This is a genomic window from Achromobacter aegrifaciens, from assembly GCF_902859735.1.
GTDB lineage: Bacteria > Pseudomonadota > Gammaproteobacteria > Burkholderiales > Burkholderiaceae_B > Achromobacter > Achromobacter aegrifaciens.
This window is the reverse complement of record NZ_CADIJY010000018.1, coordinates 1-55690: the sequence shown is the minus strand read 5'-3', so window position 1 is coordinate 55690 and position 55690 is coordinate 1. Positions and strand designations below refer to the sequence as shown.

54 protein-coding genes and 1 pseudogene (1 of these 55 cut by a window edge) are annotated in these 55690 nt (G+C 67.5%); 29 read left to right on the top strand and 26 right to left on the bottom strand.

Going from position 1 to position 55690, the window contains the following annotated elements; genetic code table 11:
- Both HV766_RS27660 and HV766_RS27655 read right to left on the bottom strand, forming a co-directional pair.
- Positions 1 to 2011: the 5' portion of a xanthine dehydrogenase family protein molybdopterin-binding subunit gene (locus HV766_RS27660; RefSeq protein WP_175163642.1), read on the bottom strand. Its footprint begins 392 nt before the window's first position; 2011 of the gene's 2403 nt are visible here — the first part of the coding sequence; the start codon lies at positions 2009 to 2011; its stop codon lies beyond the left edge, outside the window.
- 185 nt (positions 2012 to 2196) lie between these two features.
- Positions 2197 to 3300 carry a TRAP transporter substrate-binding protein gene (locus HV766_RS27655; protein WP_054459047.1) on the bottom strand — a complete coding sequence of 368 codons (1104 nt, stop codon included), beginning with the start codon at positions 3298 to 3300 and terminating at the stop codon, positions 2197 to 2199.
- Positions 3301 to 3703: 403 nt separating this feature from the next.
- Between HV766_RS27655 and HV766_RS27650 the strand changes: the two genes are divergently transcribed.
- The 4 genes from HV766_RS27650 to HV766_RS27635 are packed head-to-tail and all read left to right on the top strand — an operon-like array spanning position 3704 to position 7183.
- Positions 3704 to 4018 carry a non-heme iron oxygenase ferredoxin subunit gene (locus tag HV766_RS27650; RefSeq protein WP_054459045.1) on the top strand — a complete coding sequence of 105 codons (315 nt, stop codon included), beginning with the start codon at positions 3704 to 3706 and terminating at the stop codon, positions 4016 to 4018.
- A gap of 2 nt (positions 4019 to 4020) precedes the next feature.
- Positions 4021 to 5319 carry an NAD(P)/FAD-dependent oxidoreductase gene (locus tag HV766_RS27645; RefSeq protein WP_175182205.1) on the top strand — a complete coding sequence of 433 codons (1299 nt, stop codon included), beginning with the start codon at positions 4021 to 4023 and terminating at the stop codon, positions 5317 to 5319.
- A 38-nt stretch (positions 5320 to 5357) separates the two neighbouring features.
- On the top strand, positions 5358 to 6647 hold the full coding sequence (locus HV766_RS27640; protein WP_119451812.1) for an aromatic ring-hydroxylating dioxygenase subunit alpha: 1290 nt from the start codon (positions 5358 to 5360) through the stop codon (positions 6645 to 6647).
- Positions 6648 to 6664: 17 nt separating this feature from the next.
- The gene (locus tag HV766_RS27635) at positions 6665 to 7183 is read left to right on the top strand and encodes an aromatic-ring-hydroxylating dioxygenase subunit beta (RefSeq protein ID WP_054459037.1); all 519 of its coding nucleotides are present in this window, start codon (positions 6665 to 6667) and stop codon (positions 7181 to 7183) included.
- Positions 7184 to 7261: 78 nt separating this feature from the next.
- Here the strand turns inward: HV766_RS27635 and HV766_RS27630 are convergent, their stop codons facing one another.
- From HV766_RS27630 to HV766_RS27610, 5 genes are all read right to left on the bottom strand, one after another.
- Entirely contained in the window at positions 7262 to 7882 is a 621-nt protein-coding gene (locus HV766_RS27630) for an N-carbamoylsarcosine amidohydrolase (protein ID WP_119451813.1), read from the bottom strand.
- A 30-nt stretch (positions 7883 to 7912) separates the two neighbouring features.
- Complete coding sequence (locus HV766_RS27625; protein WP_054459034.1) at positions 7913 to 8962, bottom strand: 2,5-dihydroxypyridine 5,6-dioxygenase NicX family protein; 1050 nt, start codon at positions 8960 to 8962, stop codon at positions 7913 to 7915.
- 30 nt (positions 8963 to 8992) lie between these two features.
- Entirely contained in the window at positions 8993 to 9817 is an 825-nt protein-coding gene (locus HV766_RS27620) for an alpha/beta fold hydrolase (protein WP_175163647.1), read from the bottom strand.
- A gap of 20 nt (positions 9818 to 9837) precedes the next feature.
- Positions 9838 to 10800, bottom strand: a complete 963-nt coding sequence (locus tag HV766_RS27615; RefSeq protein WP_059378445.1) for an amidohydrolase family protein — start codon at positions 10798 to 10800, stop codon at positions 9838 to 9840.
- Between the two features lie 248 nt (positions 10801 to 11048).
- Positions 11049 to 11675, bottom strand: a complete 627-nt coding sequence (locus tag HV766_RS27610) for a nucleotidyltransferase family protein (protein WP_175182204.1) — start codon at positions 11673 to 11675, stop codon at positions 11049 to 11051.
- 61 nt (positions 11676 to 11736) lie between these two features.
- Here HV766_RS27610 and HV766_RS27605 point away from each other — a divergent pair, with 61 nt between their 5' ends.
- A complete protein-coding gene (locus tag HV766_RS27605; RefSeq protein WP_175163841.1) occupies positions 11737 to 12726 on the top strand; it encodes an XdhC family protein in 990 nt (329 codons plus the stop codon).
- A gap of 21 nt (positions 12727 to 12747) precedes the next feature.
- On the opposite strand, the gene HV766_RS27600 is transcribed toward HV766_RS27605, so the two are convergent.
- Entirely contained in the window at positions 12748 to 13215 is a 468-nt protein-coding gene (locus HV766_RS27600; RefSeq protein ID WP_370127811.1) for a MarR family winged helix-turn-helix transcriptional regulator, read from the bottom strand.
- Between the two features lie 87 nt (positions 13216 to 13302).
- The gene (locus HV766_RS27595; protein WP_175182203.1) at positions 13303 to 14244 is read right to left on the bottom strand and encodes a LysR family transcriptional regulator; all 942 of its coding nucleotides are present in this window, start codon (positions 14242 to 14244) and stop codon (positions 13303 to 13305) included.
- Between the two features lie 122 nt (positions 14245 to 14366).
- Here HV766_RS27595 and HV766_RS27590 point away from each other — a divergent pair, with 122 nt between their 5' ends.
- Positions 14367 to 15329, top strand: a complete 963-nt coding sequence (locus HV766_RS27590) for a 3-hydroxyacyl-CoA dehydrogenase family protein (protein ID WP_175182202.1) — start codon at positions 14367 to 14369, stop codon at positions 15327 to 15329.
- The gene (locus HV766_RS27585) at positions 15326 to 16180 is read left to right on the top strand and encodes a beta-keto acid cleavage family enzyme (RefSeq protein ID WP_175182201.1); all 855 of its coding nucleotides are present in this window, start codon (positions 15326 to 15328) and stop codon (positions 16178 to 16180) included. The genes HV766_RS27590 and HV766_RS27585 overlap by 4 nt, the downstream gene beginning before the upstream one ends.
- A 16-nt stretch (positions 16181 to 16196) precedes the next feature.
- Here the strand turns inward: HV766_RS27585 and HV766_RS27580 are convergent, their stop codons facing one another.
- Positions 16197 to 16721 (bottom strand): SecDF P1 head subdomain-containing protein, encoded by a 525-nt coding sequence (locus HV766_RS27580; protein ID WP_156337482.1) that lies wholly within the window; start codon positions 16719 to 16721, stop codon positions 16197 to 16199.
- Between the two features lie 71 nt (positions 16722 to 16792).
- Positions 16793 to 22057, bottom strand: coding sequence for a YadA-like family protein (locus HV766_RS27575; RefSeq protein WP_175182200.1), 5265 nt, complete (start codon positions 22055 to 22057; stop codon positions 16793 to 16795).
- 450 nt (positions 22058 to 22507) lie between these two features.
- Here HV766_RS27575 and HV766_RS27570 point away from each other — a divergent pair, with 450 nt between their 5' ends.
- The 15 genes from HV766_RS27570 (at position 22508) to ccmI (ending at position 34706) form a co-directional block, all read left to right on the top strand.
- A complete protein-coding gene (locus tag HV766_RS27570) occupies positions 22508 to 23416 on the top strand; it encodes a LysR family transcriptional regulator (RefSeq protein WP_175182225.1) in 909 nt (302 codons plus the stop codon).
- A gap of 127 nt (positions 23417 to 23543) precedes the next feature.
- On the top strand, positions 23544 to 23702 hold the full coding sequence (napE, locus tag HV766_RS27565; protein WP_013393095.1) for a periplasmic nitrate reductase, NapE protein: 159 nt from the start codon (positions 23544 to 23546) through the stop codon (positions 23700 to 23702).
- 23 nt (positions 23703 to 23725) lie between these two features.
- Positions 23726 to 24043 (top strand): chaperone NapD, encoded by a 318-nt coding sequence (locus tag HV766_RS27560; protein WP_054459214.1) that lies wholly within the window; start codon positions 23726 to 23728, stop codon positions 24041 to 24043.
- On the top strand, positions 24027 to 26522 hold the full coding sequence (gene napA / locus HV766_RS27555) for a periplasmic nitrate reductase subunit alpha (RefSeq protein WP_054459212.1): 2496 nt from the start codon (positions 24027 to 24029) through the stop codon (positions 26520 to 26522). The genes HV766_RS27560 and napA overlap by 17 nt, the downstream gene beginning before the upstream one ends.
- Before the next feature lie 20 nt (positions 26523 to 26542).
- On the top strand, positions 26543 to 27019 hold the full coding sequence (locus HV766_RS27550; RefSeq protein ID WP_054459211.1) for a nitrate reductase cytochrome c-type subunit: 477 nt from the start codon (positions 26543 to 26545) through the stop codon (positions 27017 to 27019).
- Between the two features lie 16 nt (positions 27020 to 27035).
- The gene (locus tag HV766_RS27545) at positions 27036 to 27674 is read left to right on the top strand and encodes a cytochrome c3 family protein (protein WP_054459208.1); all 639 of its coding nucleotides are present in this window, start codon (positions 27036 to 27038) and stop codon (positions 27672 to 27674) included.
- Positions 27661 to 28335 (top strand): heme ABC exporter ATP-binding protein CcmA, encoded by a 675-nt coding sequence (gene ccmA, locus HV766_RS27540; RefSeq protein WP_054459206.1) that lies wholly within the window; start codon positions 27661 to 27663, stop codon positions 28333 to 28335. The genes HV766_RS27545 and ccmA overlap by 14 nt, the downstream gene beginning before the upstream one ends.
- Positions 28301 to 28966, top strand: a complete 666-nt coding sequence (gene ccmB / locus HV766_RS27535; protein WP_175182224.1) for a heme exporter protein CcmB — start codon at positions 28301 to 28303, stop codon at positions 28964 to 28966. Before ccmA ends, ccmB begins: the two co-directional genes overlap by 35 nt.
- 7 nt (positions 28967 to 28973) lie before the next feature.
- Complete coding sequence (ccmC, locus tag HV766_RS27530; protein ID WP_175182199.1) at positions 28974 to 29762, top strand: heme ABC transporter permease CcmC; 789 nt, start codon at positions 28974 to 28976, stop codon at positions 29760 to 29762.
- Positions 29759 to 29926, top strand: a complete 168-nt coding sequence (gene ccmD / locus HV766_RS27525; protein WP_054459202.1) for a heme exporter protein CcmD — start codon at positions 29759 to 29761, stop codon at positions 29924 to 29926. The genes ccmC and ccmD overlap by 4 nt, the downstream gene beginning before the upstream one ends.
- Positions 29923 to 30378 carry a cytochrome c maturation protein CcmE gene (gene ccmE / locus HV766_RS27520; protein WP_054459201.1) on the top strand — a complete coding sequence of 152 codons (456 nt, stop codon included), beginning with the start codon at positions 29923 to 29925 and terminating at the stop codon, positions 30376 to 30378. The genes ccmD and ccmE overlap by 4 nt, the downstream gene beginning before the upstream one ends.
- Positions 30375 to 32381 carry a heme lyase CcmF/NrfE family subunit gene (locus tag HV766_RS27515; protein WP_175163828.1) on the top strand — a complete coding sequence of 669 codons (2007 nt, stop codon included), beginning with the start codon at positions 30375 to 30377 and terminating at the stop codon, positions 32379 to 32381. Before ccmE ends, HV766_RS27515 begins: the two co-directional genes overlap by 4 nt.
- On the top strand, positions 32381 to 32902 hold the full coding sequence (locus HV766_RS27510; protein WP_054459197.1) for a DsbE family thiol:disulfide interchange protein: 522 nt from the start codon (positions 32381 to 32383) through the stop codon (positions 32900 to 32902). The genes HV766_RS27515 and HV766_RS27510 overlap by 1 nt, the downstream gene beginning before the upstream one ends.
- Positions 32899 to 33393 carry a cytochrome c-type biogenesis protein gene (locus HV766_RS27505; RefSeq protein ID WP_175182198.1) on the top strand — a complete coding sequence of 165 codons (495 nt, stop codon included), beginning with the start codon at positions 32899 to 32901 and terminating at the stop codon, positions 33391 to 33393. Before HV766_RS27510 ends, HV766_RS27505 begins: the two co-directional genes overlap by 4 nt.
- On the top strand, positions 33390 to 34706 hold the full coding sequence (ccmI, locus tag HV766_RS27500) for a c-type cytochrome biogenesis protein CcmI (protein ID WP_175182197.1): 1317 nt from the start codon (positions 33390 to 33392) through the stop codon (positions 34704 to 34706). Before HV766_RS27505 ends, ccmI begins: the two co-directional genes overlap by 4 nt.
- Before the next feature lie 27 nt (positions 34707 to 34733).
- Here ccmI and HV766_RS27495 read toward each other — a convergent pair whose 3' ends face one another.
- The 4 genes from HV766_RS27495 to HV766_RS27480 all read right to left on the bottom strand — a co-directional run bounded on the left by HV766_RS27495 (position 34734) and on the right by HV766_RS27480 (position 40478).
- Complete coding sequence (locus HV766_RS27495) at positions 34734 to 37934, bottom strand: tetrathionate reductase subunit A (protein ID WP_175182196.1); 3201 nt, start codon at positions 37932 to 37934, stop codon at positions 34734 to 34736.
- 61 nt (positions 37935 to 37995) lie between these two features.
- Positions 37996 to 39030 (bottom strand): NrfD/PsrC family molybdoenzyme membrane anchor subunit, encoded by a 1035-nt coding sequence (gene nrfD, locus HV766_RS27490; RefSeq protein ID WP_175182195.1) that lies wholly within the window; start codon positions 39028 to 39030, stop codon positions 37996 to 37998.
- A gap of 19 nt (positions 39031 to 39049) precedes the next feature.
- The gene (gene dsrO / locus HV766_RS27485) at positions 39050 to 39820 is read right to left on the bottom strand and encodes a sulfate reduction electron transfer complex DsrMKJOP subunit DsrO (RefSeq protein WP_054459191.1); all 771 of its coding nucleotides are present in this window, start codon (positions 39818 to 39820) and stop codon (positions 39050 to 39052) included.
- Between the two features lie 127 nt (positions 39821 to 39947).
- Positions 39948 to 40478 (bottom strand): DNA-deoxyinosine glycosylase, encoded by a 531-nt coding sequence (locus HV766_RS27480; RefSeq protein ID WP_175182194.1) that lies wholly within the window; start codon positions 40476 to 40478, stop codon positions 39948 to 39950.
- A gap of 169 nt (positions 40479 to 40647) precedes the next feature.
- On the opposite strand from HV766_RS27480, the gene HV766_RS27475 reads away from it, so the two are divergent.
- Positions 40648 to 41511 (top strand): pirin family protein, encoded by an 864-nt coding sequence (locus tag HV766_RS27475; protein WP_119451825.1) that lies wholly within the window; start codon positions 40648 to 40650, stop codon positions 41509 to 41511.
- 47 nt (positions 41512 to 41558) lie between these two features.
- On the opposite strand, the gene HV766_RS27470 is transcribed toward HV766_RS27475, so the two are convergent.
- On the bottom strand, positions 41559 to 42017 hold the full coding sequence (locus HV766_RS27470; protein ID WP_166738438.1) for a hypothetical protein: 459 nt from the start codon (positions 42015 to 42017) through the stop codon (positions 41559 to 41561).
- The gene (locus HV766_RS27465) at positions 42007 to 42474 is read right to left on the bottom strand and encodes a MarR family winged helix-turn-helix transcriptional regulator (RefSeq protein ID WP_054459184.1); all 468 of its coding nucleotides are present in this window, start codon (positions 42472 to 42474) and stop codon (positions 42007 to 42009) included. Before HV766_RS27465 ends, HV766_RS27470 begins: the two co-directional genes overlap by 11 nt.
- 216 nt (positions 42475 to 42690) lie before the next feature.
- Here HV766_RS27465 and HV766_RS27460 point away from each other — a divergent pair, with 216 nt between their 5' ends.
- A complete protein-coding gene (locus tag HV766_RS27460; protein ID WP_175182193.1) occupies positions 42691 to 43719 on the top strand; it encodes an AraC family transcriptional regulator in 1029 nt (342 codons plus the stop codon).
- Between the two features lie 12 nt (positions 43720 to 43731).
- On the opposite strand, the gene HV766_RS27455 is transcribed toward HV766_RS27460, so the two are convergent.
- A complete protein-coding gene (locus tag HV766_RS27455; protein ID WP_175182192.1) occupies positions 43732 to 44337 on the bottom strand; it encodes a hypothetical protein in 606 nt (201 codons plus the stop codon).
- A gap of 236 nt (positions 44338 to 44573) precedes the next feature.
- On the opposite strand from HV766_RS27455, the gene HV766_RS27450 reads away from it, so the two are divergent.
- Entirely contained in the window at positions 44574 to 45203 is a 630-nt protein-coding gene (locus HV766_RS27450; RefSeq protein WP_175182191.1) for a hypothetical protein, read from the top strand.
- Between the two features lie 12 nt (positions 45204 to 45215).
- Here the strand turns inward: HV766_RS27450 and HV766_RS27445 are convergent, their stop codons facing one another.
- From HV766_RS27445 to HV766_RS27415, 7 genes are all read right to left on the bottom strand, one after another.
- The gene (locus tag HV766_RS27445; RefSeq protein ID WP_175182190.1) at positions 45216 to 45533 is read right to left on the bottom strand and encodes a hypothetical protein; all 318 of its coding nucleotides are present in this window, start codon (positions 45531 to 45533) and stop codon (positions 45216 to 45218) included.
- 92 nt (positions 45534 to 45625) lie between these two features.
- Complete coding sequence (locus tag HV766_RS27440) at positions 45626 to 46522, bottom strand: SphA family protein (RefSeq protein ID WP_175182189.1); 897 nt, start codon at positions 46520 to 46522, stop codon at positions 45626 to 45628.
- Positions 46519 to 48129 (bottom strand): phytoene desaturase family protein, encoded by a 1611-nt coding sequence (locus HV766_RS27435; RefSeq protein WP_175182188.1) that lies wholly within the window; start codon positions 48127 to 48129, stop codon positions 46519 to 46521. The genes HV766_RS27440 and HV766_RS27435 overlap by 4 nt, the downstream gene beginning before the upstream one ends.
- A gap of 66 nt (positions 48130 to 48195) precedes the next feature.
- A complete protein-coding gene (locus HV766_RS27430) occupies positions 48196 to 48723 on the bottom strand; it encodes a flavin reductase family protein (RefSeq protein ID WP_054459173.1) in 528 nt (175 codons plus the stop codon).
- A complete protein-coding gene (locus HV766_RS27425; RefSeq protein WP_054459171.1) occupies positions 48720 to 49961 on the bottom strand; it encodes a styrene monooxygenase/indole monooxygenase family protein in 1242 nt (413 codons plus the stop codon). The genes HV766_RS27430 and HV766_RS27425 overlap by 4 nt, the downstream gene beginning before the upstream one ends.
- Before the next feature lie 20 nt (positions 49962 to 49981).
- Complete coding sequence (locus tag HV766_RS27420; protein WP_054459169.1) at positions 49982 to 50770, bottom strand: SDR family oxidoreductase; 789 nt, start codon at positions 50768 to 50770, stop codon at positions 49982 to 49984.
- Between the two features lie 179 nt (positions 50771 to 50949).
- Positions 50950 to 51870: a LysR family transcriptional regulator gene (locus HV766_RS27415; RefSeq protein ID WP_175182187.1), complete on the bottom strand. Its 921-nt coding sequence runs from the start codon at positions 51868 to 51870 to the stop codon at positions 50950 to 50952.
- A gap of 125 nt (positions 51871 to 51995) precedes the next feature.
- Between HV766_RS27415 and HV766_RS27410 the strand changes: the two genes are divergently transcribed.
- From HV766_RS27410 to HV766_RS27400, 3 genes are read left to right on the top strand one after another with little or no spacing between them, the layout of a single operon-like run.
- Entirely contained in the window at positions 51996 to 52904 is a 909-nt protein-coding gene (locus tag HV766_RS27410; protein ID WP_175182186.1) for an NAD(P)-dependent oxidoreductase, read from the top strand.
- A 42-nt stretch (positions 52905 to 52946) separates the two neighbouring features.
- Positions 52947 to 53912 carry a Bug family tripartite tricarboxylate transporter substrate binding protein gene (locus HV766_RS27405; protein ID WP_054459161.1) on the top strand — a complete coding sequence of 322 codons (966 nt, stop codon included), beginning with the start codon at positions 52947 to 52949 and terminating at the stop codon, positions 53910 to 53912.
- Positions 53913 to 53948: 36 nt separating this feature from the next.
- Complete coding sequence (locus HV766_RS27400; protein ID WP_054459160.1) at positions 53949 to 54530, top strand: amino acid synthesis family protein; 582 nt, start codon at positions 53949 to 53951, stop codon at positions 54528 to 54530.
- Positions 54531 to 54536: 6 nt separating this feature from the next.
- On the opposite strand, the gene HV766_RS27395 is transcribed toward HV766_RS27400, so the two are convergent.
- A complete protein-coding gene (locus tag HV766_RS27395; RefSeq protein WP_175182185.1) occupies positions 54537 to 55226 on the bottom strand; it encodes a FadR/GntR family transcriptional regulator in 690 nt (229 codons plus the stop codon).
- Between the two features lie 173 nt (positions 55227 to 55399).
- On the opposite strand from HV766_RS27395, the pseudogene HV766_RS27390 reads away from it, so the two are divergent.
- Positions 55400 to 55690 (top strand): annotated as a pseudogene (locus HV766_RS27390) (amidase); the annotation flags it as partial.

Sequence of the window (55690 nt, the reverse complement as noted above, 5' to 3'; positions counted from 1 at the left end):
TCATGGTCCCGCAGTCCTCCACCACCACATAATCCAGAATTTCCACGCCGCCCGTGCCCGGGTCCACCGCCACCACCGCCGCATGGGTCGCATAGGTGAAACAGCCGGTGTCGACCTTGGGCTTGTAGCCCACGGTGACTTCCAGGCCAGCGGCGTCCACGTCGGGCGGCAACAATTGCGGCCGCAAGTACCAGGCGTCGGCCACGTCCTTGACCGACACCGACTTGCCGCCGGCTTCCAGCCGGTCGCCGTTCCAGGTCACACTGGCGGGATCGGCCTGCAGCAGATGCGCGCCGATATGCGTGAGCCGCGGCAGCAGGCGTTTGCAGGCCTGCGACACGGCGCCGCCGGACATCACCAACGAACGCGAGGCGTAGGTGCCGGTGGAGAACGGCGTCTGACCGGTGTCGCCATGCAGCAGCTTGATGCTGGCCACGTCCACGCCCAGGATTTCATTGGCGATCTGGGCGAAGGTGGTCTCCATGCCCTGCCCGTGCGAATGCACGCCGACCCGCAGTTCCAGCCCGCCGTCCGGCGTGACCCGCGCGGTGGCTTGGTCAAAGCCCGGTATCACGGGCGTGCCCCAGGCCGCGAACACCGAGGTGCCGTGCGCGGCCTGTTCGGTGTACGTCGCCAGCCCCACGCCAATGAGGCGGCCGTCGGCCTCGCCCTGGCGCTGGCGTTCGCGGATCGCGTCCACCCCTATCATGTCCATGGCCTGTTGCAGGCTGGCGGGATAATCGCCGCTGTCCAGGTGCTTGCCGGTGACGTTGACGTAGGGCATCTGCTCGCCCTGCACCAGGTTTTCCTGGCGGATTTCCCAAGGCTCGCGTCCGACCTCGCGGGCGATCGCGTCCATCGTCAATTCCATGGCGAAGCACACGCCCGTGCGCGCCACGCCGCGATACGGCACGAAGCCCGGCTTGTTGGTGGCCACCGCCCGCGTCACGCAGCGATAGCCCTTGAATGCATACGGTCCCGGCAGGTTGCCGATGGCCTGGCCCGGTTCCAGGCCGATGGTGAACGGCCAGACCGAATAGGCCCCGCCGTCGATGGTGATCTTGGCGTCCAACGCCAGCAGCTTGCCGCGGCGATCCGCATAGGCCACCATTTCATAATGGTGCTCGCGCGAATTGGCGCCCGCGGTCAGGTGTTCGCGGCGGTCTTCGATGAAGCGGAACGGCTTCTTGAAGGTTTTGGCCAGCCAGGCTACGCACAGCTCTTCCTGCTGCAGCACGCACTTGTAGCCGAAGGCGCCGCCCACGTCCGGCGACACCACCCGCACCCGGCCCTGCTCCAGGTCCAGGCACTGGGCCAGCACGCTGCGGATCATATGGGGCACCTGGGTCGCGCTGACCACCACCAGCTGGTCGGCCTGGTGGTCCCAGTAGGCCAGCACCGCCTTGCCTTCCATCGGCACCATGCATTGCCGCGACAGGTCGATTTTGCGGCGCACGACCACGTCCGCCTGCGCTGCCAGCTCATCGAACTGCTTGTCGACATTGAGGGTGACGAAGACGTTGTCGCGCCACTGCTCATGCACGAAATCGCCCTGGGCCGCCTGGGCGCTGACGACGTCCGCATACACCGGCAGGTCGTCGTAGTCGACCTCGATCATCTCCGCGTAGTCCTCGGCTTCGGCGCGGGTCGGCGCGAACACCATGGCCACGGGCTCGCCCACGAAGCGCACCTTGCCCGAGGCCAGCGGCGGCTGGGCCGACACCTGGTAGCTGGGCAAGGTGGAATCCGCCACGATGTCGCGCGCATCGGCCATGGCCTGGCGCACAAACGCCTTGTCCGCGATCTGCTCGGCCACGCGCACCGAAGCGATGCGCGCATGCGCCAGCGGACTGCGCAGGAAGGCCACCTCGCAGAGACCGGGCATGGCCATGTCGGCCACGAAATTGCCCTTGCCGTGCAGATGGCGCGCGTCCTCCTTGCGCGGCACCCGCGCGCCCACTCCCTGCGGCTTGCCTGGCCGGCCGTGCGTATCGGCGTTTGCTGTCGTCATGACTACCCTTTATCTCCTGTTAGTGTCCTGTCCCGTAGATGCGCCCGCATGACGAAATTCCTCCATGAGCATCGGGGCTAGGCGCAAACCGCAGCGATACCCGAAGGTATCGCGAGGATTTGCAACGACGCCCTGACGTTCATGGGGGGATTTCGTGCGGGCGTATCTGCGGGGCAGGACACTGGTTACTTGGCCTGGGCCTTCGCCACGGCGGCGAAGGTGTAGTTGTCCAGCGGGCTTTCAGCCACACGGAACCAAGCCGCCTGCTCGGCCTGGAATTTCTTCCAATCGGGGAAGATGGCGGCGAAGTCCGGGTTCTTGGCCGAGAGTTCGGCCCACAGTTCCTGCGAGGCGTTGTACGCCGCGTCCATCACTTCCTTGGGGAAGAAGCTGACCTTGGCGCCGCCGGCGATCAGCTTGCGCAGCGCCAGCGGATTGCGCGCATCGTAGTTGGCCAGCATGCGCATGGTCTGCTCGCCGGCCGCCGCCTCGAACGCTGCCTGGTAGGCCGGCGGCAGGGCTTCCCATGCCTTGTCGTGCACCATGCTGGTGATCGAGGCACTGCCTTCGAACCAGCCCGGCGAGTAGTAGTACGGCGCCACCTTGTTGAAGCCCAGCTTCTCGTCGTCGTAGGGGCCGATCCATTCGGCCGCGTCGATGGTGCCCTTTTCCAGCGCGGGATAGATGTCGCCCGGCGGGATCTGCTGCGGCACCGCGCCCAGCTTGGACAGCACCATGCCACCGATGCCGCCGATCCGCATGTTCAGGCCCTTCAGGTCGGCGACCGACTTGATCTCCTTGCGGTACCAGCCGCCCATCTGCACGCCGACGTTGCCACAGACGTGGTTGACGATGTTGTACTTCTTATAGAGCGCGCGCAGCATCTTCAAGCCGCCGCCGTAGGCGATCCAGGCGTTATGCTGGCGCGCGCTCAGGCCGAAGGACAGGCCGGTGTCGAAGGTCAGGGCGGTGTTCTTGCCGATGTAGGCCGTGCTCAGCACGTGGTTGCATTCCACCGTGCCATTGCTGACCGCGTCCATGTTCTGCGCCGCGGGCACCAGTTCGCCGCCGGGAAAGGCGCGGATCTCGAACTTGCCGTCGGTCAGCTGCGCCACGCGCTTGCAGAGTTCTTCGGCCGAGCCGTAGATAGTGTCCAGGCTCTTGGGCCAGCTGGTGGACATGCGCCAGCGCACCGACGGCGCGGATTGCGCGACGGCGGGCATGCCCACGGTGGCGAGGCCCGCGCCGGCTGCGCCGGCGGCTTGTGCGAGGAAACGGCGTCGTTGCATTCATTGCTCCCGATCTGGTTCGATTGAGTCCCCTTGGACCCGCCTCAACTCATGCCAACGCCACTCGCGTACATCCGAAAAAAACGTTAGCACACTGAATTGTTGATCAGCATACTGACAGTAATTTTGAGTGTCAACAAGGTAAATCCCCACTGCCGACGCCCGCGAAACGCCTGGGTTTCCACTCATTCCGGCGGTTTTTTTTCACGGGTCCGAGGGCTATTTGCGGGTACTCCTTACATATAGCGGACGGTCGCGATTGCGCACCGCGAACGCCGTGCATAATAGGCCCGCGCCGCCGCCCTTCGACCCGCCGCCTGTCGGGGAAATCCCTAGCTCCTGACTTGTTTTTTTAGGCAGTACACTGACGACAATTACTCAGCATACTGACGAGCGAGTTGATATGAACTGGATCCGCATTGCCTCTACCGACCAACTGACCGAAGACGACGAGGTGATCCCCGTCGCCGCCGGCGAAAAGCAGCTTGCGCTGTATCGCATCGAAGGCGAGTTCCACGCCTCCGACAATGTCTGTACCCACGCCTACGCGCTGCTGTCCGACGGCTATCTGGAAGACGGCTGCATCGAATGCCCGCTGCACCAGGCCAAATTCGACATCCGCACCGGCCAGGCCATGTGCGCGCCCGCCACCACCGGCATCCGCATCTATCCGGTCAAGGTCGAAGGCCAGGACATCTATGCCAACCTGCAAGGCTGACCATGGCTGACGCAGATCCGATCCTCATCATCGGCGCCGGCCAGACCGGCGCGGTGACGGCGGCCACGTTGCGCGGCCTGGGCCATGCCGGCCCCATCACGCTGATCGGCCAGGAAGCGCACGCGCCCTATGAGCGCCCGCCCCTGTCCAAGGACGTGCTGCAAAGCCCGGGCGCGCATGGCCAGACCGCTGTGCACCCCCAAGACTTCTATGCGCAGCAAGGCGTCACCCTGCTGACCGGCATGCAGGCCTTGCGGATCGACGCTGCCAAACGTCTGGTCGAACTGGCCGACGGCCGCAGCCTCCCCTATAGCCGCTGCCTGCTCGCCACCGGCGGGCGGGCGCGCGAACTGCCCAGCCTGCCGCGCGGCACGCCGGGCGTGCATTACATCAGGACGCTGGACGATGCCGCGGCGCTGCGCGCCGCCCTCACGCCGCAGGCGCGCGTGGCCGTCATCGGCGGCGGCTTCCTGGGCCTGGAGGTGGCGTCCACTGCGCGCGCCCTGGGCGCCGCAGTCACCGTGCTGGAAAGCGCGCCCCGCTTGCTGGAACGCGTGCTGCCCGCGGCCCTGTCGGATTGGCTGGCCGAACGCGCCCGCCACGCCGGCGTGGACCTGCGCCTGGACGCGCGCATCGCGCGCACCGACTGGCAGCCCCATGCGGATGCCGCTGTGCGGCATCAGGCGCGCTTCAATATAGAACTGCAAGACGCTTCCTCTATCGAGGCCGACGTCGTGGTGGTGGCCATCGGCCTGGTGCCCGACGTATCGCTGGCCGCGCAAGCCGGTCTGGCGCTGGATCCCGCCAATGGCGGCATCGCGGTGGACGCCGCCTGCCGTAGCAGCGACCCAAACATATATGCGGCCGGCGATTGCGCCAGCCAGCACCGGCGTCACCTGAACATGGCGCTGCGGCTGGAATCCTGGCAGAACGCCAACGAACAGGCGCGCGCGGCCGCGGCCGGCATGCTGGACCAGCCCGCGCCGGCCGAGCCCTATCCGTGGTTCTGGACGGACCAATATGGCTGCAACGTACAGATGTTGGGCCTGCCCCAGCCGGACCTGGTCTATGCCTGCCGCGGCGTGCCCCAGGCGCAGTCCGAGGCGCCCAAGTTCATCTGGCTTGGCCACCGCGACGGCGTGCCGGTGCATGCCATCGCCATCAACGCCGGCGGCGACCTGCGCCAGCTGCGCGTGCTGTTCGAACAAGGCATCGCCATCGATCCCGAGCGCTATGCCGACGAGACCGTGGCGCTCAAGCCGCTGGTGAAAGCCTGCCAGCAGAACGCCGCCGCGTCCTGACCCCACCATTACCGCCCCCGCATCGACAGGAGCTTTTCATGTATCAATCGCAAACCGTCATCGGCCTTACGATGGCGTCCAAGGACACCGCCCTGGCCGACTGTGTCTGGCCGGAAGACGCGCTGCACTACATCCCCGACTGGGTCTACACCAGCCGCGCCGTCTACGACCAGGAAGTGGAAAAGATCTTCCACGGCAAGACCTGGAACTACGTGGCCCTGGAAGCCGAGCTGCCGAACCCGGGCGACTACAAGCGGTCCTACGTGGGGCCGACCCCGGTGGTGGTGTCGCGCGCCGAAGACGGCTCGGTCAATGTGTTCGAGAACCGCTGCGCCCACCGCGGCGCGGAGTTCTGCCGCCACAGCCAGGGCAACGCCAAGGAATTCGTCTGCCCCTACCACCAGTGGTCCTACGACCTGAAGGGCAATCTGCAGGGCATCCCCTTCAAGCGCGGCGTGAACCGCGAGGGCGGCATGCCCAAGGACTTCAAGAACGAAGACCACGGCCTGCGCAAGCTGCGCGTCACCACGCGCAACGGCGTCATCTTCGCGTCCTACAGCGATGAGGTCGAACCCATCGAGGAATACCTGACACCCGAAATCCTGGCCGATTTCGACACCGTCTTCCCGGGCAAGAAGCTCAAGATCCACGGTTACTACCGCAACGAGCTGCCGTGCAACTGGAAGATGTATCACGAGAACCTGAAGGATCCGTACCACGCAACCCTGCTGCATTCGTTCCTGGTGGTGTTCGGGCTGCTGGTGGCGGGCAACAAGTCCGCCATGCTGGTCGATCCGGTGCATGGCCGCCATGGCACCATGGCTTCAGCCAAGAGCGAGGACAAGTACGCCAACGTCAGCGAAGAGAACAAGAAGGAAATGCGCTCCTTCCACGACGGCCTGCACCTGCAGGACGACCGCTTCCTGGAGTTCGTCAAGGAATTCGACTCGCCCTGGTCGGTCACCATGCAGACCGTCTGGCCCAACCTGATCGTGCAACGTGAAATGAACACGCTGGGCGTGCGCCAGATCGTGCCCAACGGGCCCGACAGCATGATCATGCAATGGACCATGTTCGGCTACGAGGACGACACGCCCGAGATGGAGCGCCATCGTCTGCGCCAGGGCAACCTGATGGGGCCGGCCGGCTTCCTCGGCCTGGAAGACAACGAAGCCATGAAGTTCGTGCAGGAAGGCGTGCGCCGCGCCAGCACCGACGTCAACGTGCTGAAGCTGGAGTCCGGCAAGCAAGGCACCTCCAACACGCTGATCTCGGAAGCTGCGATCCGCTCCATGTACAGCTATTACCGCAGCGTGATGGGCTTCTGAGGCAGGAACCAGGAAACATGAGAACCCGATTCGAATACTCCCCCCGCAAGATCGATCCCGCGCGCGCCATCGCGCTGCGACTGGAGATCGAGGAATTCCACGCCGACTACTGCGCCGCCCTGGACGCGGGCCAGGTCGAGGCCTGGCCGGACTTCTTCACCGAGGACGGCCTGTACCGCGTCACCGCGCGCGAGAACGCCGAACTGGGCCTGCCCGTCGGCCTGGTGTACTCCGAAGGCCGCGCCATGATGCATGACCGCGCCGTGGCCATTTCTCGCACCCAGATGTTCGCCCCGCGCTACATGCTGCATCTGGTCAGCAACACCCGCGTCATCAGCGAATCCGCGGATGGCGAAATCGAGTCCCAGGCGGCATTCATGCTGATGCAGACGCTGGTGGAAGGTCCCACCACCCTGCACCTGGCCGGCACATACTACGACCGCTACACGCGGCAGGACGGCGTGCTCAAGCTGAAGGAACGGCAGGTGGTGTATGACACCACCATCCTGGCCAACGACCTGGTCTATCCCGTCTAGAACGCGGAAGGGCAATGTAAAAAAAGGGTTGCGCCCCGTGGCGCAACCCTTTTTTTTGTTCCGGTCTGCGGCGCCAGCTCAGGCCTGCGTAGCGCGCATGGCTTCGTCCCGCGTCAACACGGTGGCGTACTTCTGCTGCATGTCGAAGAGGTTGGCGTCATGCGGGCCGATGGCGCGGTCGCCCACGCAATCCGACACCACCAGCGGCCGGAAGCCGTACTGCATGGCGTCCACCACGCTGGCCCGCACGCAGCCGCTGGTGACCGCGCCCGCCACCAGCAGCGTCTGCACGCCCCGTTGCGACAGCCAGGCCGCCAGGCTGGTGCCGAAGAACGCCGAAGGCACCGTCTTGCGCACCACCAGTTCGCCGGCCGCGGGCGCAAGCTGCGGCACGATGGCGCTGTTGTGGTCCGCTTCCTTCAGGGTCAGCATGCCCGGCACCTTCAAGGTGAAGATGTTGTGGTCCGCGTCGTCGTCGGCGAACACGATGCGGCTGTGCGCCACCGGCCAGCCCTGCTTGCGCGCATGCGCCAGCAGGCCAACGGTCTGCTCGATGGCCTGGGGGATATTGCCGCCGCCGAACACAGCCGGATCGGCAAAGCCGTTGACCAGGTCCACGATCAGCAGGCCATAGGGCGCCTTGGGCGCCATCGCCGTGCCGAAACCCTGGCGCGCGTAGGCCGAGATATCGTCATTCATGTAGGGAACTCCTAGTACGGTGATTGCGTGCTAAGCCTGGAGGCCGGCACCGTCCAGCACCTTGCCCTGGCGCACCACGTCCTCCCCGTCCAGCCGCACCGTGCAGGCGCGCAGGGGGATGTCGATGTGGCAGGTGGTGGTCCGGTTGCCGCCGGCCTCGTTGTTGGGACCCAGCGAGAACAGGAAATTGCCCTCGTAGGCGCGCGCGTCCATGCCTATGGTGGCCTCGCGGTCGTACAGCCCCAGCGTGGTCCAGTGCGCGCGCGGTTGCAGGCCCCAGCCTATGTGCGAAATCGCGTAGGCTTCCGGGTCCTTGAACGAGGCCACGTACTCGCGCAGCAGTTCCGCGTCCACGCCGCCGTCGATGCGCGTGGCGTAGCCGTTCTCGACCGTCAGCTCGATGGCCGAGCGCACGTAGAGCTTCTGCGGCAGCAGGATGTCGCCGACGTCGATCACGATCTTGCCGTTGGCGCCGCCTTCGTTCGGCCAAGTCAGCACGAAGCCGCTGGGCCAATGGTCCCAGCGCCCGGGTTCGTCGACGAAGCCGTATTCGCTGATGGCCGGGAACTCGCCCAGCGGGCAGCGCAGGTCCGTACCCGCCTCGGATACCACGCTCATCTCGCGCGCCGCGCCGATGCGCGCGGCGGCCGCCTTGACCCGCGCACGGTCGGCCTCGGTCGGCACCAGCCGCGCCAGCACTTCCGGCGGCTCCACCGCCAGCAGGATCTTGGTGCCGGTCGCCAGGATCTCGTGCTGTTCCGGAGAGAACAGCAGCGTCATCAGGTCCAGTACCAGGTCGCTTTCCTTCAAGGCCGCAATGGCGGCCTTGTTGCCGGTCAGCGGCGTGGTGCCCAGGTAGGCCAGCGAGTCCCGGCTCAGCGCCCGCTCGCCATTGACGGGCGGCAGGTCCAGGCGGTTCACGATGGCGCCCATGGCCTGCGTCGCGATCAGCGCCGTCGCCAGGGTTTGCGGATGGGTGGCCGCGCTGGTCAGCACCGTGACGGTCTGCCCCGCTTGCAGCTTGGACAGGGTCAGCACCTGCTGCCAGGCCTTCACCATTTCATAGTCGCTTATAGGCATGATGCCCTCCTTGCTTGACGGTCGCGCGCTTCAGCCGCGCGCCAGCGGCGCGCCCAGGAAATCGCCAAAGGCGGCATAGAAGCCTTCCTCGTTGTCCCACGGAATCATGTGGCCGGCGGCGGGCACGCGGTGGTGTTGCGTGCCGGGCGCCAGCCGTTGGATCTCGGCCACGTCGGCGTCCAGCACCACGTCGCCCCGCTCCGCCGTGATCAGCAGCACCGGCACGTCCAGGCGCGGCAGGTCGGCATGGATGTCGTCGCTCTGGAAGGCCTCGAAGCTCTGGATGATGGCGCGCTCGTCGCAGGTGTGCAGCCATTCGGCGCGCAGCTGGCGCTGCTCCTCGGTCCAGGTCGGGCAGAACGCGCGCATGGCCTCGGCGTCCATGCCGTGCCGCGCCTGCGCCATGGAATCGACGTACCAGGGCAGTTTGGCGGGATACGGCCGGCGGCCGGGACCGGACACCGGCGGGTCCACCAGGACCAGGCGGCTCAGTCCTGCCGGCTTGCCGCGCCCGGCGCGCACGCCGATGCGTCCGCCCATCGAATGGCCGACCACGCTGTAGCGCGCCAGGCCCAGCGCCTCTGCGAAGGCCAGCACGTCGGCGGCTTGCGCGTCCAGGCTGTAGTCCAGCGTCGCGCCGGCTGCGGACAGGCCGCGGCCCCGCACGTCCAGCACATAGGTGTCGAAGGCCGCGCCGAAGCGCTCGCCGACGAAGCCCCAGGTGACCGCCGGGCTGGTGATGCCCGGCACGATGATGACCGGATCGCGCCCCGCCCCACGTTCGCCGCCGTAGCGCAGGTAATGCTGGCGGATGCCATTGGCATGGACGTTGCCGCCGTACAGGAAGTTGTTCATGTCGGTCTCCCGGGCTGGATTCAGAGTTTGAACAGGCGCCGCGCGTTGCCGTTGCAGATCAGTTCGCGGGTCGCGTCGTCCATCGGCGTCTGCTCGATGAATTCCACGGCGAGCGCGGTCGATTCGTAGGGATAGTCGACCGAGAACATCACCGCCTCGCGGCCCATTTCGGCGATGGCGGCCATCAGCGTGGGAGGCGAACAGACCCCGGACGTGGTGATGAGGATGTTGCTGCCCAGGTATTCGGAAGGCGCGCGCGCCAGCTTGATGCCGTGCGAATAGACCGCGAAGCGGCTGTCGAAGCGCCAGCGCAGGAACGGCAGGCCTTCGCCCATGTGGCCCAGGATCAGCTTGACGGCGGGGAACCGGTCGAACACGCCGCCGAACAGCAAACGCAGCGCATGGGTGGCGGTTTCGACGCCCCAGCCCCAGCATGCCCCCACCAGCTCGGGGTGGCCCGAGTAGGCCTGCGGAATGACGTAGGGATCGGACGGGTGCAGGTAGACGGGCACGTCCAGCTCCTGCACCTTTTCCCAGAACGGGTCATAGGCGCGGCCGTCGTAGTACACGCCATTGGTGTGGCCGTTGATCAGCGCGCCCTTGAAGCCCAGCTGTTTGACGCAGCGCTCCAGTTCTGCGGCGGCGACCAGAGGATCGTGCATGGGCACGGTGGCGAAGGCGCCGTAGCGCGTCGGGTGGCGGGCCACCTGCTCGACCAGGAAATCGTTGTTCTCCTTGGCGCGGCGCAGCGCGACGGCGGCGTCGGCTTCGGCCTGCACGCCCGGCCCGGTCTGCGACAGGATGACATAGTCGATGCCGCCGCGGTCCATTTCGCCCAGCCGGACTTCGTCGAAATCCACCAGGCGCGCGGCCAGGTCGGCCAGCACGGCGGGATCGATGTGCTGCGCGAAGCTCTTCGAATAGTCCTTGAATCCGACCGCGGTGTAGTGCTCCTCAAACGCGATCTTGCGTACTTTGCTCATTCCCCTACTCCCAGTTTGATGGCGCGGACCCTGTCCTGCCACGGCGCGTCAGCATTGTTTATCAGTACACTGACTATTACATCGGAACAACCGGAATCGCGCGCAGCCGCTTTCCCATTGGGAAAAGCCCTGCGAGGGCTTCCGAATTTACGTCAGTATACTGACTTTATAGTCAGCGTACTGACAAATTAGGGAAATCCCGAAGCGCAAAAAAAGGCCGCCGCGGCGGCCTTGCCCGCAGGCGGCGTTCAGCCGTCTTCGTCCAGGTCGGCAGGCGTGTCGACATCGCGCAACACCCCGGGATCATCGACGGGGACCAATTGCAGGCCTGGCCCTTTGAGCAGCCGCCGCGCGCCTTCGTCCCCGCTCAGCGCGGCGAGTTGCGCCAGCAGGTCTCCGCGGAATCCCACCGGGTGGCCGCGCTGCCCCTGGTACGAGGGCGCGGCCATGGGCGCATCGCGCAGCGCCTCCAGCACGCTCGCCAGGCTGGCGCGCTGGATCCAGGGCATGTCGGCCAGCGCGACCAGCACCGTGGCAGGCGTGCCGGGCAGGCCCTGCAAATACTGCGCCGCCGCGGCCAGACTGGCGCCCATGCCCTCCTCTGCCCGGTCGGTCTCCAACACCACGCAGTCTTCGGCCCGCAGCAATCCGGCCAACGCGGCGCTGCCGGGCCGCACCACGGCGACGACCATCTCCACCGCCGCGCGCAGCGTGCGCGCGCTGGCCGCCGCCACGCGCGCGCCCTGCGGCAGCGGCGCCAGCAGCTTGTCGGCGCCGGGCCGCTGCGCGGCGTAGCGCGAGCCCCGCCCCGCAGCCAACAGGATGCCGACGCGCGCGGGGATCGGGTAGGGATAGACACTAGAGACAGTCGCCATGATGATCAGTATAGTGAATATAAGCCGTGGCAGCGCCGCGGCCTTTCACTGTGAGAAGCCGATGAACGCTCTGGATCTGGACGTATTGCAACATGCGCGGGACTGGGTAGCCGCGGGCAGCCGCGTGCACCTGGTGACCGTGGTGCAGACCTGGGGATCGGCCCCGCGCCAGGCCGGGGCCATGCTGGCGCTGCGCGAGGACGGCCGCATGGTCGGGTCGGTTTCCGGCGGCTGTATCGAAGACGACCTGATGCTGCGCGCCCGCGAAGGCACGCTCGAGGACGCCCCGGCGCGCCTGACCTACGGCGTCACCCGCGACGAGGCCGCGCGCTTCGGCCTGCCTTGCGGCGGCACGTTGCGCCTGATCAGCGAACCGCTGCGCGACACGCAATGGCTGGACCTGGTGCTGCAATCCATACGCGGCCATGGCCTGATCCAACGCACGGTGGACCTGCAGGACGGCAGCAGCTCGGTGTCTCCCGCCGGTCCGGCCGACGGCCCGGACTTCGACGGCCGCATCTTCCGCAGCGTGTACGGCCCGCGCTGGCGGCTGCTCATCATCGGCGCCAACCAGACCGCCCAGGTGCTGGCCAACATCGCCGCCACGCTGGATTTCCACGTCACGGTCTGCGACCCCCGCGAGGAGTTCTACGGCGACTGGAACCAGTCCCAGGCTACCTTGCTCACCAGCATGCCCGACGACGCCGTGCTGGAAATCGGCACCGACGAGCGGACCGCCATCGTGGCGGTCACCCACGATCCCAAGCTCGACGACATGGCTTTGCTGGAAGCATTGAAATCGCGGGCCTTCTATGTGGGCGCGCTGGGTTCGCGCGCCAACCAGCAGAAGCGCCGCGAGCGGCTGCGGCTGTTCGACCTGGACGACAGCCAGATCGCCCGCCTGCACGGCCCGGTGGGCCTGCGCATCGCCAGCAAGACGCCGGCCGAGATCGCCGTGGCGATCGCGGCCGAACTGATCTGGGTGCGCAACACGCTGGGCGACGGCGAAGCCGCCCGCAGCGCGCCGCAGACCAGCGCGCTGCAAGGCTGAGCCAGGCAGCCGGCCTCGGCCCTACATGGGTTTGAGCGTGGTGCGGCTGTACTGGTTATTGGCTTCCACCAGGGTGGAAAGCAGCTTCATGAAGATTTCCTGATTGCGCGTGGACAGCGGCTCCAGCAGGCGCTGCTGGGCGCGCGCCATGCCTTCCTGCAGGATGCCCATGATGCGCAGGCCTTCCTGGGTGATGACGGCCTGGCGCGAGCGCTTGTCGTTGGGATTGATGCGCCGTTCCACCAGGCCGCGCTCCTGCAGGCGCTTGACCACGTCTGCGGTGGTGGTGCGATCCAGCCCCAGCTCCATGCCGATGGCGGTCTGGTCCAGCCAGGGACTGAGCGACAGCGCGGTCAGCACGCCATACTGCACCGGCGTCACGTTCTGCGTCTTGCACTCCTCGTAGAACATGGCGTAGTGGATCTGGTTCAGGCGCCGCACCAGATATCCCGGACGCGACCAAAGCACCTGCTTGGCCGGATCGAAGATCTTGGTGTCTGTCTTATGAGTTGCGACGCGCTTCTGGGACGTCGTCTTTTTCTGTACATCCGGCACGTTGAGGCAGCTCCAGTTTAGTTAGTGTACTGAGGATAATACCACCGGCCCGGCTTGGCGCGCCTGCTGCGCCAGATACTCCTTCAAGGTCTGCACCAACGCCGCCGCGGCGGGCGACAGGCTGCGGTTGCGGGCCGTGACCAGCCCGATCGAACGCTCGGCCACCGGTCCGATCAGCGGACGCTGGACGATGCCAATTTGCGCTACCGCCGCGGCGGCGATTTCGGGCAGCGCGGCAACGCCGAATCCGCATTCGACCATGGCGACGATGGTGGTCAGATGCTCGGCCTCGAAGGCCGGCGTAAAGCGTATCCGGTTCTGCAGGAAAGCCCATTCCGTGTACTGCCGCACGCTGCTGGGCTGCACCATGGACACGTGCGCCGCATCCGCCGTATCGGCCCAACGCAGCGGACCGCGGGCGCGCGCCAGTGGATGGGCTTCGGGGATCAACAGCAGGAAACTGTCGGACATCAGCGGCACGTAGTGCAGATCCGCATGCTGCGGGTCCGCCGCGGTCAGGGCGAAGTCGACTTCGCCCGCGCGCACCAGATCGAAAGCCGGCCCGGACAAGGTATCGCGTACTTTCAGGGCGACCAGCGGATGGGCCTGGCGATAGGTCATGAGCACCCGCGGCAGCAGGCGGGCCGCGATCGAGGGCAAGGCAGCCACCGACACCTGCCCCTGTTCCGCGTTGACGATGCCGCTGACCGCGGCAATGGCGTCGCGGAAGGCCACTTGCAGCGCAGCAGCCTGCTGCATGAAGACCTCGCCGGCGGCGGTGAGGCGGACGGTGCGCGTGGTGCGGTCGAACAGGCGCACGCCCAGCGCCTCTTCGATGCGCTGGATCTGCGTGGACAGAGCCGATTGCGACAGGTGCAACTGCGCGGCGGCCTGGCGGAAGTTGAGCGTGCGGCCCAGCACCAGCGTGGTATCGATATCGCGCATCGAAAGATTGATCTGCATGCCTGGCGCGGTCCCTCTATTGATCTAAATATAAGATCATTCTATCCAAAAAATCTGATTCATCAATCAAAACAGGTTCTCTACACTCGCCCGCAGCGTAGTTTCAGATAAAGGAGCAAACCATGCAGACGGACGCGATCGCGCTGCCCAATCCGGGCGCGGCGCATGCGGTGGTGGTGGGCGGCGGCACCATGGGCGCCGACGTGGCCGTGGTATTGACCCGCGCGGCCTGCCGGACCACGGTGATCGAATCGAATGCCGAGCGCGCGGCGGGCGTACCCGCCCGTGTCGCGGAAAACCTCAAGACCATAGGCCGGGAAGCGAACGCCGCCCTGCTGTCCACCGCCGCCAGCCTGGACGAGGTGGACTGGTCCGGCGTGGACCTGGTCATCGAGTGCATACCCGAACGCCTGAACATCAAGCAGGCGCTGTTTGCGGACCTGGCGCAACGCGCCCGGCCCGATGCCATCCTGGCCAGCAACAGCTCCAGCTTCCCGATCAGCGCCATCAGCCAGGGCCTGGCTACCCGCGGCCGCATGCTGGGCCTGCACTTCTTCATGCCCGCGCATCTGGTGCCGCTGGTGGAAGTGGTGCTGGGCGAAGCCAGCGACAACGCCTGCGCCGACACGCTGATCGAATTCATGCGGCGCTGCGGCAGCGTGCCGGTGAAGGTGCGCCAGGACCTGCCTGGCTTTCTGGCCAACCGCCTGCAGCACGCGCTGTCGCGCGAAGCCTTCGACCTGATCGACCGCGGCATCGCCTCGCCGGAAGACGTGGACGCGGCAGTGCGTTTCGGCTTCGGCTTCCGCTTCCTGGCGGCCGGCCCGGTGATGCAGCGCGACCATGCCGGCATCGATGTGCATGCCGCCGCCGGCGCCACCATGTACCCCACCTTCTGCAACGCCAGCGAGCCGGCGCGCTGCCTGACCGAACGCGCCCAGGACGGACGCCACGGCATGAAGACGGGCGAAGGTTTCTACACCTGGACGCCCGAAACCACTGCTGCCGAGCGCGCGCGCTACGACCGCCTGTTACGCGCCGGCCTGGACCTGATTGCACCCGAACTGCCGGAGATCAAGCCGTGAGCAACACCCCCCTGCCCCGCGCCGCGCTGGCCGACTCGCCCGTCATCATTACCGTGGCGCCCAATGGCGCCTACAAAAAGGCCGCCGACCATCCGGCCGTGCCGCTTACCGCCGAGGCTCTGGCGCACGAAGCGCGCGCCTGCCTGGACGCCGGCGCCGCCATGATGCACATGCACGTGCGCAAGCCTGACGGCAGCCACCTGCTGGACGCCCAGGCCTACCGTGACGCCCTGGCCGCGGTGCGCGGCGCCGTGGGCGACGAACTGCTGGTGCAGGTGACCAGCGAAGCCGCCGGCGTCTACAAGGCGGCGGAACAGATCGCCCTGGTGCGCGAGCTGCAACCCGAGGCCGTGTCCATCGGGCTGCGCGAGATCGCCGTGCCGGAGATCCCGGAAAGCGAGCTGGCGGCTTTCCTCGCCTGGATCGCCGAGCGCCGCATCATGACCCAGATCATCCTGTACGACGAAGGCGACGTGCGCCGCTGGCTGTCCCTGCGCGCGCGCGGCCTGGTGCCGCCAGGAGCGTGGTCGGTGCTGTTCGTGCTGGGCCGCTACAGCGCGGGCCAGACCTCTTCGGCCTATGACCTGCTGCCCTTCCTGGCCGCGTACGACCAGTCCCTGCCGTGGGCGGTATGCGCCTTCGGCCCCGAGGAAAACGCCTGCGTCACCACGGCCGCAGCGTTCGGCGGCCACATGCGCGTGGGTTTCGAGAACAACCTGAAGCTGCGAGATGGCAGCACCGCGCCGGGCAACTCGGCGCTGGTATTGCAGGCCGCGCAAGGCGCGCAGGCGTTGGGCCGCCCGCTGGCCACGGCCGCCGACGCGCGCCGCATCTACGGGGCGATCGGCTGACTCCGCCTGGGCGGCGCTACTGCGCCGCCCCTTCTATCGCTTGCGCAACGCTGATTGCCTGCTCCTCCGAGTTCATCGTCAGGTTCAGGATGCCCTCCTCCATGGGGCCTGCGATGCGCGGCACGCCCACCAGCCTGCCGTCTATCGTGAACACCAGCCACTTCCCGGGGTACTGGCGGCCGATCTGCGCCAGCTTGCGCGCGCCTGGCGGCGTGAATCGCAAGCTGACAAAAGGCTGCCCCTCCCGGGTCTTCATGGGCGTGGCGGTATTCAGGTCTGCCCGGGTAAGCGCGGGCGCCAGCAGGAAGTAGTAGGTCTTGTCGGACATGCGCAGCTCGCGCAGATCGGCGCCCGGCTGGTCCTGCGCCAGGCGGAACTCGACCGCCGGGATGGCCATCCGCGCCCGCGCCGCGGTGTCTTGCGGCGCAGGCTGGGCGGCGCGGGGCGCGGCATTCGCGCCCTTCTGAGCCACCATGGGCTGGCAAGCCGCCAGCAATGCGCTCGATGCAATCAAAGCCGGAAGAATGATGCGACGTGTCATGGCTGTATACCTCTCATGAATCATTGAGGCCGCAGCTGCGGGCCGCGAGCCTGCGTTCGTGCCACATGTATTCACCATTGATATCCCACTCCCACGCTAGCGCCGTAGTCGCCGCGCGAACTGCTGCTGGCCAGGCCCTTCACCACCCATCTTCCGCTGTCGGACACCGTGGACAGCCCCATGGCAAAGCCGCTTTCTCCGCGCCACGTACCGCCGCCCATGCTGAACATGCTCCTGCCGGGCAGATAGGCCTGCGGCAGCGCCGACATCGCCATGGCGGAAGCCACGCCGGCGCTCAACCGGTTGTCCAGCCCTTGCACGTTCTTGCGCAAGCCCGCCACCTGCTTGCTCAGGCCGCTTTCTACTTCTCGCAACTGGCTCACGTTCACCGCGTCGGTTCCCGCAGCGCCGCGGGCCACGTTCGTGATCTGGCGTTCGGCTCCGGCCGCGCCGACCGAAACCGTGTCGTCGCGGTCGGCGACAGACCCCGCGCCCAGCGCCACGGCATTACTGCCCGACGCCTTGCTGCCGTTGCCCAACGCCGTGGCTCCCGCGCCGGACGCCTGCGCGCCATTGCCGATCGCGGTGCTGTTCTTACCCGAGGCCACGGCGCCCGCGCCGCCCGCCGCCGAGTTGCCGCCGCTGGCCTTGGGCGGCTTGGCCGCCTTTACTTCCTGGCTGGTCTGGAACATGCCCGCGGCGCCATTGCCGATGTTCGTCACATCGCCTTCGATGCCGGTCATGCGTTCGTCCAGCGCGGTGAGTTGGTCGCCGACCTGGAGCACATTGCCTGCCACGTCCTGCAAGCGTTTGTCGGTATAGTCGTTGGCCTGCTTGAGCGCGCCGTCCAGTTGCCGCAGATTCACGGCGTCCGTGGCCTCGCGGCCGTCGGCCAGATTGCTGAGCGTGCGTTCCGCGCCCGACGAGCCCACCGACACCGTGCCGGCCGACTTGTTTTGCGCCTCCGAATACTTGCCGGCATAGCTCTGCGCTCCCCGGTCCGCCACGGCGCCCCCGCCCAACGCCACGTCGCCATCCTTCCCTGCGACCGCGCCGTTGCCCAAGGCCACCGAGTTCACCCCATTGGCGGCCGCGCCCGGTCCGACCGCGATACTGCCTGGACCATTGGCCTGTGAATCCGGCAGCGCCGCCGACGCCCCGCCGTTGGCATGGAAGTACTTGATTCCAGCGCCGCCCTTGGCGAAGTTGTCGACCGTATCGCCTATAGCCTTCACGTACTGGTTGGTCTCGAACAACTGCGAACCATTGACCGCATCCGTGCTGTCCGCCGACAGCGCGCCCCGCGCCACATTCCTCAGCACGGTGGCCGCCCCGCCGGGATTAAAGGTCACCATGCCGTAGTTGCTGGTGCCGTCCGCATTGAGGTCGTATTTCACCCCTCCCGCGTCGAGCCCGCTCACATTCGAGGCCAGCGCCTTCAACTGGCTGACGTTCACGGCGTCGGAATCCACAGTACCCGCAGCCACCCCGTTGATCTGCCGATACATGCCGGCATCGGCGTCACCCACAGACAACGCGGCCAAGGTGCTGCGCGTGGCGTTCACGGACGCGCCATTGGCTCCCAGGGGCACATACCCTGCTGCCCCGGCCACCGTCTTGGCGACCGATCTCGCACCCAGCGCTACGCCACCGCCCGCGACAACCTGGCTGCCCGCGCCCAGGGCCACCCCCTGGACGGCATCAGCCAGGGCCTGCGTTCCCGCCGCAATGCTATCCGCCGACGTGGTACGCGCCTGCTGTCCCAGGGCGATGCCGCCGGGCGCACCCTGATCCACTACCGCCCGATCCCCGATCCCCAGGCCGCGGTCCCCATTGACCACGGCCTGCGGGCCGACCGCGATCGACTCAAGCCCTACCGCCAGCGAATCGGAAGTCGTCGAGTTGACATGGAAGTACTGGGTCCCAGTGGTCGTCAAGGAGCCGATCGCGCCGGTCAGTTGGCGCAAAGTCACGGCATCATGCTCCTCGGTCCCGTCCGCCACGTTGGTAATCTGGCGGTACGCGCCATCGCGACCCACGGATACCGCTCCCAGCAAGGTGAGATCCGCCGTGTTGAACGGCACCAGGGCGCCACCGCTGCCGACCGCAAGGCTGCCCGTGGTCGGCGTCAGCGCCCGGGCGGACACGGAGCCTGAACCCAGCGCCACGCTCCCTTCCTGGCTCGCCTGGGCATCGCGTCCCAACGCCAGCGCGTCGCCGGCCGACGTCCGCGCGTTGTAGCCCAGCGCCGTGCTGCCCACGCCCTGCGCGTAGGCATCATCTTCCGCCAGTCCCAACTCGTTGGTCCGCGCATAACGCAAGCCCAGCCCATTGTCGGCCTTGCTGATCAGGCTAGGGTTCCCCGTCAGGTGTGTGTACGTGTCGCCCATGGTCGTCAAGGTATCGCCCATGCCCGTCAGCCTGTCGCCCACGCGCTGTACGTCCTGGTTCGTCTCATGCAGTTGCGCGCCGTTCACTGCATCGGTGCTGGTGGCCGTCACGGCCCCGCGCGCCAGGTTGGTCAGCTTGGTGCCGCCCGTCATGCCGCCGTCCGAGGATGCCGATCCCGCCAGCGTGATCAGGCTCTTGGGATCGCCCGCGTTGCCGTCATAGGTCACCGCCCGGTCGCCCAGGCTGCCCACGTTCTCGGCCACGGACTTGAGCTGGCTTACGTTCACCGCATCCGTGTCGGACGCGCCCGCGGCCAAGTGGCTGAGGCGGCGTTCCGCGCCCGCCGAGCCTATGCTCACTTCGCCCACCGGGGCAACGCCCGCCACCGCCGCCGTACCTGAGCGGTACGCCGCCGCGCCCAGCGTTGCGCCGTTGGCGACCGCGTTCGCGCCCAGCGCCACGCTACCGGCGTGGCTTGCCTGGGCCTCGCGGCCCAGCGCCAGCGCGTTGTCGGCCGTGGCCCGCGCGTTGTAGCCCAGCGCCGTGCTGCCGGGGTTCTGCGCATAGGCGTCGCTGGGCGTCAACCCGCGCTCGTTGGTCCGCGCATAGCGGATGCCCAGGCCGTTGGCGTCGGTGTATGTCGCGTTCGTGTCCCCGGTGAGATTCGCCAGCGAGCCGCCGAGGTTGGTGAGCGTATCGCCCAAGGTCGTGACCGTACCGCCGATGGTCGTGACCGTATCGCCGAGATTCGTCACGGTGTCGCCCAGGGTCGTGACGGTGGTGCCCATGCTGGTCACCGTATCGCCCATGGTCGTGACCTTGTCTCCCACGCGCTTCACCTCCTGGTTCGTCTCATGCAGTTGCGCGCCGTTCACTGCATCGGTGCTGGTGGCCGTCACGGCCCCGCGCGCCAGGTTGGTGAGCCTGGTTCCGCCCGTCATGCCGCCGTCCGTCGATGCCGATCCCGCCAGCGTGATCAGGCTCTTGGGATCGCCCGCGTTGCCGTCATAGGTCACCGCCCGGTCGCCCAGGCTGCCCACGTTCTCGGCCACGGACTTGAGCTGGCTTACGTTCACCGCATCCGTGTCGGACGCGCCCGCGGCCAAGTGGCTGAGGCGGCGTTCCGCGCCCGCCGAGCCTATGCTCACTTCGCCGACTGGCGCAGCGCCCGCCACCGCCGCCGTACCTGAGCGGTACGCCGCCGCGCCCAGCGTCGCGCCATTAGCGACCGCATTCGCGCCCAGCGCCACGCTGCCGGCATGGCTTGCCTGGGCCTCGCGGCCCAGCGCCAGCGCGTTGTCGGCCGTGGCTCGCGCGTTGTAGCCCAGCGCCGTACTGCCGGGGTTCTGCGCGTAGGCATCGCTGGGCGTCAACCCGCGCTCGTTGGTCCGCGCATAGCGGATGCCCAGGCCGTTGGCGTCGGTGTATGTCGCGCTCGTGTCCCCGGTGAGATTCGCCAGCGAGCCGCCGAGGCTGGTGAGCGTATCGCCCAAGGTCGTGACCGTACCGCCGATGGTCGTGACCGTATCGCCGAGATTCGTCACGGTGTCGCCCAGGGTCGTGACGGTGTTGCCCATGCTGGTCACCGTATCGCCCATGGTCGTCACCCTGTCGCCCACGCGCTGCACCTCCTGGTTCGTGTCATGCAGTTGCGCACCGTTCACCGCATCGGTGCTGGTGGCCGACACGGCCCCGCGCGCCAGGTTGGTGAGCCTGGTGCCGCCCGTCATGCCGCCGTCCGTGGATGCCGATCCCGCCAGCGTGATCAGGCTCCTGGGATCACCTTCGTTGCCGTCATACGTCACCGCCCGGTCGCCCAGGGCATTCACCGCCTGATTCGTCGCATTGAGCTGCGAACCGTTGACGGCATCCGTGCTAAGGGCGCCAAGCCGCCCCGCCGCAACGTTCGTGATGGAGCGCTCCGCACCCGTGCTGCCCACGCTGACCGTGCTGGCGGGCGCCGACCCGGCGAACGAATAGGACCGCCCCGCGATCGCGGCGCCAGACGTGCCGACGGCGGCAGCAGTCGCGGAGCCCGCCCCCAGCGCGACGTCGTCCGAGTTGGTTGCGACCGAATCGAACCCCAACGCCATGCTCCGCGCCGCCAGCGCGTTGGCATCGTTGCCTACGGCCAACGCCGCGGCGCCCGCAGCCGCCGAGCTATTGCCCAGCGCGACGGCGCCTGGTCCCGAGGCCCGATTGGCATTGCCCAACGCCACCGAGTTTTCACCGATCGCCGAGCTGCCGCGACCGATAGCCACCGCGGAGAAGTTTCCTGTTGCGCCATCAGCCACGCTGCCGATGCCCAGGGCCACATCGCCATCGCGCCGTGCCTGCGCACGCGTGCCTATCGCAACGGAATCCGCCCCCATGGCACGCGATTCTCCTGCGACCGCAACGGCGTTGAGCCCCGATGCCTGCGCACCCGCCGCCGCCGAATTGGAGGAATTATTGCCGCCGATCGCGACGCTGCCGACGGCCGTGGCGCGCGCCCATTGACCAAGAGCGGTCGAACCCAGGGCAAGGGCTCCGGCCTGCATGCCTACAGCGGTGCTCCGAATTGCCGCCGTAGCCGCAAACCCCAGGGCGGTCGCGGCATTGCCCGTCGCCGTCGCTTGAAAGCCCAGGACCTGCACGCCGGTGTAGCCGCCGCCATCGGCATCGCATCCGATAACGTTGGACCACAGGCCGGATCCATCGCTCGGAGTCTTGCCCGCAGGATAGGCTACGCCGTCGGGTCCCGTCGCCTTGGGAGAGGCGCAACCATTCGGGTTGTACGTTGATGCATGAACCTGCGGACCCGTACCCGCCAGACCGGCAAGTATCGCAAGCCCCGCTGCGATATCCAGCCGCATGTTCAGCTTCAGGCGCTTCCGAATGGACTGCCGGCCTCCCGCCGCGTCTTCGTCCGCATCGATCCAAACGTTCCTGAGTATCTTGTTCATGAATGGATGCTCCAGTTCAAAAACTCTAGGGAAGTTCTCGTCTACGCAGCCATTACGTGTGACTCAAACGGCACCCGGAACACGCTGCGGCGACTAACGCCACCCGCTATGCAAGCGGCCGGGCTCTCGCCAACTGCGCCACGCAAGCGGTCGATCTATTGATGGAGATGGAAAAGGAAATGCGCCAGGACCAACGCGGGACGCCTCGCTTGCCGGCGGAGGAGTCCCGCAGCGACTGCATCGGGTGATGCATTGAGGCCAAGACTACGGCGCGCAATTGCAATCGCACATTGCACTTGGGCCTATGGGACGTATCGGCGCAGCCTTCCTATGCCGGCTGGCCGCAGGTAGGTAACAGCGGAAACCAACATTTCCGCCGTTCCACCCACTAAACAAATGGACCGCTCATCCGTCTCAGAATCGGGGCATTGGTTTCATGAGGAGCGTTCCGTGGATTTGTTGGCAGCGATACGCATTTTTCTCCGCGTGGTGGAACGCGGAACCATCTCGGGCGCGGCGCGCGATCTCGACATGAGCCAACCATCCGTGAGCGAACGCATCGACAAGCTGGAGCGTTTCCTAAGCGCCCGCCTCTTGGTGCGCAGTTCGCGCAAGCTGAGCTGCACGGCTGAAGGCCGGACGTTCTACGAACAGGGCAAGCAGCTGCTGGACGCGGCGGAATTGACAATAAATTCCGTATCGTTAAGTAACGCCAAGATACAAGGAAGCCTGAGACTCGCCGCGCCGCAGTGCCTGGGCGAGATCGTGGTTCCCAAGGCCCTGATGAACGTGCGCACGGCACACCCCGATCTGCACGTGGATCTCATGCTGAACGACACCATCGCCGACCCGGTCACCGAGGGCCTCGACATTTCGCTGCGCCTGGGCCGCCTCAATGAAAACGGAGGCTATATAGCTTTCCCGCTTGGCTGGGTGGCCCGCAAGCTGGTCGCGGCACCTTGTTACCTTGCGGCTCGCGGCCCCATAGAAACGCCGGCGGACTTGGCCTTCCATCCGTTCATTCGTTTGAAGGCCATTTTCGCGAACGACCAGGTGCCGCTCTCGCGCGAAAACGGGCCGGTGGTCCAGACGCGCATCAAGACCGCCATGACGGTCAGCCACTGGCGTCCCATGTACGATCTGATCCTCTCCGGCGGCGGCATCGGCATCCTGCAGCATCCCGCGTGCGCCAAGGCACTGGCGCAAGGACGCCTCGTCGAACTGCTGGACGGCTATCGCGTTCCGCCGCTTCCGCTCAATGCGCTGATTCCGCCCCTGCGTCCGATGCCGCAGCGCGTGCGGGCGGTCCTGGACCTGTTGAAGCGGGACATTCCAGCGCTGCTCCCGCCAGCTGCTTGAACCGCCCATCGGTCCCAGCACATTGTTACGCCGTGGTGCAACATTGACGCCCTTCAAAGCCATCTGCTAAAAGCTTCGGTATCCGCACGTTAAACGCAATGCCCCAACTGTCGTAGTGAGGTGCTGTGTGCAAAACGAGTCCGATGGCTACACCAAGCCTCAGGAACTACGAAGTTTCCTGTTCCTGACGGCCGTCATGGCCCCCGTCCTGTCGGTCATCATCGTGGCAGGCTACGGTTTCCTCGTCTGGTTCTATCAGCTGATTGCCGGCCCTCCCGGTAGCTGATGCGACGCGACGGAACCCCTCCCATGTCCGCGCTCCCCCACTCCGCGCCGCCTGCGGCGCCGCCAGAGCTGCACATCGCCAGCATGGTGGTGCACGCCGCGCCGCGCCGCTTGCCCGACGTCCGCCAGGCGATTCTTGCAATTGCCGGAGCGGAAATCCATGGCGCTTCCGACACCGGAAAGCTGGTGGTCACCCTGGAAGCCCCCTCCACCGACGACATGATGGCCCGGATCTCAGAGATCCAGCGCCTGGATGGCGTGCTGGCTTCGGCGCTGGTCTACCAGCACGCCGACTCGCTGGACGCGATGAACGAGGAGATTGACGATGGCAATGGCTCGTAGAGACTTCATCAAGCAATCTGCCGCGGCCGCGGCCGCGACTGTGGCTGGCATACCCATCGTCGGCTACACGCAGAACATCGTCACCGAATCCGAGGCCGCCAAGCTCAAGTGGTCCAAGGCGCCCTGTAGGTTCTGCGGGACCGGCTGCGGCGTGAACGTCGCCGTGAAGGACAACCAGGTCGTGGCCACGCACGGCGATTTCAACGCCGAGGTGAACAAGGGCCTGAACTGCGTCAAAGGTTATTTCCTGTCCAAGATCATGTACGGCAACGACCGGCTGACCACGCCGCTCTTGCGCATGAAGGACGGCAAGTACGCCAAGGACGGTGAATTTGCCCCAGTGTCCTGGGACCAGGCCTTCGACGTCATGGCCGAGCAGTTCAAGCGCGTACTGAAGGACAAGGGTCCCGAGGCCGTGGGCATGTTCGGCTCGGGCCAATGGACCGTCTGGGAAGGGTATGCCGCGCTCAAGCTGATGAAGGCGGGCTTTCGCAGCAACAACCTGGACCCGAACGCGCGCCACTGCATGGCCTCGGCCGCGGTGGGCTTCATGCGCACCTTCGGCGCTGACGAGCCCATGGGCTGTTACGACGACATCGAGAACGCCGATGCCTTCGTACTGTGGGGCTCCAACATGGCGGAGATGCACCCGATCCTGTGGACCCGCGTGACCGATCGCCGACTGTCCGCGCCCAAGACCAAAGTCGTCGTGCTGTCCACCTTCGAGCACCGTTCCTACGAGCTGGCCGACATCGCGCTGACCTTCACGCCGCAGACGGACCTGGCGATCCTGAACTACATCGCCAACCACATCATCCAGACCAAGCGCGTGAACCGGGATTTCGTGGACAAGCACACGACTTTCCGCGAAGGCAATGCCGACATCGGCTACGGCCTGCGGCCCGATCATCCGCTGCAGAAGGCCGCCAAGAACGCGGGCGACGCCGGCGGCTCCAAGCCCATCACGTTCGACGATTTCGCCAAGTTCGTTGCCAAGTACGACCTGGACTACACCGCCAAGCTGAGCGGCCTGCCCAAGAAGCAGCTGGAAGAGCTGGCCGAACTCTATGCCGACCCGAAGGTGCGCGTCACATCCTTCTGGACCATGGGTTTCAACCAACACACCCGCGGCGTGTGGGCCAATAACATGGTCTACAACATCCATCTGCTGACCGGCAAGATCTCCACGCCGGGCAACAGCCCGTTCTCGTTGACCGGCCAGCCCTCGGCCTGTGGCACCGCCCGCGAGGTGGGTACCTTCTCGCACCGCCTGCCGGCCGACCTGGTGGTGACCAATCCCAAGCACCGCGCGCACGCCGAGGAAATCTGGCAGTTGCCCGACGGCACGATCCCCAGCAAGGTGGGTGCGCATGCGGTCCTGCAGAACCGCATGCTCAAGGACGGCAAGATCAACGCCTATTGGGTGATGGTCAACAACAACATGCAGGCCGCGGCCAACCTGATGAATGAAGGCCTGCCCGGCTACCGCAACCCCGACAACTTCATCGTGGTGTCGGACGCCTACCCCACCGTTACCACTATTTCGGCCGACCTGATCCTGCCGGCCGCCATGTGGGTCGAAAAGGAAGGCGCCTACGGCAACGCGGAACGCCGCACCCAGTTCTGGCACCAGCTGGTCAACGCGCCGGGCGAGGCGCGCTCGGACCTGTGGCAACTGATGGAGTTTTCCAAGCGCTTCAAGGTCGAGGACGTCTGGCCTGCCGATCTGCTGGCCAAGAAGCCCGAATACCGCGGCAAGACGCTGTTCGACGTGCTGTTCGCCAACGGCAAGGTCAACCGCTATCCCAACACCGAGCGCGACAAGGACTACGCCAACCAGGAAGCCGAGGCTTTCGGCTTCTATGCGCAGAAGGGGCTGTTCGAGGAATACGCCGAATTTGGCCGCGGCCATGGCCACGACCTGGCGCCGTTCGATACCTACCATGAAGTGCGCGGCCTGCGCTGGCCCGTGGTCAAGGGCAAGGAAACGCTGTGGCGCTACCGCGAAGGCAGCGACCCCTACGTCAAACCAGGAGCCGGTTTCGAGTTCTACGGCAATGCCGACGGCCGCGCCGTGATCTACGCCCTGCCCTATGAACCGCCCGCGGAATCGCCGGACAAGGAATACCCGTTCTGGCTGTCCACCGGACGCGTCCTGGAACACTGGCATTCGGGCTCGATGACGCGGCGGGTGCCGGAACTGTACCGGGCCTTCCCCAACGCGGTCTGTTTCATGCACCCCGATGACGCCCAGGAAATGGGCCTGCGGCGCGGCGTCGAGGTGGAGGTCGTGTCGCGGCGCGGCAAGATGCGCACGCGCCTGGAAACCCGCGGGCGCGACAAGCCGCCGCGCGGCCTGGTGTTCGTGCCCTGGTTCGACGCTGGCCAGTTGATCAACAAGGTCACGCTGGACGCCACCGATCCGATCTCGTTCCAGACCGACTTCAAGAAGTGCGCGGTCAAGATCGTCAAGGTCTGAAAGGCGAACCGGAGACAGCCATGAACCTACGCGCCCTTACTCTCGCGACATGCGTCATCCTTGGTTCGGCCGCCTGGGCGGCGCCGCCGCTGGAGGTCGAAGACCCCATGCGCGGCCCCACCCCGGTCGCGCAGGAAACCGACCCGCCGCTCATCAGTCCGGTCGAAAACAAGGACATCCGCCGCATGCGCACGTATTCCATGCAGCCGCCCACCATTCCGCACAAGATCGACGGCTACCAGGTCGACAAGGACTTCAACCGCTGCCTGGCCTGTCACGCCCGCGTGAACACCGAGGAAACCCAGGCCCCGCCCCTGAGCGTGACCCACTACATGGACCGCGACAGCAACGTGCTGGCGGAAGTCTCGCCGCGCCGCTACTTCTGTGTGCAGTGCCACGTGCCGCAGACCGAGGCCAAGCCTCTGGTGTCCAATACTTATCAGGACATCGATGTGATCCTCAAGCGCCTGTCCGCCCCGGCGCCCGCCAAGAAGTAAGCGACCGGAGGCAGCCATGCTCGGACTCATCAAGCGCTACTGGAACATCATCCGACGGCCCAGCGTGCATTTCAGCCTGGGCTTCCTGACGGTCGGCGGTTTCATCGGCGGCATCCTGTTCTGGGGCGCCTTCAACACCGCCATGGAACTCACCAACACCGAGAAGTTCTGCACCGGCTGCCACGAAATGCGCGACAACGTGTACGCCGAGCTGAAAGGCACCATCCACTTCACCAACCGCTCCGGCGTGCGCGCGCTGTGCTCGGACTGCCACGTGCCGCACAACTGGACCGACAAGATAGCGCGCAAGATGCAGGCGTCCAAGGAAGTCTGGGGCAAGATCTTCGGCACCATCGACACGCGCGAAAAGTTCGTGGAGAAGCGCCTGGAGCTGGCCCAGCACGAATGGGCGCGCTTCAAGGCCAACGATTCGCTGGAATGCCGCAACTGCCACAATTACGAGTACATGGACTTCACGCGCCAGAGTCCGCGCGCGCAGAACATGCACTCCACCTATCTGGCGGACAAGAGCAAGACCTGCATCGATTGCCACAAGGGCATCGCCCACAAATTGCCGAACATGGGACCGGGCCCGACCTCAATGGCGCCCGAGCCCACGGGCCCGGGCAAGGAAGTGGCGCATGCGGCCCGCTGATGCGCCGCCGCCCATGCTTTGCGCGCGCGGCCTGACCAGCCGCCGCGGCTATTCCGCGCCCGTGGATTTCGAGCTGCATGGCGGCCAACTGCTGCATGTGCGCGGCGCCAACGGCAGCGGCAAGACCAGTCTTCTGCGCATGCTCGCGGGCTTGCTGCGGCCGCTGGCCGGCAGCGTGCTGTGGCGCGGCGGCGACGCACGCCACGACCCCGCCGGCTACCGTGCCTGCATGGCCTACCTGGGGCATGGCAACGGCCTGTGCGGCGAACTGAGCGCCGCCGAGAACCTGCGTTACGCCCTGCACGTCGCCGGCACGCCGCAGGCAGAAACTCGTTTATCGGACACCTTGCGCGCATGGCGCCTGGAATCCTGCGCCGACATGCCCGCCCTGCGCCTGTCCCAGGGACAGGGCCGGCGGCTGGCGCTGGCGGCGGTCGTGCTCGGCGCCAAGCCCCTGTGGCTGCTGGATGAACCCGACGCCGGGCTGGACACTGCCAGCCTGGAGCAATTGCGCCTGGCGCTGGAAGCCCACCTCGCGGCTGGCGGCGCCGCCGTGCTCGCCTCGCACCGCGAACCTGGCACCGCCGCCGCGCATACTCAAACCCTGGACATGGATGACTACGCGGATGCTGGCTACGCTGTCGCAGTTGGCATTGCGTGAAATCCGCCTGGCCTGGAGACGGCCCGCGGACACGCTGGGCGCCACCCTGTTTTTCATCGTGGCCGGCACGCTGTTCCCCCTGGCGGTCGGTCCCGACGCCGCGCTGCTGCTGGCCATCGGGCCGGGCGTGCTGTGGGTCTGCGCCCTGCTCGGCATCCTGCTGACGCTGAACCGGCCTTTCGCCCAGGACTACGACAACGGCGCGCTGGAACAGCTGCTGGTGTCGCCGCATCCGCTGCCGCTGCTGGTGGGCGCCAAACTGGCGGCGCACTGGTTCAGCAGCTGCCTGCCCCTGATCCTGGCCAGCCCGGTACTGGCCCTGCAATTCGGCCTGTCGCCGCAGGCCATCGGCATCCTGGTCCTGTCGCTGCTGCTGGGCACGCCGACGCTGGCGCTGGTCGGCGGGTTGGGCGCGGCGCTGACGCTGGGCCTGCGCGGCGGCGCCCTGCTGCCGCTGCTGGTGCTGCCGCTGTATGTGCCGGTGCTGATCTTCGGCGCTGGCGCGGTGTCGGCCTCGCACGCCGGCATGGGCGCCGGACCGCAATTGTCATTGCTGGGCGCATGCCTGTGCCTGGCCATCCTGTTATGCCCCTGGAGCGCCTCGGCGGCGCTGCGCGTGGCGCTGGACTGAGGACGCCATGCACAAGCACCCTGCCCTGAATGCATATCCGCCCGCCGCGGCAGCCGGCGCGGGCTGGCTGCGCTACGCCTCGCCCGCTGCCTTCTATCCGCTGGCAGGCCGCATGATTCCGTGGCTGGCGCTGGGCGCCGCGCTGTTCGCGGCCGCAGGCCTGTATGTGGGGCTGGCCGTCGCCCCCACCGACAGCCAGCAGGGCGAGGTCTACCGCATCCTCTTCATCCATGTCGGGGCGGCCTGGATGTCGATGTTCCTGTACCTGGTCATGGCGCTGTACGCCACGCTGGGACTGATCTTCAATACCCGCCTGTCGTTCATGATGATGCGGGCGCTGGCTCCCACCGGCACGCTGTTCACCTTCCTGACCCTGTGGACCGGCGCGCTGTGGGGCAAGCCGACCTGGGGCGCCTGGTGGGTATGGGACGCGCGGCTCACCTCCGAACTGATACTACTGTTCCTGTACCTGGGTTTCATGGCCTTGCAGGCAGCCGCTGCCGACGACGCGCAGCGCGCCGACCGCGGCGGCGCCATCCTGGTGCTGGCGGGCGTGATCAACGTGCCCATCATCTATTTTTCGGTGCGCTGGTGGAGCACGCTGCATCAGGGCGCATCGATCAATCTCACCACCGCGCCCAGCATGGCCCATATCATGGTGACCGCGATGCTGCTGATGGTGGCGGCGTTCTGGCTCTACAGCGCAGCGGCCGCGCTGGCGCGCGTGCGCGGCATCATTGCCGAGCGCGAGCCGGGTGCGGTCCGCTCGGACCGGACGCGGCGGGAGGCGGCATGAGCTGGCAAGCGCTGTTCTCGCTGCAAGGCCACAGCCCCTATCTGCTGGGTGCGTACGGCGTGACGCTGGCGCTGATCGGCCTGGAAGCGTTGGTGTTATGGCGCCGTAGCCGCGCCCGGCGCGCGGCGCAGAATACCGCCCGCGCTGACGGGACGGCGCGATGAGCCCGCGCAAGCGCCGCGCGCTGGCCATCCTGGGCGGCCTGGGCCTTCTGGCCGCGGCCGCCGCGCTGGTGCTCAATGCCCTGCAATCCAACCTGGTGTTTTTCTTCAGCCCCACGCAGGTGGTGGCCAAGGAAGCGCCCGCCAGCGGCAGCTTCCGCGTCGGCGGCCTGGTGGAGCAGGGGTCGCTGCGCCGCGAGGCCGACGGGCTGACGCTGCGCTTCGTGGTGACGGACACCGCGCACACCGTACCGGTGACCTACCAGGGACTGCTGCCCGACCTGTTCCGCGAGGGTAAGGGCGTGGTGGTGGCCGGCAAGCTGGGGCCGGACGGCGTGTTCCGCGCCACCGAGGTGCTGGCCAAGCACGACGAGAACTACATGCCGCCCGAGGCCGCCGATGCGCTCAAGCGCGCGGGCGCCGGGCCCAACGCCATGCGCGCGGAGGCGCAATGATTCCCGAGATCGGCCTGTTCAGCCTGATCCTGGCGCTGCTGGTGGCGCTGGCGCAAGGCGTGCTGCCGCTGGTGGGCGCAGCCACCGGCTGGCAGGCGGGGCTGAGGGTGGCGCGGCCCGCCGCCATAGGCCAGTTCGGCTTGACCACCGTGGCCATAGGCTGCCTGGCCTGGGCGTTCGTGGACAACGATTTTTCCGTGCTGTACGTGGCCGCGAATTCGCATGCGGACCTGCCCGCCGCCTACCGCTTCGCGGCGGTGTGGGGCGGACATGAAGGATCGCTGCTGTTGTGGCTGTACCTCCTGACGGCCTGGACCCTGGCCGTGGCGCTGTGCAGCCGCCGCCTGCCCCTGCCCTTCGTCGGCCGTGTGCTGGCGGTGATGGGCTGGATCAGCGTGGGCTTTCTGCTGTTCCTGCTGTTCCTGTCCAACCCCTTCGAGCGCCTGATGCCGCCCGCCATGGCCGGACGCGACCTGAATCCGCTGTTGCAGGATCCGGGAATGATCGTGCATCCGCCCATGCTGTACATGGGTTACGTCGGTTTCTCCGTGGCCTTCGCCTTCGCCATCGCGGCGCTGCTGTCGGGCGAACTGGACGCCATGTGGGCGCGCTGGGTGCGCCCCTGGACGCTGGCGGCCTGGACCTTCCTGACCATAGGCATACTCCTGGGCAGCGCCTGGGCCTATTACGTGTTGGGCTGGGGCGGATGGTGGTTCTGGGATCCCGTGGAAAATGCCTCCTTCATGCCCTGGCTGGCGGGCACCGCGCTGATCCATTCCCTCATCGTGACCGAGAGGCGCGGCGCTTTCCGCAGCTGGACCGTGCTGCTGGCGATCTGCACGTTTTCGCTCAGCATCCTGGGGACGTTCCTGGTGCGCTCGGGCGTGCTGACCTCCGTCCATGCCTTCGCCGTGGATCCCGGACGCGGCCTGTACATACTGGGATTCATGCTGGTGATCGTGGGTGGATCGCTGGCGCTCTATGCCTGGCGCGCCCCCACGGTAGGCCTGGGCGGCGGATTCTCGCTGCTGTCGCGCGAATCCCTGCTGCTGTCCAACAATGTGGTGCTGACGGTGGCGGCGGGCTCGGTGCTGCTGGGCACGCTATATCCGGTCGTGCTGGACGTGCTGGAGTGGGGCAAGATCTCCATCGGTCCGCCCTATTTCGAAGCCGTGTTCGTGCCGCTGATGACGCCGGCCATTTTCCTGATGGGCGTCGGTCCGGTGGCGCGCTGGAAGCAGGCAGAGCTGCCCGACCTGGGCCGCCGCCTGCGCGTGGCCTTCGCAGTCAGCGTCGCGACCGCGGTGCTGCTGCCGCTGGCCATGCCGGGCCCGGCGCGGCTGGGGTCGCCCATGGTGATGCTGGGGCTGTGGCTGGCCGCCTGGTCGGTCGCCAGCGCCGCGGCGCACGCCTGGCAGCGGCTGACGGACGGCGACGGCCAATGGCTGCGCCGGCTGGGCCGCCAGCCGCGTTCCTGGTACGGCATGCTGCTGGCGCACGCGGGTGTAGGCATCTTCATTGCCGGGGTCACCCTGGCCAACGGCTATGAAGTCAAGCAGGAGCTGCGGATGGAGCTCGGCTCCACCCAGGAAGCGGGCGGCTACGCGTTCACCTTCGCCAGCATTGCCCCGGCTGCCGGGCCGAACTACAGCGCGCAGCGCGCCGTATTCCCGGTGACCCGGGACGGCAAGCCGGTGCTGACGCTGTATCCGGAAAAGCGCCTTTACACGGTGCAGGACATGGCGCTGAGCCAGGCCGACATCGACAGCGGCTTCACCCGCGACCTGTTCGTGGCGCTGGGCGAACCGGTGGGCGACAAGGCCTGGACGGTGCGCCTGCAGGTCAAGCCCTTCATGACCTGGATCTGGACGGGCTGCATCCTGATGGCGCTGGGTGGTCTGCTGGCGGCCGGCGACAAGCGCTACCGCCGCGCGCAGGAACCTGCGCGCGCGCCGCAGCCGGCCATGCCCGCCGCCGCGCGACCCACGCGGGAGGGAGCCTGATGCTGCGTTACCTGGTGCCGCTGGCCGCCTTCCTGGCCATGGCCGTGTTCCTGGCGATGGGCCTGTCGCGCGATCCGCGGGCGGTTCCCTCGGCCATGATCGACAAGCCCGCCCCCGCCATCGGCCTGCCCGTCCTGCTGGATCCCGGCAAAAAGCTGGAGGTGCAATCGCTGCGCGGCCAGGTCTGGCTGCTGAATGTGTGGGCCTCCTGGTGCGGGCCATGCAAGGACGAACTGCCGGTGCTGCGCGAAGCCGCCCGGCGCCACGGCATTCCGCTGTACGGCTTGAACTACAAGGACAAGCCGGAAGAAGCCGAAGCCTGGCTGGCGCGCAACGGCAATCCCTACATCGCATCCGCCAGCGACATCGACGGCCGCGTCGGCATCGAATATGGCGTGTACGGCGTGCCCGAGACCTTCGTGATCGACCGCGACGGCCGCATCCGCTACAAGCAGCTGGGCCTGATCACGCCCGAGATCTGGCGCGACCGCATCCAGCCCGCCATCGAGGCGCTGCGATGAAGCGGCCCGCTGCCCTGTCTTGCAGCCTGTTGCGGGCCGCCCTCCGCGCCCTGCTGCTGGCGCTGGCCTTGGCCGCCGCCGCGCGCGCGCAAGTCCACGCCGGCGCCGCGCAGCCCTTGCCGCCTGTCCTGGAACAACGCGCCGACAAGCTGGCCCATGGACTGCGCTGCCTGGTGTGCCAGAACCAGACCCTGGCCGAGTCGAACGCGCCATTGGCCCAGGACATGCGCAAGCTGATCCGCGATCAATTGGCGGAAGGCCGCAGCGACACGCAGATCATGCAGTTCTTCGAAGACCGCTATGGCGACTTCGTGCGCTACGACCCGCCCTTCAAACCCATCACCTGGCTGCTGTGGCTGGGACCCTTCGCCCTGCTGGCGCTGGGCTTCGTAGTGCTGGTACGCACCTTGAAGCGCCGCGCCGGCGCGCGCGCCCCCCTGACCGCCGACGAACGCGCGCGCGCGGCGCGCTTCCTGGATACCGGCTCATGACCACACTCTGGATCATCGTGGTGCTCCTGCTGCTGGCGACCCTGCTCTGCCTGGTCCCGCCCTTGCTGCGGCGCGCGCCCGCCGCGCAACCCGAATCCGAGGCCAATGTGCGCGCGTTCTATCTGGCGCAGCGCGAGCAGTTGCGCCGCGACATGGACAACGGCAGCCTCACTGCCGCCGCCGGCATGCGTGCGGAAGAAGAGCTGCAGCGCGACCTGCTGCAGGATCTGGACCTGCGGCGCGGGCGCAGCGCGCCCTGGGCCGGGCAGCGCGCGGGCATCACCGCCGCCTGCCTGCTGACCGTGCTGATCCCGGTGGCGGCCGTGCTGCTGTACGGCCAATTGGGCAACCCGCGAGCGGCGGCCAGCGCCAGCGCGGGCCAGCCCGCCGAACCCCACGCGGCCGATACCGGCACCGACATGACGCTGGCCATCAATGCCCTGGCCCAGCGGCTGCGGACCGCGCCCGATGACGCCGACGGCTGGTACATGCTGGCGCGTTCGTATGAAACCCTGGGACGCTATGTCGATGCGGTGGCGGCCTACCAGCAGGTGCTGCGCCTGGTCCCGGGCCAGCCCGCGGTACTGGCCGACCTGGCCGACGCGCTGCTGTCGGCCAACCAGGGCAACCCCGACGAAGCCTCCATCGCGGCAGTGGCGCAAGCCCTCGCCGCACAACCGGACCAGCCCAAGGCCCTGGCCCTGGCCGGCATGATGGCGTTGCGCCGCGGCGACGCCGCCGAGGCGCTGGCGCATTGGGAACGGTTGCAGGCCCAGTTGCCGCCGGACTCGGAAGCCGCGCGGCAGATCCAGTCCAACATCGCGCAGGCGCGCGCCATGGCGGCCGCGCCTGCCAGTACAACTGCCGGCGCATCGACCGCGGGATCCGCGGCTTCGCCCCCCGGATCCGCCCCTGTCTCGGCATCGGCTCCTGCGTCCGCCGGCGCGGCGCCCGCGCCCTCCGCCACCGCCGCCCGCATCAGCGGACGCGCCAGCATCGCCGACGCGCTGCGCGGGCGGGTCCAGCCCTCCGACACCGTGTTCATCCTTGCGCGTCCCGAGGAAGGGTCGCGCATGCCGCTGGCAATCCTGCGCATGCAGGTCTCGGACCTGCCGCGGGATTTCGTGCTGGACGACAGCAGCGCCATGTCGCCGGACGCGACCTTGTCGCGCGCCAGCAAGGTGCGGGTGGAGATCCGCGTCAGCAGGTCCGGCACGGCCGCCGCGCGGCCGGGCGACCTGGGCGGCGCGCTATCCGGCGTCGGCATCCATGCGGATGGACTGGCGCTGGTGGCCGATACCGTCGTGCCCTGAGGCGCACGATACCGGCCGCCTGCGTCCTCAGACCCGCTCGATCCGCGCCGGCAGCCCCTGGCGCACCGCCGCGCCGGACACCCAATCGATCCAGACGTTGGCGTGCTCGCCGCGCGTGGCGTCGCCGAATCCCAGGTCGTTCAGGTTCACGCCCGCGGCCAGCGCCGGATCGTGCGCCATGGGCTTGCCATCCACCACGTGCGCGCGGGCGCCCAACTCAGTGTGGCCGTAGCCGTGCTCGATGCCCACCGCGCCCGGCTGGATGCCGTCGCGCAGCAGCGCCAGCCCGGTCACCGCGCCGCCCGGCGTCACGATGCGCACCGCATCGCCGTTACGGATGCCCAGGCGTTCGCCGTCCTGCCGGTTGATCGATACCGGGTTGTGCGGATGCACCTGGCGCAACCGGTTCACGCCGATGGACATGGAGCTCATCAGGTTGGACTTGAACGAGCTGAGCAGGAAGGGCCAGTCCTGCCGCGTGTATTGCGCGCGCATGTCGCTGCCGTCGGCCAGCCGCGTCGGGTACCAGGTCGGACAGCCGCTGTAGCGCTCGCCCGTCATGGAATGGCGAAAGCCCGCCAGTTCCTCGCTCCAGACCTGCAGCGGCTTGGCATAGGCCATGCGCGTCTGCCGCGTTCCGCCCTCTTCCACCCAGGCATCCTGCACTTTGTCGAAGCGCCCGCCACGGCTCATCACCATGGCCACCTGACGCCATTCGCCCGGCTTGAGCTTCTGCTGCAACAGCGCACCATAGCGGTCCACGCCGGTGAGCGCCATGTCGTCGTCGCTGGCCTCGGGCACGGGCTTGCCCGCCGCGAAGGCAATGTTGGCGATGCCGCGCAGGAAGAAGTCCTCCGGCGTGTCCAGCGCGTACTTGGCGCCGTCCTTGTCGGAGATGGCGCCCGCGCCGAAGCCCGGCATGCCCAGCCGCTTGGCGCAGGCGATCAGGAAGGTTTCCAGGCAGACCGGCTCATCCGTGGCGGTACGCGCCACGCGCGGCTGCACGGCCGGCCAGCGCACGGTGGACGCCTTGGCCACCACGTCCGCCCAGGGCGCGGAGACGCCCCAGCTTTCGTAGGTCACCGTATCCGGCACGATGTAGTCGGCCAGCGCGTTGGTCTCGTTGATGAAGGGATTGATCGATACCGACAGCGGCAAGAGGCGCGGATCCTTCATCTTGTCGATGATGACGCTCTTCAGGCCGACGATGCCGTAGATCGGGTTGCTCATGTGGTTGAACCAGACCTTGGCATGGTACGGATAGCCCGCCAGCGCGGACGCCAGCATTTCCGAGCTGAGCCCGCCGGTGGCCGGATACCAGGGCGCCGCGGCCGGATAGACCGATTGGCCGGCGGCCTTTTTGCGCTTGAACTCGCTGGACTTCTCGTACGGGAAGCGGTTGCGCGACAGGCCCACGCCCTTGGGCGTGGCGCGGTTGGCAAAGCCGGCGATGTTGTAGCGCGGCCCCTGCCCATAGGGGGGGAACGGACCCGCGTCCAGCACCAGGCCGCCTTCCACGTTGAGGTTGCCCACCAGCGTGTTCAGCATGGCGATGGCATAGGCCGTATAGAAGCCCGAGCCGCTCATGGTGCCTCCGTGCGCATCGGCCACGGCGCGCTTGCCGTAGCTGGTGAAACGCTCGGCCAGCGACGCGATCTTGGCGGCCGGCACGCCGCTCAGTTCCGCGTATTCGTCCAGCGTCTTGCGGCGCGCTTCCTCGCGCAGCAGCGACAGCGAACTGCGCACGCGCAGCGCTTCTGGCGCGCCATCCATGCCGGGCGCGGCGACCGCGTCGTCCACGAACAGCGTGGCGGGCGCGACCGCGGTGTGCGGCGCCAGCGTGCCGTCTTCCAGGCGCACGACGTACACGTCTTCCCACTTCTCGCCGGCATCGGCCGGACGCGGCCAGCCCAGGTCGGCGCCGCGCAGGAAACTGCCCAGGCGGGGATGACCAGGTTCCGCCACCACCAGATGGGTGGCGTTGGTCCAGGCCGCCTCGCCCGCGGCCTTCATGGCCGCAGGGCCGGGCTGCGCCAGCGCGCGGGCATCGTAACGTTCGTTGTCCAGGATCCAGCGGATCAGGCCCATGGCCAGACCCAGGTCGCCGGCCGGATTGACCGGCACCCATTCATTGCCCGATCCCGCCGACAGGCTGGACGAGGCAGGCAGCATCGGCGACACGACCACGTACGTAAAGCCAGTCTCTTCCGGCCGCACGCGGGCCTCGGCCAACTGGCGGGCCTGGCGCTGGAACGGGTTGCCGGCCTGCGCCGGCGCCGCGCCGATGAACAGGCCGAAGCGCGCGTTGTCCCAATCCGGCTTGCCGTGGGGCATGCCCTTCAGATCGCCCAGCGCCGCCCCCGCGCCCACGCGGAAGCTCTGGCCGCAATAGGAACCGTGGTTGCTGAAATTCACCGTGCCGAACGATTGCCCGGCAAAGCGCTGGATCAGCGGCGTACGGCCTTCGTTGGACGCGTCGGTGAACAGGAACTGGTTGACCTTGGCGCCATACTCGGGATTCTGCGGATCCAGCGGCGTTTCGCGGTCAAAGATGGCGCGCAGGCCGTCCACCTGGCCTTCGCCAAACAGATCGCCGCCTTCGCAGACTTCCTGAACCAGCTGTTCGAACGAGATGGTCTGCCACTTGCCCTCGCCGCGCTTGCCCACGCGCTTGAGCGGCTGCAGCACGCGGAACGGGCTGTTCATCTGCTCCAGCATGGCCGAACCGCGCGCGCAGGACGTGGCGCGTCCTTCCAGGCCGTTGTCGCCGCCCAGTTGCGCATAGACCTCGCGCACCGGCGCTTCCATCGCGGCCGGTCGGGTCGTGGCCAGCGGATGGTAGGGGTTGCCGGCCACGCGCAGGATGCGGTTTTCCTTCGTGTCCACGCGCAGGCGCACGCCGCACTGGGTCCAGCAGCCCAGGCAGCTGGAGGGGCTGACCGTCTGGCCCGGCTGGGCGCTGAGCACGCCGGTCAAGGGATCGATGCGGAATTCCGGCGTCAGTGAATTGCCGCGCACGGCATGCGCCGTGGGCACGCCCGCCGTGCCTTGCGCCAGGCCCTTCACGGCCCGGACCACGGTCTCGCCGTAGCCCGCCGCGAACGCCGCCATGCCGCCGGCGACCACGCCGCCGCGCACCATCAGCTTGCGCCGCGCCTCGTCGCGCGGCTGATTGGCGGCCTCGTCCGGCGGGGCGTCGCGCTTGTCGTCTTCGTGTTGCTTGTCCATTGCTTTCATTCCATGTTCTTTCGTCTAGGGCCTGTGCACACACAGGCCCGGGCGGCGGCGCTCAGGCCGCCACGCCCCGCGTGCGCGCCGGAAACAGTTCCAGGGCGTAGGTCACGGCGGCGACCAGCGCCACGCACAGGCCCAGCACGCCCACCATGCCCAGCAACCCATCGCTGCCCCAGGGCATGTCGTACAGGTAGAGGCCAGCGCCGTACTTCGGCACGCCCTGCACGCTCATGAAGACCACCCAGCGGAAGATCCAAGCAGCCGCCAACATGGTCAATGCCAGCGCCGCTGAAGGCAGCGGCGCGGCCAGCGTGCGCGCCGGGCGCTGCAACAGCGCGATCATGCAGAAGCCGGTCGCCACCGCGCCCGCCAGGCTGACGCGCCAGATCGGGAACTCGGCGAACAGGCGCAGCGCGGCGTCGAACGAAGGGTCCATGCCCAAGAGGCCCAGCAGCGCCCAGGCGCCGGCGCCCAGCGCCATCATCACCACCGCCGTCACGCTCAGGCTGCGCAACAGTTCCACCGGCATGGCCCGCGTGCCGCCCCGCAGCCAGCGGCCCACCAGGAACATGGCTCCCAGCGCGCCCAGCCAGGCGGTCAGCGCAAAGTTCACCGGCAGGAACACCGTGTGCCACAGCGGCCGCGAACGCAGCACCATGACCTCGGCGCCGGTATAGACCAGGATCGACAGCGCCGACACTGCCAGCGCCATGCCCAGCGCGCGCACCCAGCCGATGCGGCCCCACCACCAGGCGGCGCAGAACAGCAGCGCCAAGGTCACGAACACCGGCAGCAGCAAGGCGCCCAGCCACATCCAGGACCAGGGCGAGAAATGCGCGTAGAAGTGCCAGAAGCGGCCCGGCTGGTGCAGGTCCGCCAACAGCGACACGGGTGCGGCGATGGCGCTGACCAGCAGCACCGTCACGGCCGCGGGCAGCAACCGGCGGGCGGGCGAACCCGCGCTGCCAAAGGCCGCGAAAGCGGCGGTCAGCGCAGTGGTGGCGCTGATGCCGATGAGGAAGAAGTACTGCACGGCCCACGGCAGCCAGGCGGCGTCGTAGACCGGCGTCAACAATTCAGAGATCTGCATGGTCATCCCCTTCGATGGCTCAATGACCGCCAGCCAGCCGCACGCCGGCCTGGCCGTCGACCTGGTGGACGAACGCATCGGGCAGGCCGATGTAGTAGACGTGGGGATCGGTCTTCATTTCGGGCTTGAGCACCTTGATGTCCTGCTTGTGCTCGACCAGCAGCTTGGAAATGGCGCTGTCGGGATCATTCATGTCGCCGATGACGCGCGCGCCGCCCACGCAGCTTTCCACGCAGGCCGGCAGCAGCCCGGCTTCCAGACGGTGCTCGCAGAACGTGCATTTGTCGGCGGTCTGCGTTTCGTGGTTGATGAAGCGGGCGTCGTAGGGACAGGCCTGCACGCAATAGGCGCAGCCCACGCAGCGCTCGTTATCGACCAGCACGATGCCGTCTTCGCGCTGGAAGGTGGCCTGCACCGGACAGACGGGCACGCAAGGCGGGTTGTCGCAATGGTTGCAGAGGCGCGGCAGCATCACCATGGAGGCGGGGCCGCCGGCGTCGGGCAGGACTTCGTATTGCAGGACGGTGGTGCGGAACTGCCCGATGGGAGGCAGGTTCTCCATGGAGCAGCTGACCGTACAGGACTGGCAACCGATGCACTTGCGCATGTCGACCACCATTCCGTAGCGCTTGCCCGGCATGCCCGGACGGCGCGGCGGCTGGCCGTTGATGCCGGTGGCCTCGGCGCGGATGGGAATAACGGTGGCCGCGGCCCCCAACCCCAATAAGCCCTTCAGGAAGCCACGTTTACCCGGGAGTGGCGGTTCCGGGGGGCTGGCGGGGGTACTCATAGTGCTTCTCCAAGCGTTAATTCTGTTACGGGAATTAACTTATCACTTGGAGTTATATAGAGACTTGATAAGGATCAAACCGGGGACGGATAAGCGTAAACCCGGAGCCGGTCCGCAACCCAACCCGTCAATCATCGACCTTGAGCGCCCGGCCCCAGGCGGCCAGCTTGTGCTCGAACGAGGCCGCCGCATGCGCCGGGCTGGTCGAAGGCAAGTCCATGTATTCCAACGGCACGGCCAGCCCCGGCAGCACGTGGCGGCGGTACATCGCCGCGGCCTTGGCGCCGTTGAAGCAGACCCGGACGATGCCAGGGTGGCGTTCAAGGAAGGTGGCGAAGTCATTGGCGACCAGGGTATCGCCACGGATATCGGCGTCCAGGCTGCCGGGACGTTCACAGGCCTGCAGCACGTCCCACAAGGCGATGCCGGCAGCCTGCAGGGCCAGCAGGCGCTGCGCATAGTCCAGGCCGGGATCGAAGCCGAAGATGCTGGCCGCGATGGGCCAGAAGGCGTTGCGCGGATGGGCGTAATAGCGGCCCTGCCTGAGCGATGCCACGCCGGGCATCGAACCCAGCACCAGCACGCGCGCGCCAGCCCCCGCCACCGGGGCGAAGCCCTGGACCTGATCGTTATTGCCGCCCGCCTGGGCCGTGTTCATGCCGTCTTCCATTGCCCGAAGGATACGCCAGCCGCGAGTTCCGCCTCCACTGTCCGATCCATGGAACAGTGCTTATCAATGCCAGGGACTACCGCCGAAGGGGTTGCACCCTTATCTTCTTAACTATGACGAACGGCCCCGCTGGGGCCGCGCAACAGGAAATACGACCATGAAGAAGATCCTCGGATTGCATGCCAGCCCCCGTCCCCACTGGGTGGGCGACGGCTTCCCGGTGCGCTCCATGTTCTCCTACAACGACAAAGGCAAGAACACCAGCCCGTTCCTGCTGCTGGACTACGCCGGCCCGGCGCAGTTCGAGCCGGCCGAACATCCGCGCGGCGTCGGGCAGCATCCGCACCGCGGCTTTGAAACCGTGACCATTGTCTACAGCGGCGAAGTCGAGCACCGCGATTCCACCGGCAACGGCGGCGTCATCGGTCCCGGCGACGTGCAATGGATGACGGCGGCCTCGGGCATCCTGCATGAGGAATTCCATTCCCACGCCTTCACCCGCAAGGGCGGCGAGCTGGAAATGGTGCAGCTCTGGGTCAACCTGCCCGCCAAGGACAAGATGGCGCCGGCCGGCTACCAGGGCATCCTCGACGCGGACATCCCGACGGTGGACCTGCCGGACGGCGCGGGCAAGCTGCGCGTGATCGCGGGCAACTATGCGGGCCACGCGGGGCCGGCGCGCACCTTCACGCCGATGGACGTGTGGGACGTGAGGCTGGCCGCCGGCAAGTCGGCGACCTTCCCCGTCGCCGAAGGCCGCAACAGCATGCTGGTCGTTCTGCGCGGCACGGTGCTGGTCAACGGGGAAACCGTGGCGCGTGATGCGCAGCTGGCGCTGTTCTCCCTGGAGGGCGAGGACATCACCGTCGAAGCCAACAACGACGCGGTGTTCCTGGTGTTGAGCGGCGAGCCCATCGACGAGCCGGTGGTCGGCTACGGCCCCTTCGTGATGAACACGCAGGCGGAAATCGTCGAAGCGATCCAGGACTTCAACGCCGGACGCTACGGCAAGATGCACTGAGGCAACAGGGCCGGCTGGCCTCTCGTCCCGCGCAGCGGGGCGGGACGCTAGGACCGGCCCTGTTCTTGCGCGCCCCGCCGCAAGCGGCCCAGCCTGAGGCCGTCGCGGATGTTCAGTCCGATCAGCGCCAGGTTGGCCGCGCCTGCCGCCAGCTCCAAGACCTGCACCCCGTAGAACACCCCGTCCAGCAAGCCCGCCTGCGCGCGCAGCGCCAGGAACACCGCCGCGGGAACCAGAATCAGCAAACCATTGGCCGCGATGAAGGGCATGCGTCTACGCTTGGCCAACAGCAGCGGATGCCTGCCCTTGCCGCCCATCAGGAAACCGCTGGCGGCGGTCAGCATCATGACGGGCACGAAACCCAACAGCGCATAAGCGATGGCAAGCTTGACCTGGGCCACCGCGGATGCGGCCAGGAACAGTTCGGACGCCACTGTCGAGATCCAAAACGCCGCCAGAAACAGCAGCGTCAACAGGGCGGCAGCGGCATGGATTCTATGTTTCATGATCTTGCTCCGGTGGCGCGGGAACGTGCGCGGCCAGCAGGCCCGCCAGCACCCTCCCCGCCGTTTCCAGTTCAGCGGCGCTGAAGCCGCCGGCCAGTTGGCGCGCGCGCTCCTTCCAGCGCGCGTCGATGGCGCCATAGACGCGCCGCCCCCCATCGGTCAGCTGGTACAGCGGCGAGCGTTTGTGCTGCGGATTGGGGCGGACCTCCACCAGTTGCGCCTCGGACAGCAGGTTCAGCTGCTTCTGCGCGCCCTGGCGCGTCACGCCCATCGCGGCGGCGACCTGCGGCGCGCTCAGAGGCTGTCCCGCCAGCGCCAGGGCGCCCAGCATCTGCCAGCGGGCGCTCGTCAGCGCCTCGGGCGCGACGAAGGCGTCGCCCCAATCAAGCAACGCGCCGTTCAACTGGAACAAGGTCAGGATCACCCCGGTGAGCCGTTCTTCCTTGGTTGGATTCATTTCTGGCCTCCTGTGCATCGCCTAATTGACAACCAGTTTCCAGTATTGGAAACCGGTTGTCAATATGCGCTTGCAAGAGGTTTTCTGCGCATGTCGGATAGCCGACGCCAAAATCGGATAGGTCCGGCCTCCTCTGGACGGGTTTTCCACCAGTCCGCCCTGTCCGGCGCAGCTTTACTATCAAAGCCTTCAAGGCCCCGGCAGTGGAGTTTCCCCATGCTCGACACGATGCAGTCCGCCACCAGCACGACTTGGCCGCCGGCCGCGCCGCGGATCGAGTCGGTCCTGGGCCTGCCGGCGCAGCAATTGTTCGCCTCCGGCGATCTGGACGAAGCCCGCTCCATGGTCGGCCGCGTGATGCGTCCGCACCACCTGGGCGTGGTCGGCGCGCTGCAGCGCCTGGACGCCCGCATGCACCACCAGCCGCTGGGCGAGGTCTCGCTGAATCGCCTGCGCTATGGTGCCAACGTCGAAATCCGTCCCGGTCCGCTCGAGGACTTCTTCCTGGTGCAGATGCCGTTGTCGGGCTGCGCCCGCATCAGCAGCGGCCCGCAGCAAGTGGATTCGACGCCCGAGGTCGCGTCGGTCGTCAGCCCGGACGACGACCTGGCCATGCGCTGGGCCGACGACAACGACCAGTTCATGCTGCGCGTGGGCCGCTCGCTGCTGGAACGCATCCTGGTGGGCCATCTGGGCTGCGCGCTGGATCGGCCGCTGCGCTTCCAGCTGGGGTTCCGCTGGCGCGAATGCCCGGCCTGGCGCTGCCTGATGAGCTATCTGCTGGACTGCTCCACCCAGCACGCGAACCTGGCCGAGCACAAGCTCATCGTGCATCAGATGGAACAGCTGGTCGCCGCCACCTTGCTGGCGGCCCAGCCCCACAACTACACCGGCGCCCTGCCCGGCCGGCGTGGCGCAGTGCTGCCGCGCCACGTGCGCAGCGTGCAGGACTATCTGCAGGCGCATGCGCACGAACCGGTCACGGCCGAGCAGCTGGCGCGCATCGCCGGCGTCAGCGTGCGCAGCCTGTACGCGGGGTTCAAGGAATTCCTGGGCGTGAGCCCCATGCATTACCTGCGCGACCTGCGCATGGAACGCGCGCATGCGGAACTGATCTCGGGCGAGACCCGCAACATCGCCGGGGTGGCGCTGCGCTGGGGCTTCGCGCACATGGGGCGCTTCAGCGCCGGATATAAGGAACGCTACGGCGTGAGTCCCAGCCAGAGTTTGCGGCGACGCGGGTGAGGCGGCGGCGCTTCAGGGTCGGGCTGGCGCAGCCGGCTTGGCCTTGGCAGAGGAGTCCTGCGCCATGACCTCCCGCGCGATTTGATTGATCCTGGGAGCGGCCTTCATGGCGCCGTCCTTGTGCTGTGTCAGGAATTGACGCGCGTAGTAGCGCTCGAGCTCGCAGGGGTTCGCATTCTTGCCCGTAAAAGCCACGGAGGCGTCTATCAGCTTGCCCGCATGCGCCTGCTCGGCCAAGACGCGCTTGCGCATGGCCTGGATTTTTTCCGCCGCGTCCTTGCGCCCTTCCTGGGAATTCAAGCGCTGGGCGAGCCTGGCGCGCAGCGCGGCCGGGTCTGTCGGCGCGCGGGCCAGGTCCATGCCCAGGCTCGCTTGGGCCAGGGCCATGGCCACCATCCCCTGGACCTCCGGCCCGTCTGCCGGGTACAGCCTGCAGGCTGCAATGAAACCCATGTGCGCGACCGCCTTGTCGCCGAGCCACTCCTGGCCGTCGCTACCCATCGCAAAACCCAGCGAATTGCGCATCGGCTCCTGTACTTCAAAGCTGCTGCTGGTGTTCTGCGCTGCGGCAAGTCCGCCGCACAAGCAAAGCGCCAGCGCCGAAATCGTTCTTTTCATCATGTCCCCCTGTGAGCGCTCGCCGGCGCGGATATCTCCACGCGGGATGCTATTCCACCGTCAGCCGGAATGGTGCGCGAGGCCCCAAAACGCCCACGGAAGCATTCCTGCAGTTGCATCCGAACAACGCATGCCTTCCTCATCCGTTGACCGCTATGGCGCGGAAGGTGCATTTCCAGGACACTCGCGCAACAGGAAGCTCGCTGGTACGACGCAGCCCCGGGGAAGGAAACTCGATGAAAACGCTAAAAAGCAGTCTTCTTCTTTGCGCGACGCTGTCCATCGGGACGGCATTCGCCTCGGACGATATCGACATGAAGGCGTTCGAGGCGTCGAGCCAGGCCTTGCGGTCGGCCGATGCGAAGGCCGAAGCCAGGCGCGCAGCCGTCGCCGCGCTTTCACCCCGACTGCAGAAAATCCCGCTTGGCGAACGGGCCGGCGCGCACATTGGGGCGGCCGGCGCTTGCGCCATCGACGTTCCCATCGACGACCTCAATAAGCTGTCTTCGCTGGCGGTGGCGGAAGCGGTCATAGGCAAGCCGCTTGCTCAAGTCCCCTACGACCCCAAAGCGATCTTGAAAGCGACCAGCGACGCGATTCGTACTCCGGAGGCGGCCGCTGCGGCAACCAAACGCCAACAGCGGGCGAAAAAACTGGCTCAGAACGAGCGCGACTGGGTTTCCCGAGTGCGGGTCGAGGTCAAAAAGATCAATCCCAAAGGCGAGCCCAGCGACTGCCGGCATCTGCGTGGACAGATCGATGATCTGCTGGAAAATGCGGAACGCGACGACTCCCTCGACAAGGCCGAACTCGTTCTATTTACCGTCCAGGAACTTCAAGGGCAACGCAAGCAGTCCGCCCGCTGAGGTGCCCCTCGCCTAAGACTGCTCGACCCAAGGCGCCGCCGCCTCGTCCCGGCTCCAGTGCCGCCAGCCGTACCGGTAGGCGTGCTGCAAATAGGGTCCACGCAAGATTCGAGGTTCACTGTCCGTGGCCTGTTCCGTGCCGAGCAAGTACAGAACCTGGGTCCAGTCCGCCAGCCCGCACCGGGCGCCGCGCAATGCCGCATCCGCAAGCCGTCCAGCCTCCTCGACCGATTCCGCCCGCACCAGGAAACAGGTATCCGCGCCATCCGGACCGCCAGTGTACGGGTCCTCGGATTCGTTGCCCCAGCGTATCGCTTCGTACAGATTCATGTCCTTGCCCCGTCCCATCGACAGCGCAACGATACCAGCAGGACAGCCCCGCAGAGACGGACAGCCAGGGCCTTCCAGTGCAGCCGCCAGACCTAGAACGGTATCCCCAGCTTCACATACAGCTGCGCGCCCTCGGGCCGGTTCTTGACCTTGAAGTCCTGCTGCCACTTGGCCGTGAACAGCCAGCCTTTTTCATTCATGTAGCGCACCGAGGGGCCGAAGCCGAAAGCGCGGGCGCGGCCGGCGGCGCTGTTCGGGCCGCTGTCGTCGGTGACTTGCTGGAAGGCGTAGCCGCCCACCCCCAGCACCCAGCCCTTGCCCACGCCCCAGCCCAGCGCGTAGTCGGCGTGCAGGGCCTGGCCTGAACGCGTATCGGTGGCGGAATTGGTGAAGTTGAAGTCGTACATGACTTTCAGGTCGGCGTTGAAGCCGTCCGGGCTGATGCGGCTCAGGGCGAACACCGGCTGCGCGGTCCAGTAGTTCTTGCCCAGGCTGGACGGGTCTTTGCGGTCGTATTCGCCGGTGGGCGCGTACATGTCCAACCCCACCACGTAGTGCAGGCTTTCGGACGGGTGATAGCCCAGCGCCACGCCCAGCGTCATGTCGCCCAGGCCGGTGCTGCGGTTGCGTTGCCCAGCAGCCTTGGCGGTCACGTCCAGCAGCGGCGCGATGGCGTGGAAGGCCAGCTGGCCGCCCATGACCTGCTGCTGCGTGACCCAGATCAGGCGCGGCGCCAGCACATTGACGTCCACCTTGAAGCCAGGCACCGGCACGCGTTCGCCGTCGTTGCCGCGCAGCGTGTCGTAGCGCGCCCCGCCGGCATAGACCAGCATGTGCACGCCCGGCGGCGGCAGCGCGCCCGACATGAAGTTTTCCAGTCCGTCCGGATAGATGCCCAGGCCGCCGCCCTCGGTGGCCTGGGCTCCCGTGCCAGCCAGCGCCAATGCCAAGGCGCCAGCAAGCCGCCGGATTTTCAGGTGTCCGTTCATGTTCCCCTCCTGCCTATTTGTTGTGCGACGAGATAGCCGGAACCGCCCCCCAGGCCGGGGCCCGGATGGGTGGCGGCGCCGATGTGAAAGAGATTGCGCAGCGGCGTGCGGTGGCCGCGCGCACCCTGGCTTCCGGCGAAGGGCCGCAGCCAGAAGAACTGGTCGGGCGAACACACGCCCGAATAGGGATCGCCGCCCACCAGGTTGCAGTTCAGGCCTTCCAGGTCCGCCGGCGAGTAGGCCCGCCGGCCGACGATGCGCCGCGCCAGGCCCGGCATGACCCGTTCCATGCGCGCCTGCACCCGGTCGGCCATCGCCTCGCGCACGGCCTCGTTCCAGCGGCCGTCGGCAGGCGCCGCGATCTCGCCCGCGGCATCGCCCTTGATCCGCGCCGGCAGTTCCTGCATCTGCACCCACAGGATCCAGCCGCCCGGCGGCGCGCGCGTCGGGTCGACCGCGACGGGCTGGCCGATGGCCAGCGTGGGGCGCGCGGGCAGCAGGCCGTTGTTGGCCTCGGTCACCGAAGCGCAGACCTGTTCCATGCTCTCGGTCAGATGCACCAGCGGCACGTGGCGCAATTCCGGCGTCAGCCAATCCGGCGGCGCATTCAGCGCGAAATGGATCTGCATGCCGCCGCGGCCGTAGCGATAGCCAGCGGCGCGTTCGCGCACGGCGGGCGGCGCATCGGGCAGCAACTGGCCGTACAACTGGCCGGGCGTCACATTGCAGACCACCGCTACTGTCGCGCGATATTCGCGTCCGCCCGCCAGCACGCCCACCGCGCGGCGCCGCTTGCCCTGGCCGCTTGTGATGATGCGTTCGACCTCGGCGCCGGTCTGCAGGCGGCCGCCGTATCGTTCGATGACGGCGGCCAGCGCGTCCACCACGCCGCTGCCGCCGCCCTTGACCACCGGCATGCCGCCGGCCACGACCGCGGCAAAGGTCAGCTTGCCGATCAGCGCGGAACAGGCGTCGTCCGGACCCAGGCCGGTGTGCAGTACCCAGGGCGCGATCAATGCACGCGCGGCATCAGACTGCAACGCGCGTTCGGACCAGCGGCGAAAGCTCTCCATCGAGTCGGCGGCAAAGGCGGCCAGGCCGTCCATGCCGCGCTTGCGCCATTCGCCGAATAGCAGCTTGAGCATGCCCGCGCCGTAGGGATTCTGGCCCAGCAGGCCGAAGGTCAGCGCCGCGTCCTCGCCGAACAGGCGCTGCGCCATGGCGCCGAAGGCTGCGCCATCGCCGGGCGCCCAGGCATCCAGCCGCCGCGCGCTGTCCGCCACATCCTGCTTCAAGGCCAGGCCCGAGCCGTCGGGCAGCACCAGCCCGGTGGCGTACTCGCCCTGCATGAATTCCAGTCCGGCTTCCTGCAACGCGGGTTTGAGCGCCGCATAGGCGGGACTGCCGACAAACAGCGGATACCAGCAGGACAGCACGTCGTGGCGGTAGCCGGGAAACAGCTCCTCGGTGCGGATGCAGCCACCCAGCCTGTCGTTGCGTTCCAGCACCAGCACGGACTTCCCGCGCTGCGCCAGCAAGGCCGCGCAGACCAGCGAATTCATGCCGCTGCCGACGATGATGACCTGCGCCTCTGACTCCAGGGGCATGATGCGCTCCGATGGGAAAACAGGCCGCCCGGGCCCGTGGACATTGAAAGGAATCGCGTGCGAGCCCTATGCGGCGCTCAACGCAGTGAAGCGCCCTGCATGGAACACCAACGGCGTGGCCGTCACGCTGGCCACGCGCAGCACCCGGCCGAACAGCAGCAGGTGATCGCCCGCGGGGCTTTGCTGGTCGTTGGCGCAGACCAGGGTGGCCACCGCCCCTTCGATGGCGGGCACGCCTTCCGGCACGTCGTGCACGGGCGCTCCCGCGAACTTGTCCGGAACAGAAGAACTGGCAAAACGCAGCGCCAACTCTTCCTGGCCGCAGGCCAGCACGCTGATGGTGAAGTGACTGCAATCGCGGAACGCCGCCAGGTTGGGCGAATGGTTCACCAGGCTCCACAACACCAGCGGCGGGTCCAGCGACAGCGAGGCGAAGGAGTTGATGGTGAGCCCGACCCGGCGGCCGTCCGGACAGCGCGTGGCGACGATGGCCACACCGGTCGGATAGCTGCCTAACACGCCGCGCAGGACCTTGGGATGCAGATCGGTGCAGCCCCAGTCCAGGGGCAGGCCCGCTGCGCAATCGGGCTTCATGCCGCCGCCCGCGCCGGCTGCGCCGCGATGAAAGCCTCGCAGGCCGTGGCGTCGCCCCACCAGGGATAGAGCGACGGCGGATGGTTGAAGCCGTTGGCGATGGTGCTGGCGATCGCCGGCGTGTGGTCCGCGGCCTGCAGCAATTTGAGCAGGTGCGGCGCCGGCGGCAGCAGCATGGAGTTGGTCCATTCCACCACCGCGCCTGCGTAGTCCCAGAAGCGTTCGAAGGTGCGCTGCATCCATTCGGCCGTGAACGTAGCGTCGCCATGCGCCAGAATGGCGTCCAGGTACACGGCGCAGGCCTTGGTGGCGTTGTTCGAGCCCTGCCCCGTGATAGGGTCGTTGGTCACCACCGCATCGCCCAGGCCGAACACCAGCCGGCCCGACGGCAGGGTCAGCACTGGCTTGCGCACCGTGGGCGCGAAGCTGCCGGCCAGGATGCCGTTGGCGTCGGTCAGCTCCACCGCGCTGCAGCGCTCGGCCTCCCAGGGCAGATAGCTGTGCAGGATATGCAGGCTTTGCGCCAGATGCTCCTGCGGCGACTTGATGTCGCGCCAGCAATCCATCGGCCCGCCAGGCACGCCCTCGAACACCATGATCTCGCAGGGACCGCTGATGGTCAGCGCCGGGAACACGAAGTACTCGCCCACGCCCGGAATCAAGTTGAAGGCGACGCGAGAATGATCCGGCGCCGGGCGCATGCCGTGCACATAGGTCAGCGCCAGCGCGCGCTGCGGCCGGTCGAAGCGCGACCGCAGCGCATCGCGCTCGAACAGCTTGACCACCTCGCCCTTGCCCGCGGCCAGCAGCACCAGGTCATGCGAGGCGGCCAGCAGTTCAAGTTCGGCCACGCCGCCGTCCTGGATCAGCAGCCGGCCGCCGCGTGCCGCGAACAGCTCCATCCAGGCCGGCATCTTGATGCGCTGGTCCACCGCCTGCGCGGGCCGGTCCAGGCGCGCCACCCAATCGATCAGCTTGTGGCCGGGCCGCTCCGGATGCGGGATCGCCAGGCCGATGCCGTCGACGGTGGGGCATTCCGCCTCCCACTGGTTCAGGCCCAGGTCACGCTCGACCTGCAGCGAAGCATCGAACATGCACTGGCTGGACATCACTTTGCCGCGGCGGATGTCGTCCGGTTCGCGGTTGGTGACGACGGTCACCTCATAACCTTTTTCCAGCAGTCCCAACGCCAGGGGCAGGCCGGCCTGCCCTCCACCCACGATCGCGATTCGACGCATGTTTGTTCTCCTTTGTTTGGCTAGGCGGCCAGGCGCGGAATCGCGGGCTTGGCCTGTTCGGGACCCATGGCGGAATAGCCGCCGTCCACCGCGTAGTCGGCGCCGGTGACGAAGCTGGCATGGTCTGAGAGCAGGAAGGCGACCACCTCGGCCACTTCGGCCGGATCGCCGGCGCGGCCCAGCAGGTGGTAGTCCGCGGCCACCCGGTCGGTCTTGGCGCGGTCGCCCTGCGTCAGCTCGTCCATCACGCGCGACCAGGTCCAGCCTGGCGACACGGAGTTGACGCGGATGCCGTCGGCGGCATAGTCCATCGCCATGTTGCGGGTGACTTGCAGCAGCGCCGCCTTGGACACCGGATAGAGCCAGCGCCCGGTCTGCGCGACGCGCGACGAAATGCTGGTGAAATTGACGATGGCCCCGCCGCCAGCGGCCAGCAGATGGGGATGGACCGCGCGCGCGGCCATCACGGCGCTGACCACGTTCACGTCGAGCGCGCGCAGCCAATCGGCGCGGCCCGATGCGGCGCCGTCGTCCAGATAGGTCGCGGCCAGGTTGACCAGGAAATCGATGCGGCCAAAATGCGCCGCGGCGTCGGCCACGCCGCGCTCCAGTTGCGCGTCGTCGGCAATGTCCACCGGCCAGAAGCGCGTGCCGGCCGGATCGGCCGCGGCCACGCGTTCGCCGCCGGCCGCGTCGATATCGAACAGCGCCACACGCATGCCGTAGGCGCGCAGCGTGGCGACCACGCCCGCGCCGATCAGCGTGGCGCCGCCGGTCACGATGGCCACTTTATTGTCCAGACCCTTCATCGCATCACCTCGCCGTTGGCTGATTGAGTGAGGCGAATACTGGCGTGGCGCGCCTGGCCCGCGTTAGCCGGATCCGGCCGACGCTATCCGCAAACTGCGCTTATTCGAGGCAAGCTTGCGCCAGGTCCAACAGGCATGTCCGGAAAATGCGCCGGCTGTCCGTTCCCTGCGGATGCCGGCTACGCCGCTGGCCGGGCGCGGCCCGGCTTGCGCGAGGTCCGCGCATGCTCCTTGATCAGGCGCACGAAGCGCTGCACCTGGCGGCTGGGGCGCTCGAAGCGCGAACGCACCAGGCTCAGCGACAGCGGGATGGACTCGCGCAGCGGCCGCGTCACCACGCCGGGCCAACCCTGCTGCCCAACCGAGAACTCGTCGACGATGGCCACGCCCGCGCCGACCCGGACCAGGGCGCAGGCCAGCTCGGCGCGCACGATTTCCACGGCCGGATTCCAGCTGACGCCAGCGCGCTGGAAGGCCGCTGCCACCAACTGCCCGAACGGGATGTTGCGGTTGTAGAGGATCAGCCGGCACCCGGCCAGCTCGGCCAGGCTGACTGCCCGCCTTGCGGCCAGCGGATGGCCTTGCGGCAGGATGCAGACCATCTCGCCCGTGGCCAGCGGCTCCACGACCAGATTGGGATGGTCTATCGGCAGCACCGACACGGCCAGTTCCGCCTTGCGTCCCAACAGCTCATGCGCCATGTCGGACAGCAGCGTGGTGTGGAACTTGAGCCTGACGTTGGGATAGAGCTCCATGTACTGCGCGATCACCGGCGGCACGAAGTTCAGCGCCAGGCTGGGGCTGGAACACAGGGTCAACGCGCCCTCCGGCCGCTCGGCCAGGTCGCGCGCCAGTTCGTCGATGCGCAGGGCCTCGTCGAACAGCGGTCCCACTTCCTGGAACAGGCGCTGCGCTTCAGGGGTGGGCGTGAGCTTGCCCTTGTCGCGCTCGAACAGCTGCAGGCCCAGGCTTTGCTCGGTATGGGCGATGAGACGGCTGACCGCGGGCTGCGACACGAACAGCAGCTTGGCCGCGCCATTCATGGAACCGGTCAGCATCACCGCCCGGAACGCTTCCATCTGCCTGAGTTTGAATCGCATGGCTGACCCGATAATCGTTTGTTATAACCCCTGGCCAACTTAGCATAAGCGCTGAAATGGCGCTTTCATTAGCATCCCAGATGGCTCCTGGCGCGCTTTCCAGGACGATTCGATAAAGGGAATGCATGACTCTCACTGTAGGATTCGTGGGCCTGGGCATGATGGGTCTGCCCATGCTGGAAAACCTCGCCCGCGGCGAGGAGCGCTACAACATCCTGGCGTATGACCGCGATCCCGCGCGCCTGGAGCGCCTGGCCGGGCACCCCGCCTGGAACCAGACGCTCAGGCCGGCCGCCGGCCTATCGGCGCTGGCCGCCTGCGACGTGGTCATCACCATGCTGCCCGACAGCGCCATCACCAACGCGGTGATCGAAGGCGAGCATGGACTGGCCAACGTGATGCGCCCAGGCTCCGTGCTGCTGGACATGGGTTCGTCCAACCCGGCCGAAACGCTGCGGCTGGCGCCGCTATTGCGCGCGGCGGGCGTGACGCTCATCGACGCACCGGTGTCGGGCGCGGTGGCCAAGGCGGCCGCTGGCACGCTGGCCATCATGGTGGGCGCCGATGCCGACGGCCTGGCGCGGGTGCGTCCCCTGCTCTCGCGCATGGGTGCGTCCCTCATCCACACCGGCGCCGTGGGCTCCGCCCATGCGATGAAGGCGCTGAACAACTACGTCTACGCGGCCGGCCTGCTGGCGGCCAGCGAAGCGCTCTTGATCGCGCAGCGCATGGACCTGGACCTGGAAGTGTTCACCGATGTGCTCAACGCCTCCAGCGGCCGCAACGTCGCCACCGAAACCAAGCTGCGCCAGTTCATCGTGCCCGGCACCTACAACGGTGGCTTTGCCCTGGCGCTGATGGCCAAGGACCTGCGCACCGCCGATGCGCTGCAGGCCCTGGCCGGCGTTCCGGCCTCGCAGCTGTCGCTGTGCACGGCGCTATGGCAGCGCGCGCTTGCAGACATGCCGGCCGGCGTGGACAACACCGAGATCCACCGCTATCTGCAGCGCCTGGAAACCCCGGCTCCCGCCTGAAGCGCCGGACGCCAACGATAACGAGATCCACAGGAGACAAGCATGAAACGATCCGCCGCCGCGCTTGCGCTGGCGCTGGTGCTGGGCGCCCCGCTCGCGCCCGCCGGCGCCGCGGGCTACCCCGACCATCCCATCCGCATGGTCGTACCCTTTCCGCCAGGCAGCATCACCGATGTGGTGGCCCGCAGCCTGGGCAAAGCCATGGCCGACGATCTTGGCCAGCCGGTAGTGGTGGAAAACAAGCCCGGCGCCAACGGCATCATCGGCACCCATGACGTGGCCCGCGCCAAGCCCGACGGCTACACCCTGGTGGTGGTGGGCGTGTCCACGGCGGCCAGCGGCGTGAGCCTGTTCAAGGACCTGCCCTACAACCCCGCCACCGACCTCGCGCCCATCGGCGCCGTCGCCGAAACGCCCTATCTGCTGGTGGGTTCGCCGCGCATGCCGGGCAGCAAGGTATCCGATCTGTTTGCCTATGGCGCCCAGCATCCCGGCAAGCTGACCTATGCCTACGGCTCGGGCAGCGCGCAGGTGTTCGGCGCCAAGCTGGCGTCCATGGGCAAGATCAACGTTACGCCGGTGCCCTACCGCGGCGGTCCGCAGGCGCTCACCGACGTCATCGGCGGCACCGTCGACCTCACGTTCACCGATCTGGCCAACGGCCTGCAGCAGGCGCGCGCCGGCAAGGTCAAGACCTACGGGGTCAGCACTCCCGAACGCTTTCCGCTGGCGCCGGACATCCCCACGCTCAATGAAACCGGCGCCGCCGGCTTCGATCTGACCGTGTGGTTCGGCTTGATGGGTCCGGCCGGCCTGCCCGCGCCCGTGGTGGAACGCCTGTCGCAATCGCTGGGCAAGGCCCTGGCCAACGGCGAACTCAAGCAGACCTATGAGCGCCAGGGCCTGACCGTCAAGCAGCAGACCCCGGCCGAATTCGGCGGCTTCGTACGCGCCGAGATCGACAAATGGGCGGCCATCGTCAAGGAAACCGGCATCCCGCCGCAATAGAACGTCCTCTTTCAACTGCTACCAGGAATTCCCCGCATGTCGCTGATCGATATCCGCAAACGCTGCCTCATCCTCGAGACCACCTACCACGAGAACGGCCCGGCGCCCGAGAGGCCACTCAAGCTGGCGGCGTCCTGCGCCGTCATCCGCAATCCCTACGCCGGCCGCTACGAGCCGGATCTGATGCCCTTCATGGCCGAACTGCGCAGCCTGGGCACGCTGCTGGCGACCGAGCTGGTCGAGACGCTGGGCGGCAAGGACCAGATCGAGGTCTACAGCAAGGCCGCCATCGTCGGCCTGGACGGTGAAATGGAGCACGGCGCGGTCTGGCACGAGGCCGGCGGCTGGGCCATGCGCAGCGTGCTGGGCGAACCCCGCGCCATGGTGCCCGCCGTCAAGGCCGTGGCCGTGGCCGGCTACCGCATGATGGTGCCGGTGCACTACATCCACGCTTCGTATGTGCGCAGCCACTTCAACAGCATCGAGATCGGCATCCAGGATGCGCCGCGCGCCAACGAGATCCTGTTCGCCCTGGTCATGGGCACGGGCGGCCGGGTGCATTCGCGGCTGGGCGGGCTGACCAAGGAAGCCGTGTCCGTGCATGACGGACAGCGGTAGGGAGACTCAGGCGCCCGGGATCGTCAGCGACAGGCCCGCGCGGTCGGCCACGTTGCAGATGTGGGCGCGCATGGCGCGCCGCGCGGCGTCGGCCGAACCGGTAGCCAGCGCGTCGATGATGGCCGCGTGTTCGTAGATGGGCTCGCGCACGCGCGCCGGATCGGCGAACGCGACCTGCCGGCTGCCGTCCACCACTTCCGCGATGTTCTCGGCCAGGTCCAGCAACATCGGGCTGCCGGCGATCTCGTACAGGCAGGCGTGGAAGGCGCGGTCGCCTTCCGACATGGCCACCAGGTCGCCGGCGTCGGCGGCCTGTTCCATGTGCGTGATGGTGGCGCGCAGGCGGGCCAGCCCCGCCTGGGTGACGACGCCCGCGGCCAGGCCGGCTGCCAGCTCCTCCAGCTGGTTGCGCACCAGATAGACATCACGCAAGGCATAGCGGCCCTGGAAACGCCAGCGGCCGTAGGCGCTGCCCAGGCCTTTTTCGCCGGGCCGGGCGATGAACACGCCGCGGCCGGCTTCGCTGCGCAGCAGTCCCAGCCCTTCCAGCATGGTGATGGCCTCGCGCAGCGAGGCGCGGCTTACGCCCAGGTCCTCGGCCAGCTGGCGCTGCCCCGGCAGCTTGCCGGCCTCGGCCCAATCGCGCTGGCGGATGCGGGCCTGCAACTGCTGGGCTATGTGTTCGACGGTGTTCATCGCGGAATTCTCAAGGCAGGGGTGCGCGGCCGCCCCCGGTTTGGCGTTGACAGCCATATACTGCCTGGGCATTATGACATTCAACTGGTCTGACCGGTTAGGATAAAGCCGTACTGCAATGCGCCCCGGCATGGCCGCGGGCCCCACGCACTTTCTCGTACATAGCGCCGCTCATGACCGACCTCTACGATCGATTCGCCCGCGCCGTCGACGCCATGGCCCGACTGGCTGACTACCCCTATGCCGAACGCCGCCAGGCCTGGCTGGACCGGCTGCGCATCAACCTGCCCGAACTCACCGTGCTGGACTCGCTGGCGCCGGAAGCCGAGCTGGGCTACCTGGCGCCACCGCCCGCTGCGCCCGCCGAACGGCTGCCCGCCGCGCAGGCAGGCCGCGGCGTCGCGGTGTCGCGCCATGCGCGCGGCATCGCCGCCATTGCCCGTGAATGCCGCGAGGACCCGGCG

Bases quoted from the DNA above. Each gene is read 5' to 3' on its own strand.
- HV766_RS27625 (WP_054459034.1), bottom strand. From the start codon at position 8,962: ATGCCTATAAGCGACTATGAAATGGTGAAGGCCTGGCAGCAGGTGCTG.
- HV766_RS27430 (WP_054459173.1), bottom strand. From the start codon at position 48,723: ATGAAGCCCGATTGCGCAGCGGGCCTGCCCCTGGACTGGGGCTGCACC.
- HV766_RS27650 (WP_054459045.1), top strand. From the start codon at position 3,704: ATGAACTGGATCCGCATTGCCTCTACCGACCAACTGACCGAAGACGAC.
- HV766_RS27610 (WP_175182204.1), bottom strand. From the start codon at position 11,675: ATGGCGACTGTCTCTAGTGTCTATCCCTACCCGATCCCCGCGCGCGTC.
- HV766_RS27545 (WP_054459208.1), top strand. From the start codon at position 27,036: ATGCTCGGACTCATCAAGCGCTACTGGAACATCATCCGACGGCCCAGC.
- HV766_RS27495 (WP_175182196.1), bottom strand. From the start codon at position 37,934: ATGGACAAGCAACACGAAGACGACAAGCGCGACGCCCCGCCGGACGAG.
- HV766_RS27640 (WP_119451812.1), top strand. From the start codon at position 5,358: ATGTATCAATCGCAAACCGTCATCGGCCTTACGATGGCGTCCAAGGAC.
- HV766_RS27645 (WP_175182205.1), top strand. From the start codon at position 4,021: ATGGCTGACGCAGATCCGATCCTCATCATCGGCGCCGGCCAGACCGGC.
- HV766_RS27620 (WP_175163647.1), bottom strand. From the start codon at position 9,817: ATGAACAACTTCCTGTACGGCGGCAACGTCCATGCCAATGGCATCCGC.
- HV766_RS27450 (WP_175182191.1), top strand. From the start codon at position 44,574: ATGAAAACGCTAAAAAGCAGTCTTCTTCTTTGCGCGACGCTGTCCATC.
- ccmC (WP_175182199.1), top strand. From the start codon at position 28,974: ATGCACAAGCACCCTGCCCTGAATGCATATCCGCCCGCCGCGGCAGCC.
- HV766_RS27400 (WP_054459160.1), top strand. From the start codon at position 53,949: ATGTCGCTGATCGATATCCGCAAACGCTGCCTCATCCTCGAGACCACC.
- HV766_RS27635 (WP_054459037.1), top strand. From the start codon at position 6,665: ATGAGAACCCGATTCGAATACTCCCCCCGCAAGATCGATCCCGCGCGC.
- HV766_RS27475 (WP_119451825.1), top strand. From the start codon at position 40,648: ATGAAGAAGATCCTCGGATTGCATGCCAGCCCCCGTCCCCACTGGGTG.
- HV766_RS27560 (WP_054459214.1), top strand. From the start codon at position 23,726: ATGTCCGCGCTCCCCCACTCCGCGCCGCCTGCGGCGCCGCCAGAGCTG.
- HV766_RS27395 (WP_175182185.1), bottom strand. From the start codon at position 55,226: ATGAACACCGTCGAACACATAGCCCAGCAGTTGCAGGCCCGCATCCGC.
- ccmE (WP_054459201.1), top strand. From the start codon at position 29,923: ATGAGCCCGCGCAAGCGCCGCGCGCTGGCCATCCTGGGCGGCCTGGGC.
- HV766_RS27580 (WP_156337482.1), bottom strand. From the start codon at position 16,721: ATGACACGTCGCATCATTCTTCCGGCTTTGATTGCATCGAGCGCATTG.
- HV766_RS27440 (WP_175182189.1), bottom strand. From the start codon at position 46,522: ATGAACGGACACCTGAAAATCCGGCGGCTTGCTGGCGCCTTGGCATTG.
- napA (WP_054459212.1), top strand. From the start codon at position 24,027: ATGGCAATGGCTCGTAGAGACTTCATCAAGCAATCTGCCGCGGCCGCG.
- HV766_RS27470 (WP_166738438.1), bottom strand. From the start codon at position 42,017: ATGAAACATAGAATCCATGCCGCTGCCGCCCTGTTGACGCTGCTGTTT.
- HV766_RS27590 (WP_175182202.1), top strand. From the start codon at position 14,367: ATGCAGACGGACGCGATCGCGCTGCCCAATCCGGGCGCGGCGCATGCG.
- HV766_RS27550 (WP_054459211.1), top strand. From the start codon at position 26,543: ATGAACCTACGCGCCCTTACTCTCGCGACATGCGTCATCCTTGGTTCG.
- HV766_RS27595 (WP_175182203.1), bottom strand. From the start codon at position 14,244: ATGCAGATCAATCTTTCGATGCGCGATATCGATACCACGCTGGTGCTG.
- HV766_RS27505 (WP_175182198.1), top strand. From the start codon at position 32,899: ATGAAGCGGCCCGCTGCCCTGTCTTGCAGCCTGTTGCGGGCCGCCCTC.
- HV766_RS27630 (WP_119451813.1), bottom strand. From the start codon at position 7,882: ATGAATGACGATATCTCGGCCTACGCGCGCCAGGGTTTCGGCACGGCG.
- HV766_RS27515 (WP_175163828.1), top strand. From the start codon at position 30,375: ATGATTCCCGAGATCGGCCTGTTCAGCCTGATCCTGGCGCTGCTGGTG.
- HV766_RS27480 (WP_175182194.1), bottom strand. From the start codon at position 40,478: ATGAACACGGCCCAGGCGGGCGGCAATAACGATCAGGTCCAGGGCTTC.
- HV766_RS27435 (WP_175182188.1), bottom strand. From the start codon at position 48,129: ATGCCCCTGGAGTCAGAGGCGCAGGTCATCATCGTCGGCAGCGGCATG.
- HV766_RS27445 (WP_175182190.1), bottom strand. From the start codon at position 45,533: ATGAATCTGTACGAAGCGATACGCTGGGGCAACGAATCCGAGGACCCG.
- nrfD (WP_175182195.1), bottom strand. From the start codon at position 39,030: ATGCAGATCTCTGAATTGTTGACGCCGGTCTACGACGCCGCCTGGCTG.
- HV766_RS27425 (WP_054459171.1), bottom strand. From the start codon at position 49,961: ATGCGTCGAATCGCGATCGTGGGTGGAGGGCAGGCCGGCCTGCCCCTG.
- HV766_RS27405 (WP_054459161.1), top strand. From the start codon at position 52,947: ATGAAACGATCCGCCGCCGCGCTTGCGCTGGCGCTGGTGCTGGGCGCC.
- HV766_RS27410 (WP_175182186.1), top strand. From the start codon at position 51,996: ATGACTCTCACTGTAGGATTCGTGGGCCTGGGCATGATGGGTCTGCCC.
- ccmA (WP_054459206.1), top strand. From the start codon at position 27,661: ATGCGGCCCGCTGATGCGCCGCCGCCCATGCTTTGCGCGCGCGGCCTG.
- HV766_RS27510 (WP_054459197.1), top strand. From the start codon at position 32,381: ATGCTGCGTTACCTGGTGCCGCTGGCCGCCTTCCTGGCCATGGCCGTG.
- HV766_RS27465 (WP_054459184.1), bottom strand. From the start codon at position 42,474: ATGAATCCAACCAAGGAAGAACGGCTCACCGGGGTGATCCTGACCTTG.
- ccmI (WP_175182197.1), top strand. From the start codon at position 33,390: ATGACCACACTCTGGATCATCGTGGTGCTCCTGCTGCTGGCGACCCTG.
- HV766_RS27420 (WP_054459169.1), bottom strand. From the start codon at position 50,770: ATGAAGGGTCTGGACAATAAAGTGGCCATCGTGACCGGCGGCGCCACG.
- HV766_RS27615 (WP_059378445.1), bottom strand. From the start codon at position 10,800: ATGAGCAAAGTACGCAAGATCGCGTTTGAGGAGCACTACACCGCGGTC.
- HV766_RS27455 (WP_175182192.1), bottom strand. From the start codon at position 44,337: ATGAAAAGAACGATTTCGGCGCTGGCGCTTTGCTTGTGCGGCGGACTT.
- HV766_RS27575 (WP_175182200.1), bottom strand. From the start codon at position 22,057: ATGAACAAGATACTCAGGAACGTTTGGATCGATGCGGACGAAGACGCG.
- HV766_RS27605 (WP_175163841.1), top strand. From the start codon at position 11,737: ATGAACGCTCTGGATCTGGACGTATTGCAACATGCGCGGGACTGGGTA.
- HV766_RS27655 (WP_054459047.1), bottom strand. From the start codon at position 3,300: ATGCAACGACGCCGTTTCCTCGCACAAGCCGCCGGCGCAGCCGGCGCG.
- ccmB (WP_175182224.1), top strand. From the start codon at position 28,301: ATGCTGGCTACGCTGTCGCAGTTGGCATTGCGTGAAATCCGCCTGGCC.
- HV766_RS27415 (WP_175182187.1), bottom strand. From the start codon at position 51,870: ATGCGATTCAAACTCAGGCAGATGGAAGCGTTCCGGGCGGTGATGCTG.
- HV766_RS27460 (WP_175182193.1), top strand. From the start codon at position 42,691: ATGCTCGACACGATGCAGTCCGCCACCAGCACGACTTGGCCGCCGGCC.
- dsrO (WP_054459191.1), bottom strand. From the start codon at position 39,820: ATGAGTACCCCCGCCAGCCCCCCGGAACCGCCACTCCCGGGTAAACGT.
- ccmD (WP_054459202.1), top strand. From the start codon at position 29,759: ATGAGCTGGCAAGCGCTGTTCTCGCTGCAAGGCCACAGCCCCTATCTG.